This is a genomic window from Providencia sp. PROV182 (assembly GCF_028480325.1).
In the GTDB taxonomy this organism is placed as follows: Bacteria; Pseudomonadota; Gammaproteobacteria; order Enterobacterales; family Enterobacteriaceae; genus Providencia; species Providencia hangzhouensis.
In genome coordinates, this window is the sequence record NZ_JAMPOL010000003.1 from 115343 (window position 1) to 173013 (window position 57671).

Below are 57671 nucleotides of genomic sequence, written 5' to 3' on the forward strand. Positions count from 1 at the left end.
AGGAATAATTTGTTCAGCAATGATTTGATTTTTATTTTTATCATCAATAAACAATGTGTTAATGGCGGCTCTGCGTTTTTCAGCAATTAATTTAGTTTGATTGGTATCCGGCGTTGGCAAACTCCCGCCACCATCGCCCACCGCCATATGTGTTAATTCAAGTTTTGTGCCTAGCGCTGTCGCTTGGGCTAATAAGTTCTCACCTAATTTTGTGAGTAAGGCGAAGTATTTCATTGTGGATTAATCCTCATTTCATCAATTAAGTGAATCGCAGCGCCTTGAACATCAAGGCCAGAAACAGAAATTAAAGGCGGTGTATATGCGTAAACAGTCAATGAGTCACCGGTGTAACTGGATACCGCGCAATAGAATTCACCGCGCGTTTCAAGCTGGATGGTGAGCCCCACAAGGTGACGGCTCGCCGGCTTGGCATCAAAAATCAATGCTTCTAACTCTTGATACATTTCCTCGGTTATACCGGTTTCAAGAACACCGATATCAAGGCGAAACGTGCCGGCGGTTTCGTTGGTTTTCCACCACTCAATCACGCGGATTAAATAGCCCAACGGCTCAACCACGCGGCGCAAGGCGCCTATCGTGCCCTTGTGCTTATGAATAAACATGGCGGCTTTCACAGCATCCCGCTTGGCTTTTTCCGTCCAGTTTTTATCCCACCGGTCAACACTAAACGCCCACGCCAAATACGGCAGCAAATGCACGGGGCATAAATCAGGGTTCCAAAGTTCACGAATAGGAATAGGCACGCGCTCAATCTGGGCTAATGACTCAGCCGCGGCAAGTTCTAACGGTGATGAGCCGACAGGTAATAAACGATTATTCATCTGAGCCCCCTAGTGCCACGTTAATTTGTGTGCAGAAGCTGGCCTGTGTTTTATCCAGTTTGATATCTGCAACCGGCTTTTTCAGTTCAACGCGTTGCACGCCTTGAACATGCAAAGCGGCATAAATGGCACTGTCACGGCCTAACCGGTGTTGCTGTGTCGCATAGCGTTTCACTTGCTCCTCTGCCGCCGCCATGATGGGCTCGTATTCAGGCGAGGGATAACAGTAAATCACCGCGTCGATTTCATAATTAACGATGGTTGCCGATTGCACAGTCACACGGTCAGCCACGGGTCTAATATCTTCATCGTTTAGCGCCATATCGACTTTTTCAATTAAATCAGCAGGTGCGCTGCCGTTCCCCTCACGAGATAAAACGGTGACCGTGACATGAGCCGGTAATGGGCTAATCACAGAAGCATCAGAAACCCGACCATCGGCTGACCGTGCGTGATATTCATAACTGCCAATCGGGCCAGCTACGCTTAACGCTTCGAAAGCGGCCGGTATACGCATGCGTAAATTGGAATCCGACTCATACACTGGCGCAATGGGTGGAATGGCACTTTCATCACCCTCCGAGAGTATCAAGCGTTTCACGTTGTTATTGGCCGCGAGTTGGTCAAGGTCGGCACCGGTGGCAAAGGCCGCCATACTTGCGCGAGCCGCTTCATTAACGCGCTGACGTAAAATCAGTTCACGGTAGCAATTCTCTTGCAGTAATTTAGTAAGCGGTTCAGATTCTAATTCCAAGGTGCGGGCTATCGCTTCCCGCTGCTCTGCTGGCATAGCGCCTATTAGCGCGGCTTTGCGATCGGCAAAGAGCACTTCAAAATCTAACGTTTCGACCACATCCGGTGCCGGCAATAAACTTAAATCAATACTGGCTGCCATCGTTACCTCACTGGAATAGAAATCGAAATCGGTTCACCCGTTTGCATGATCACACCGGATAAACTCACGCCCATTTCGCCAACATCAGAACGAATATAATCAATAGTTTGCAGCCTAACGCGGGGCTCCCACTGCATTAACGCCATATAACACGCGCTCATAATTTTGAGTCTCAGTGCAGGGTTTTGTGGCTGGTCAATCAAGTCATACAACAGTGAGCCGTATTGCCGGCGCATCACCCGCGAACCAATGGGCGTTCGCAAAATATCAGCGATACTTTGACGAATATGCTCATTGTCAGTCAGCCCACGACCTGTTTTCGCATTCATGCCGCAATATTTCATACCGGTTCCCCTGATGTATCCCCACCCGAACGCACACCGCCATGTTGGTGAGTATGAATAACCACACCATTAGACGTTATCGCCCCGCCGTTATGGTTAAAATTACCCGTCATTTCACCGCCCTTTTCCACATTTAACGTGGCTGTAGTGAGGTTATTGGTACAAATCACGTTCGGTGTATCGAGCTTGATTTCGACAGAGGCTTTGCAAATCACTTTTTGGGTTGTTGCACTAATTTCATCGCTAGCCTCAATCACTGCTTTTTTAATACCAACGGCCTTTAATGTTCCGTTTTCTGGCTCATACTCAATCACCGCACCATCGGAAAAAGTGTGGTGTAATGCATTGGCTGAATGTGTTGGCGCGGGGTTAGCGTTGCTATACAGGGAGCCCAAAACAAAACCGGTTGTTAGCTCACCGCCTATCGCCCCAATCAATACTTGCTCACCCACCGTCGGCGCCCAATAACTGCGAGACTCGCCGGCACGATGCACTAGCCATCGGATCCAATCAGTAACTAACTCCCCCACTTGAACACGGCAACAGTTATTGTCTAAATCCACCTCAGTGACCACGCCTTGTCGAAAAAGGTTACTGAGTAAACGGTATAGCTCTTGTAAATTCATAGCTGCCCCACCAAGTCGAGATAAATCATTTCCAATAAACCTAAGCGTTCATGCTCTGATAGCCCCAATAACTCCCGTTTGGGGTAGCGTGCCCGCGCAAGTTCATTCACAGTACCTTCAAGCCCGTATTGGTGCTCTCTGGCAATTGCCGCAGCTTTGCCCTGAAATCCAACAATGGCGCTATCGTGTGTATTGCGGGCATGAAGAAAACGCGCCGCCCGAAGCCGCCTGAACATCGGTACATTACGTTTTGTACTGCGCTTGACCGAGGAAAAATTAATATCTAAAAAACGGGTAATATCTTGGCGATAAAAGGTTCTTACCGCGCCTCTATCCTCATCAAAACCGGTGATGGTTTTACCGCGACGACCTTTTGACCCTTGCCAATTTCGCAGGGTGCGAACATCACCACGGTGAATAAATCGGATTTGCTGCTGTGCGCGTAACACTTTGCGCTTACGGGGTTCATAGGCCGAGCCGTCCACATTTTTTTGGCTGCGAATGCGCTTTTGCTGGTCAGCACGAATTGCCCGCGCTAATTTGCCCGTCAGTTTTCGCCGGTAAGCTGGTGAGGTTGTCGATAACAAGCCATTAAGCTCATTTTCAAGTTGCATAAATAGGCTGTTATCACTCATGAACCATCACCCCCTCATCGATCACGATATCCCATGCAGGTAAGGCGATTTCAGGCTCGGAAATATGCTCTTGAACAATTTTTCCATTCACTTTTTTAACAATCACGCGCTCAGTGGCCTTGATGGTGTACAGCACGTCGATTTTTTCATTGTCGAGAATGTCGGCCTTATAGCGAATGCCATTCGCCCGTTTATCAGGGTTAAATAACAAATCCGGTTGGTGTTTTCGGGCAAAAGTCAGGATGGCCAATGACAATGCGCTCAATTCGCCAGCGTAATCCATGGCCAACACCTGAATCTGGTATTCATTCAAGTAAGATGCAGATTGCGTACCAGTGGCCTGTATACCACCGTCAGTGATGTAGACCTCTAATAAATCAGGGTTTTGTTTAAACTGGGGTATCTGCTCAACAATAGTTTGTCGTAATAGATTTGGCTTTAACATTATCTCCCCCGAGTGTCATAGAGTGCTTTTTGGCAACGCATTTCAATGCGTTCTTGTAGTGGTGCCGTGGCGCATTTGGGCTCTTGCAATAACACCACGCCGCCCAACAAAATCAGGCTTAAAAACAAAATAAAAACAATGAATATCAAGATATTAATTAATGTTTTCATCTCACCCCCTTACACTGGTCTACCACGTCACGGATATAACCCTGTAAATAACTTATTTTGGCTCTGTCTCGCTGAATTCCGGTTCGGATATCGTGAACAATAAGTCCACCTTTTCGAGTGAGTCCGACGGTGGCTGCATCGCCCACGCTGCCGGTGCGGGCAGTGTGATTGATGGTGAGCTCACAGGTTGCAAGATCGGCGCTGGCGAACTGCACGCGACGACGCTCAGTGAGCAAATCATCACGCAAACGTTGAGATTTATTTTGTTCATCTAATAACCTCTGGTTATAGGTCATATCAAGCTGGTGCAAGGTCTCTTGTGCTTTTTTTAGTTGAGCGAGTTTTTCATTTGAATCAATAAAGGCTTGGGCGCTTATCGCACTGAGTGCCATTTGGTGCCCCAGTTCGCTCACACTTAACTTGGCTTTGAAGTCCAAACGTGCAATGCCAAACACCGCACCACCACTCACTAATGCCGCAATACAAGCAACCGCTAAATATCCCCCAAAAACCTGACGATAATTCACCATCATTGCCCCCATTCACCGCACAGTAATTCGGTCTCTTGGTCACGGCGGATCACTTGGCCATAACAGCCGTCTGGCTGGCCTTTAGTTTGGCGACAATCTTTACCGCCATCCCGCGTCCATTTAGGGAGTTCTGCACAGGCTCCCTTGATATCGCCCGCATTTAACTTGCGATAGAACGTGGATGAAAAACATTTAGATGGCCCGATGTTGTAAGGGCAAAATGACGCAATACCGGCGATTTGTGGCTCAGTCAGAGGTACGTGAACATGGCGTTTAACCCATGCAATCGCTTTGTCAGCTTCAATCTGGTTTAGCCGGTCACATTCCGCTGGGGATAATTGAGTACCCATTTTTACTGGTTTACCATCAATGCGTGTCACACCACGACAAATAGTGACCATACCGCCCCCGTCACGATACGCCTTGAGCGAATTCCCCTCTTTTTCATCCAAAAAGCCGGAGAGGATCGCACCGCCACTGGCACCGGAAATAATCAACGCAATAACAGCCTGACTTAATCGTGATTTGGCATTCATTTCATAAATCCTTTGGTGATTGCTCGGTGACTTTCACAATATTTTCAATATCGCGCTCACTGATGGGGTGACGAGAGAAATAACGTTCTAATATGCGTGTGCGTTTCATTTGCTCACGGCGGTTTAACCGATATGTCATTACTCCCAATGAAACACTGGCAATTAACCCGATTAAAAAACCCCACTCATACACGGAGAAATCACCAAAAAACCCTAAAATGCCCGACCCACTGAATAAACCGCCAAATCCAGAAAGTGCGTAAGTTAGGCGGCTCCACCAATCATTCATGCTATTAATCCTGTTTTGTTAATCCCAAAGTTGGATCATGTCTTGTTTTGCCATCGGTGCGAGTTCAGGTAATTCCACCCATTGCCCCGCAGCTAGCTGTATGCCGCCCTCAACCAAATTCGGGTTGACTTGTAATACGTGCTCAACGATGCCCTGAGTGCGCCCATAATGGCGCCAACACAACAGATCAACGGTGTCACCTTGTAGCGCCTGCACTTTCATTAGACGAGCTCCGCAAACATGCGTAACTTACCGAGAATATCCCGCACGGCGTTCTGGCCATCGCGGCGCAGATCATCAATTTGCGTGCTCAAGGCTTGGGCGTGTTTTTCACCCTCACGCGTGGTGTCAATATCGCGGTAGTTTTCAATCAATAAGGCCTTGGTAAAGCTATACACCGCATGGTGATAACGAAATACAACGGCCGTGGTGTCGTTAATTTGTGGTGATGGCACCACAGATAATTGGGTAAAGCCCTTGGCGTTCTGTTCCTGCCGCCATTCATCCAATAGCTGATTGACGTACAACACCGCTTCAGTGGCCATATGCCTTAAGCGGCTTGTGGTGACATTACCTGTCAAGCGCATGGATTGGCGTAACAGGTCTAAACCAATGTCAGGCCAAAAGTCACCCGATGTGATTTTTTCATCGCCATCACTGATGCTTTCGTCTTGCACGCTATGAATTTGTTTTGATGCCACTAAGCTCATGATGACCCCTTTGAAAAAACGGAGGTGGACAGCGACAATACAGAGGATTAGCCCTTTATTATTGCTGTGCCTCCGTGGCACGCGGGTGCAACTCGGTTATTGCTATTTTTTAGGCGTATCGTCTTCTTGCTTACGCACTGCCCGTAATAGCTGTTCAATCTCTTTTTTCACGCCAATATCTTTGTCAATAAGAATGGCTTTTTGTAGGTATTCAAGGGCTAAGGCTTGTTGCTTATCATCATTTTTGAGTGTTAAACCAATGACTTTGTACAACTTGGCACGCGCCCCATCAGGCATATCTGATTGCGCTGTAATACGCTCTAAACTCAGCAAATCATCAAGTGACGCTGTCACTTCATCTTCTTTGCCGCTTGCTTTCACGGCTAATGACCAGTCGCAGATTTCATCAACTAAAACAGTGGCTAAGGTGCGGTTATAGTTATCGGGCAACGGCAGATTAAATTGGATGGCATATTCGGCCATGTTCAAGGCTTCTGTGTATAAACCCGCGTCGATATGCCACACTAAAGTACGAGTAAAGACCTCATCAGCCACACCGCTCTGGCTTTCCAACACGCCCTCAATCCAACCGCGATAATTAGATAAAACCTTGCGCTTATACGCCGCTTTGCGGTCATTGCCTTGGATATTGCTTAATTGCGCTTGGTCAGCCCGTAAACGGTGCAAAATATTTTCATAGGCGGTCATATCGGCCCGTGACATTTCGGCAGGTAACCCACCACGACGCGATGCCATCACTTTTTGCCAGTGCTGCTGTGCCGGTGTTAAATGTTCCATTTTCGTTCCCCAATGTTGGCTTAATTTTCTTTGTTTTCGGCGTAGTTGATGCCTTCAATCAGGCAAGATAGGCCATAATCTTCAATCACATAGCCCTCATTACCTGACGAATACGTCGCCACACGGTTATATTCCGGTTCATCTTTGATCACACGGCGATATTTACCTTTTTGCCAGTACACAGACAGGTTTTTAAAGGTCGTTATCAAGGTTGCGCCATCGGGGAAAAACGGCACTTGTAAGGTCGGTAAGTTACCCATTGAACTCAATTTCAACAGTTCATTACCCGCGAGCATTTCCATGTTTGGGTTTTGCTCACTGTGCTGGTTCATGATTTTGAAGTTTTTATCGGTATAGAGCTGATAACCGGTGATCGCCACTAAGCCCTGCGCACGGCGGTGCCACGGGTCTAACAATGAATTCACCGCATCGAATACCATCGCATCCACATTGGCATACATCCCTTTGGCAATGATTTTCCCGCTTTCATCACGGCTGGTTAACGTGACATCTTTCATCACGCGTTGTGGCGCCGCATTACGGATTTTTTGCAACCAACCGATATTGACGTCTTGTAACAATGGATTTTCGGCTTTATTGGACTTTTTCACCCGTTTCACACCATTGAACCCAATCATTAAGCGGTCATTAGCTTCTTGTTGTGCAATCAGTTGGCTGATCATCGGTTGAAATTCAGGGTGCCCCGCCCATGCGTCTAACCATGAATACGGGATAAACGTATCCCAGTTGGTTTTATCACAACGGTAATCGTCGCTGTTTTCCTCATTGACTTGCTCAGGCTGACGGCGCTCGGTCGTTGAGTCATTCGTACCGGCAATAGGGCCATTGACCGAACCAAAAACCTTTTGCCCCTCCTGGTCCGTCACTCCAAATGAGTTGATTTGTTTTAAAAATGGGCTGTTTTCCATTTTTGCTTTTTCTAAGCGCTGCTGCACCGCAGGGTCAACGCTAAAATTTAATGACGAGCCCTCACGACGTACTCCATTTAAGCGGGCTTGCTGGTCAAGCCATGAGAGATAATTCGCCAGTGATTCATTACTGATACCCATAGTAAAAACCTTTTATTGATTAAAATTGAAGAAAGTAAAACGCGGCTTAATATTCAGCCAACTTAGTCGAACCACCGGTGACTTGAGGGCGTGACTCCCCTGAACCATCAGTCACTGCAAGTTGTTGTTTTAAGGTGTTAAAATCATTGGTTAGCTGTGATAACGCTCGTTTTTGCGCTTCATTTTCGGTTAGCAAGGTGCCGCATTGCTGTGCGGTCAACTCAATGGCTGTTTTTAGGTTGGTGGTTTCTTCTGAGTTGTGATTACGTTCAAGCCCTAGCCACTGTTTCACCGTCGATAAAAACTTCTTACCAGCTTCCTTTTCCTCTTGGTGTTCGGTGTGTTGCTCACTTAACAAATGGCACTGCGTTTCTAATGAAGCGGTAAAGTAATTGCCGCTATCCGGTAAGCCGCGAGAAACCGCGCTTAGTTCAATAGGACGGGAACCAATAGCCGCAGGGTAATCAGTTAACGCTACCCCTGTTAAATAGGCGCGTTTGGTCTGTGGGAATGAGGGATAATATTCGATACTGGAAAAAATCTTTTGGCCTGACTTATTCAGGTTAACAATGTATTCATCTTTTAAATCATCAATATCAATAGTGACTTCAAGCCCTAATTTGCCTTTTAGTTCACCTTCAGTTAATTCAACGGTATTCACCGCTGAAATCATGCTATAGCTGCGAAATTGGCTATCTGGGAACAGACTTTTAATGTGATCCAAATTCACACGGCCACAGTAAAATTTTGGGTCGTAATCTTTCGCCATCTGCTCGATATGTTCACGCTCAACGGGAAAACCGTTTAGTGTCATCCCCTCTGCACAAGCAATCAGCTTTATCTGGCGCGTGTTTTTACCTTGCGACATAAATCAATCTCCGTTTCTGACGTAACTGTCATTTCGATACCTTCACTATCGCAATCATTTTCTTTTTGCTCAAAGGGTTACGGTTCTCATAGCGCTATGAGAACCCATATTCATAGAGGGTTACGCGCGGGCGTGACAAAGTGACAGCATGATGAAAACAGACATTGACCCACGACAAGAAGCCAAAGAACTTTATTGGCAGGCTTACAGCGTTTCGCAGATTGCAAAGCGGCTGGGCTTAAGCATTCACACCATTTATTCATGGCGACGACGTGATAAATGGGATGAGGCATCCCCTATTCACCGTGTTACTAACCAAATACATGTAAAAGTGCTGCGCATCATGGCGAAAGACACAATGACCGCCCATGACTTTAAAACGGTGGATTTCTTTAACCGCCAGTTAGACCGATTTGAGCGCTTGGAAATGAAGAAACAAACGGCGGGAACAAGTAAAGTTAAAGCACAAAAGAATCACTTTACCCCTGAGCAAATCGAACAGCTTAAAAACCTAGTGCTAGGTAGCTTATTTGAATATCAGCGCCAATGGTGGGATGAACGCACGCAGCGAAACCGCTTTATTCTTAAATCGCGACAAATTGGAGCTACGTGGTACTTTGCCCGCGAAGCCCTATTGACCGCATTGGAAACCGGTAACAACCAAATATTTCTATCTGCCAGCCGCGCACAGGCCTTTCAGTTCAAACGTTTTATTCAATTGTTGGCGCGCCAAGTGGGTGTTGAGCTCAAAGGCGGCGATGAAATTATGTTATCTAACGGGGCGATCCTGTTTTTCTTGGGTACCGCAGCAGCGACAGCGCAGTCATATACCGGTGACCTCTATTTTGATGAGGTGTTCTGGGTATCGCGTTTCTTGGAATTACGGAAAGTGGCTTCAGCGATGGCCACACAAACAGGGTTACGCCGTACTTATTTTTCGACACCATCGAGTGAAGATCACGAAGCCTACGAGTTTTGGACGGGGGATTTTTATAACAAAGGTAAGCCCGAGAAAGAGCGCAAAATCATTGAGCTATCCCATAAGGTATTAAAGCTTGGCCATTACTGCGCGGATAGTATGTGGCGGCAAATCGTGAATATTCATGATGCCATCGCTCGCGGGCTGAACCGCGTTAATTTGGAAGAAATCAAAGATGAAAACCCGCCCGATGATTTTCGTAATTTATACGAGTGTGAGTTCGTTAAAACGGGTGAACGGGCATTTAGTTATGATGCCTTAATCAATTGTGGCGTGGATGGCTATAACAGTGATGTTTGGCCCGACTGGAAACCTTACGCACCACGCCCGCTGGGTAATCGCCCTGTTTGGGTAGGTGCAGACCCGACCGGTACCGGTGATAATGGCGATGGATTAGGCCTTGTGGTTGCCTCACCACCGGCAGTCACTGGCGGGAAATTCCGCATCATTGAAACTATCCAGTTACGCGGGATGGCATTCGAAAAACAAGCGGAAGAAATCAAACGCATTACTCAGCGTTATAACGTGCAATCCATCACCATTGATGGTACTGGCGGTACTGGTGCCGCCGTGCACGAGCTGGTCGTTAAATTCTTTCCTGCCGCCAATTTACTCAACTATTCGGCTCCTATCAAACGCATGATGATCATGAAAATGCTCATGCTCATTCGTAATGGCCGTTTTGAATACGATGCAGGGTTACATAAGCCCCTGATTACCTCATTTATGACCATCAAGAAAGTGCAAACCCAAAGCGGGATTATCACCTATGAATCAAGCCGTGTTCGAGGCTTAGACCATGGTGATTTAGCGTGGGCGGCAATGAATATTTTCTCTAACGAAGCGATATCCAGTGAAACTGGCGGCGCTGGCGCACAAGTTATGGAGTTTTAACCATGGAACAAGCAACAGAATTAGCAGCAACCGAAGAACAAACACAAAGCCCTGAATTTTGCTCATTTACGTTTGACCCGCCATCAATTGTCTCTGGCAGCGGTGATTTGCTGGACTGCATGGAGTGCAACCACAATGGCCGCTGGTATGAAACCCCTATTGATTTTACTGGTATTGCACGCTCGTTTACCTCGTCAGCGGCCTACCATCAATCACCCTTAGTGTTTAAGCGTAATGTGATCACCAGTTGTTTTGAACCAACGCCGTATTTATCACGCCCTGACTTCACTACCTTAGCGCAGGATTTTGTGGTTTTTGGTAATGGTTACCTTGAAAAACGCATTAACCGGCTCGGCGATATGTTAACGCTTAAACCCTCTTTGGCTAAGTACACCCGCGCTGGTGTTAATGAGGGGCAATACTGGCAAGTGAAGAATTACCAAGATGCCTACGAGTTCCGCAAAAATAGCGTGATTCATTTGAAAAACCCGTGTATTCACCAAGAGATATATGGCACTCCCGATTATTTGGCTGGACTAATTTCCGCTAACTTGAATCATTCAGCCACCCTATTTCGGACCAACTATTATGAAAATGGCAGTCACGCCGGTGTGATGGTGTATCTTTCCGCGGCTTTGGCTGACGACAAGGCCGTCGAGTCATTAAAAAAGTCACTCACCGAAGCCCGCAAAGGTAAGGCGTTTAAAAATATCTTTGTCTATGCCGCCAATGGTGGCAAGGATGGGATTCAAATACTGCCATTCTCACAAATCAGTGCCAAAGATGAGTTTGTCGGCATCAAGGACACCACGCGCGATGATTTGTTGGCCATGCACCGTATACCACCACAACTGATGGGGATCATTCCGCAAGGTTCCGGTAGTCTTGGTGATGTTGAAAAAGCTGCAATGGTGTTTTGGTTCAATGAGTTATTACCGCTGATGGAAAGCATGAAATCAATTAACGACATGCTAGGTGTTGAGGTGATCCGCTTTAAACAATATGCGTTGCTGGATTTTTTGACTCAGGCAAAGGGAAAAGAGCCGAATTATAAATAAACTAAAGATAAGCAAACTGAGTGATCCATTAACTCAGTTTGCTTATCTAGGCAGCGATTAAGACTTATACTTGGCTAACATCTCATCAATTTTATTTAATTCCACTTCAATCATTCGGTCACAAATATTTGGTAAACCTTTTAATTTTTGTAGCAATGCTTTTTTCTCATCTTCATTAAGAGTCCAACTCTCAGCGATACCTGTAACTAAGTAGTTGTTGCAACCTGCTTCATAACTGCCAGTCGTTTTCATTTCATAGTTATAATCTTCGATTTTAAACAATTTATTTTCAATCAAATAATTAATCATTTCTGCATTACCAACATAAAATGCATAAAAAATTAGATTTATATTTTTCTTTTTATAAAAGTAGGAATCAATATCATTGATGGTTGTATTTTCTAAAATACCTCTATCATTCTTAACTTTTTCAATTACGAAAGGTAAGTTATTCGTTAATATGTTCATTGCTAATTTGTAATCATCATTACTAGGCGGCAATCTTGTTAAAAAATAATTTGCCGCATTAACTTCTCTATACTCTATCATTTTATGATAATCAATGTCTCGAAGATTAACATAACTAGCAATGTTTGGATTTAAATCAATTAACTTATCTAATCTACTAATATATATATCACTGTATTCCTTCTTACTTTCAGTTGCAATTTTATATACTAATTCCCATATTAATTTTTGTTTTGATTCTTCATCTAGTAAAGTGAAATACTTTTCAGCAAAAAGAGCCTCAAGATTATGATTTATAGTCATATTCTTTGATATTTTTTTATCAAAAAAAGACCGGAGGTAGTGTCTACCCTCTTCTATTCTATTAACATCAAAGTTATCTTCATGAAATTGGCAGCCAAATAAAAACTCTAAAGAGTCAATGGGCGCTTCAGACCGAAATAATGCATACCATATATAATCCTCTAATTCATACTCAACTAAACTGCAATTTTTTCCTAATTCTTTTTCTAAAGAGTTAGTGTCTCCATTAGCAATAAATGAATATATTTTATTTTCAAAATCAACATTTAATTTCTGAGGAAAATAAATAATATTGTATGCAACAAAAGATATTAAGAATGCACCAACAAATTCACTTGATTTTTTGAATCTAAAAACAACCAGAAAAAAATTCAAAAATGTAAATATGAAAAATGTGAAAATACCAAAAAAAATTTCACCTTTATCTTTAACAAAATAAATTTCAACATCACAATAGTATATAAAATTTAAAAATGGAATGAAAACAGAGGCAATAATCAGACTTCTCCATTTATAAACCTTGCTATTATTTTTAAATTTACTTTTAAAACTATTCTCTTCATCATCCTTAGCAAGAAATTTTTCAGAATTACATTCTGAGGTTTTATCCTTTGGTATTGTATCGTTGAAAGCATTTCCAATCGAAATCAAGTAGGTTATACATAAAGTAATTAAGACTACCGCACCGATCGCAACAACATAACCAAGACCATCAAACATAACAATTCCATTTATCATTAACGAATACCAGTGCATAGTCTTAATGTTAAATTTACCTTAGGTACATAAGATAAATCTCACTCACGTACTATTCCTTATCTTTGATGCTTATTAGATTAATATATTACCCACAAAAGCGATTAAAACAACCTCAGTGCCATTTCATAATTTCCACATAGCAATACTTGTTTTTTTACTCAATCTCACTGCTACGGGCTACTGACTCTCAAATAACCCCACTTATAGGCTGATCACACCATAGCCAGCGCGGGCCATCTTTACCCTTTTGCGCACGCTTGCTCCCCCGCCTCGCCCGCACGCAAAAGGTGTGGGATTTTGTGCGGGTGTGCGGAGGGTTGGAAGTTAGGCTGGGTATGGTTTGGGTAGGAAGTAAATTTAAGTGGAAGTTGTGCGAGTTTGTGCTGAATTATGAGTAAAAAAACCGCCAAAATTTTGACGGTTTTTATTAAATCAAACTAAGCGAATTTTAATCTATACCCAGCTAGAGATACTACATTGCTTTCTTCCGGTTGCGAGACTTTCTCAGATAACAAAATGTCTCCAGATAAATTAGAAAGCATATTCACTGAAATTCTGAGCCTATTAGCTAAATCTTGGGGGCTTATACCTAATTCATTAATAAGAACTCTAATCGCCCTATGAAAAAACTCTGGTTTTTCATGTTTAATTAGATAATCTTCCTTCTCATCAATTGCTTCGCCTTTTCTTTTTAACCCAAAGAACGCTGTTTTATACTGAGCGTCAGTCAATAAAGACAGTTGGTGAGCTCTATAAATTATAGCAGCTTTACTGACATTCCATGTCAGTTTAAAATTGCTTAACCCCTTCCAATCTATCCTTCCTCCTATTGGTCGAGGAAAATATTTTGCCATTGAAGATCTAGGTAACAAAAGTGCAGATGCAAATCTATTCGCTTGTGATTCTGTTATTCTATCACCAGTAGAAATACCCTCATGTAAAATTAAATGCCCAACCTCATGAGCTATATCAAATCGTTGCCTACATGGAGACCTTTTTGCCATATTTCGAACAATAAATGGGCGACTTAAAGGCACTGACAGTGCGTCAACTTCATCTGATACAGATTCAAAAGAGGTAACAAAAGCCCCTAATTTTTCAGCTAAACGTGTCATATTTTCTATGGGTCCCATACCTAATCCCCAATCGGATCGACACTTTTCAGCCGCCCTCTCAATATCATCTTGCGTTACAACTTTAATTGACGGGAATTTAACTGGAGGTAAATTTAAATATTCGTCAAAAATATTAATTAGTCTTCTATACAACTCTGCTCGTGACAATGTTGCTAGTTTAGTCGACATTCGTGTTGAACTTCGTTTTCTAAAATGTACAATTTCTTCGTTAACTAAGACATCACTATTTTCATAAAAGAAATCAATATTAACTTGCAAGGCATTAGCTAATTCATTTGTAAGCTCTTGTGTTGGTGACGCATCGTCCGTTTCCAAGCGCTGAATGTATTGGCGGGTTTTACCAACCCGCTCAGCAACTTGCTCAAGAGATAGCTCGTGATACAGACGAGCCAATCGTAAATTAGAGCCTTTAAACACTTTGTTTCACCTATTTTTCGTTTTTACTATTACTTCTTTTTTCCGTATCAGTTGTAAGAACACTGATAGGATCCAAATCAATAGGAACAGATAATGGAGGAGTATTATCTTCAGAATGAAGTACTGTTACTCTTTCATCACCATAGGTCCATTTTGAAACCATCTCATTTAACGCATTGTAACCAATGAAATGAACTCTAGCGCCTTCCCCCTCAAATTCTGGTTTTTCAATCACAAATCTATGCATTGTGGGTGCTGTTAATTCTGGCTCCCATAATTGGTCAACTTGGTTTCTTCTATAAAATCCTGACTTTTGAGGGTTATCAGGATCATCAGCAAAAAATCTAATCGGTACAGTACCAATTGAAAAAGTAACATCCATCCCTGCGTGTGATAATTTTAACCAATCAAATTTACCACTCATGCATAGTTGAATTAAAAGTTGTCTCTGCCTACCAAAAGTACACGTCCCTCTTGTATAATTATCATCTAGTGGTGTAGATAACTGCATGTAAGTATTATCAAGGACTTTCAGTAGTTCTTCAGCAACTATAGTCAGTCGCTCTTTTTTTAAATCATCTGAAAAAAACCAAGGGGCTTTGTAATCGGTCATAATCATCTCTTATAAAAAATGGTGCAAATATTTGATTTTGTCAACCTGAATGTTGGTGCATTTTTACAGTTTTGTCAACTCAAGTTTTTGTGTTCACACTCACATTAATTACATAATAGTTATAGGGCCATTTTAGTCCAGAAAACTGACTATAAATAATATCAGACAGTCATTTCTGCAGTGTTTATTCAATCATTCACAAAAACATAAATAAAAATTATACTTAACGCCCCTAAACGTTTTTTGGAATGAGTAAAATGAAAGATAGTAAATATAATGCCTTATGTGTTGACACTTCCATTTTTATAAACCATGGATTAACATTGAATAAAGGGCTACTAAAAAGATTAGACCAATTTAAGAATTCAAAAATAAAATTAGTTATACCTAATATCATTATGAATGAACTTGAAAAGCATCTTCTGAAAAAAAAATCCGAAAAACATATAGACTTAAATTCATCTATAAAAGATTTCATTCGATACCATGACTCAAATAATGAAAAGCTAGTTGAATTTCAAAATATCGTCAATGAATTTACACCTAATATTTCAACTAATAAATCAATATCCAACTTTATTAATAAAACAGGATTAAAAATTATTAATGTTGATGATTACTTAGATGTGAAAAAATTAATTGAAATGTATTTTTTAAATCAGCCGCCATTTGAAGAAACAGGTAAGAAAAAATCAGAATTTCCAGATGCAATTGCACTTCTTTCATTAGATGCATGGGCAGAAGAATGTAATATAAAAGTTATTGCAGTGAGTACAGATAAAGGTTGGTTAAATTACTCTGAACACTCTGAATATATTGATGTTGTTGATGATCTATCCAATGCCATTTCAACGCTTCAATCGCAAATAGATCCTGAAATATTATTATCTAAATTGGCTAATATGTTAGATGCCCCCTATGGGGAATTTTACAATTTGATCAAAGAAAAAGCTGAGAGTTATACCAATCAAATAGAATCTCAACCAGATGCAATTTCTAATTTTGACATTGACTCTGACTACTTAGAAGTTAATTTTAATGAGATTACATTTTCGCATTCATCTTCAAGTTCATTATTTTTACAATTAATTCAATTTGAAGATAATATGGTTGTTGTGCAAACAAATGTGGATATAAATGCTACAGCTCACTGTGATTTTACTTTATTAGTTAGAGATTCAACAGATAAAGATTATTATAATATAGGTACAACATCTGAAAGTACAAATTTTGATTTTAATACAGATATATTAATCACATTTACTGGCAATTTTGAAAATGTGAGTAATATAACTGGCGTAGATATAGATGATGTTGAGTTTTTATCTTCACCTTCTTATATTGATTTTGGCTATATTGAACCATCATACAATTACGAATCCGATTAATGGTTAACTTGCTACAACCATAACTTTACCCCCCCTCCGGAAACCGGTTACAACGGTTACACCCTACCAAAACTACCTATAACCCACTGATTATAAACAACTCCGTTGTAACTTTTTACTGGTTACAACGGGTTACAAAACAGGATTTAAAAAGTTACATCCTTATAAAACAATAAGTTATATTTTTAATTTGTAACCTCTTAAAACGGTTACACGTAACCACAAAGTAACCCATTTGTAACCTTTTACTATTTCTATATTTCTATATCTTATCAATAAGATACAAGGATATTTTAATTTTGTAACCATTGTAACCGCTTTCCGAACCCCTCCCATAAATTCTCTATATTTATAAAAGAGATTAAATAATAGTCAACTCTTACTCTGTTATCCATAGATTTACTTACCTACGCTTTTATAGAATATTGATGATGAGCATTTACTTAATTCATGGGGTTTATCGATAGATAAAAGAAAGGCTGCACATCCGCAGCCTATGAATGAATGGATGAAAAACTAACTCTCACTGTTTTCCAGAAACACCCAGCACTTAATCACTTCAGGTCTTTTAAGCGTACTCCCCACCGCAAGCGTGCTATTAAACTGGCTGTTCACCACACTTCGCACCGTCTTAACGCCTACAAACTTACGCATGCGCCCCGATTTCAATAAGTTCTTAATATCTGTATTCAATTGCATAGACTGACGGTATTCGCTGGCTACTTGCGCAATATGGTTAAAATTCACCGCATAAACGCCCTTTTCACTACTATGATTCACACCAAAGGCCTCATTATCGTGTAAATAATCAAACAGTTCCCAAAACTCCATCACTTGTGGTTGGTCGAGTTGGATCGCTTGAACGCGTTGTTTGGCCAACTCAATAATAAAGTCACGAGTTTGGCGAATATGAGCCGCTTTTACAGGAAGAACTAACGCTAACGTTTCTAGCAATGCAATTAACTGTGCGTGATTCTTAGCAATCCGCTCATGGTTAATCGCCTTATCCGCAAATAGCTGTGCCTGTAAGCCATCTACGCGCTCATTGTATTGCTTTAATATCGCCGCTTCTTTCATCAATACCGTAGGCAAAAAACCGGATAACCTTTCAATGGGATAACGTTCAAGGGCTATGGCGGCATAACGGGTTTCAACACTTTGCTCCGCTTTATCGGTATAAAGATGAATAATCCGTTCTAAAACGGCGCGTGACGCGTTAATTTCTGCATTCTGTGCAATAATAATACTGCCTTTAAACAACGGCTCATAAGTCTCATTACCGCTATTTTTCACCCCTAGTGAACGCGTTGCACGGCCGTTATACAGTGACTTAAGTTCTTCCCAATCAAATGCTTTTAACTTCGCATTATCTTGCACGCGGTCACTTTCAATTAAACACACTGGCAAATTACTAATCTGTGAAAAGTTTCGTCCTCGAGCGGCAACACTCGACTTTGATGCATCGAACCCCTCATAATCTGCGCGGCCGCATAAACGCCATAAAAACTCAATCAACGTACTTTTACCTGAACCAGGCTCACCACAAATTTCTAAAAATGGGTAGCTTTTATGAGTCTTGCGTATCTGCTCCGCAAAGAACGAACCCAACCAGAACGCCAACACCACATAACCTTTTGCGCCAAACGCATCCCAAAGAGAACTTAACCAGCTGGTATCAAATTCGCTAAAATCGGTATTAATGGCCAATGATGGGCTAAGGCTTAACGTCTTGATATCCAACTTATTGAGAGAGAAATAATCTTCCTCATTTAACGTAAAACACTTACCATCCTGCACCGCAACATCATTAAACACATAGACACCATACTCTTTGTTATAACCCACATAATTTTGCGTGATCACCTCTTTGATATCCGGCAAAGCTTGCTTGCAAATGCGGTCCAATTGCAAAGTTGTGCCGGTATAAACAGCCCCTTTGGCCACATGCAATAAACGCTTTTTGAATTCACTGGCACTGGTTAATTGTGAGGCGGTAAACGTGGCTTTAACTTGCGGTTGGCGAGGAAAATCGACACGCATGTAATACCATGATTCATCAGTCTCAACGGATTTTTGGAAATATAGCGGAGTGGGATAACAATTGGCGATTTCAACTACCGTACCGGACTCTTTTACCGCTTTTTGTCTGGCTTCATCTTCATCTAAATCGGGTTCGGCATCATGAATGCGCTCAATGGTTTTCATCATTTTATCGATATCCAACTTAAACCAATACAAGCGGTTATCATGTTGAAAATCGAACTCTGAACGCTCCGTCCAGTTAAACATTAAACGCGCCTTTTCAAACGCGGTTGAGGCTAATAATAACTTGCCGTAATAGCGATAACGGGCGATATCGCGCTCCGTTAGCTTGCCTTTCATATGCAAGTCATTCCAATCGTTGCCACACTCTTTTTCAGCGGGTCTCGCGGCCGTGGCTTTCCAGCCATCATCATAGCTGCGGGCAACAAACTTTTTCATGGCGCGCTCACCGGCTGCGCCATTATCCAACGCCCAAACTAAAAGCGGCTTTCTATTATTACCTAGCGCTGTTCTCAGCGCACTTAAAGCAATTTCAGGGTAGTTATGGCAAGTCATTAACGATACAGCCGCAATACCGTTTTGAATCAAGCTAAGGGCATCAAAAATGCCTTCCGTTAGCCAAATCTCTTTGGCTTGGGTTAAATCCTGCTGTGGCAGTGTCCACCAATGCCCTTTATAAGAACCAAAAAAGTTAGCTTTGCGATCAAAACGTGAGGGCCTATCAATAATGCGTTCCCAATATGCCCCCTCGGGTAAAGCAAATTTCACCGTTGCAGCACCTAATCCATTAGCATGATAACTAGACTCGGAATACAACCCTTTCAAGGGAGCGATATCAAGCCCTCTGGCGTGCTGTAAATAGGCATCTGCGGCTGCATTTGGTGCTTGTTGCGTCTTGGGGTAGTGTGCTGACCAGTCATCAAATATATCGGGATAAATCTCTTTTACAATCAACTCAGCGCCACATTTATTTTCACGGCCACAACGCAACACAAACGGCATTTCAATTGAGGTAAATAGCTCTTTTTTCTTACAATTTGGGCACACACCTTGGCGCAAATAGCCATTTTGCTCTTTAAATTGAAAGTCGTGTACGAGGCGAGGTAATAACGCCTGAATATGATATGATTTCATGTGATAACCTTAGAGCACACAATCAGCGTCTATCCCGCAGTTTGTGTGCTTTTTATTTGCTTACAGAAAATGATTTCTCATACGCTGTGGTAATGTTTTTCTTTCAGTTCAAACAGAATTTGGCAGTCAATACACAAGGTGCAGCCAATCACCGCTTGGCGGCGGGCTTCTGGTATTGGGTGATCACAATTCTCACATTCAAACGCAGATACCCTATTCGCTGGCTTCCTCGCAGCTTGGATATTTTGTTCTAGCACTAATGCCGCATGTTCATTGGCGCGGTCGATAACATCAGACATAATTAAGATCTCCCGCTTGTGACTCGAATTTATCCGCTTCATCAATCAATAACTGATGAATTTGCGCATAATCTAATTTCTCTGTTAATACTTTGTCGGCTAATTGACGTTGGCGATCAGCAAAACGATTCATTAATGATTTACGCTCATCTTCCCTATTCGCTTTTATATTTTCAGCCACAGGGGTAAATATAGGGTCTGGAATATGTCTCATTTTAAAACCTCATTTTTAGGTAATAAAAAGCCCTGACCGATAAAGGTCATTGTTTAATGATTTGATTATTAGTTGCTAGCTAGCTGTATTCAAAGAACTTTTTATTTATTCCGCCATTCACAAAATAAATCTTCTTTTATCGTTATCGTGAACAAATGTGAATGGCTATTTTGTTTCTGACTTTGCTCAATGACATAACGAAAGAAACTTAAAAACTTTGCGAATGGAATACTTGGGCTAAAATCGTTCATTCCATTCACAGAAATCAAAACGGTATTACCTGCATTACTCAAAGGAAGAAAGTGTATTAATTGTGATAATTCAAAAACGACACTATTTATTGGTGAATACTTATCTTCAATACAAATATATACTCCGTTTTGTGTATTCTTGACGATTAAATTACTTTCCACCTTTCATCCTCCACAACCCATCTATATATTTTGTCGCTTCAGCCATAGCATCAAACTTGCCGAACGACTCCCCTAAATGCCAAACGTGATAACGTGTGATTGGTGTCTGCTTCTTGCGTGGTAACGTGATAATCGTAAACCCACGATACACCGCACAATGATGGCTCACACGAATAACCTGACTCATTGCGGCTTACCTAAACCCAACCACACCAACCAACCGTCACGCATTTCCGCGGGTAACGACTCATAGGCCAGCCTTAAACCATTATTCCACGCTGGCAAATACACATAATTCTCCGCACGACTAGAGCCAGGTCTTTTCATCTGAACAATCGGTAACTTACCTGCTTTACGCATATCGGCCACTGCGCTTGCTGGCTTACCAATCAACTCAGCGAATTTTTCCTCAGTCACAACATCTGACAGACTTACGATTTTCTCTCTCATCTGCTACCCTCTTATGTCAGGCGCTTTCTAGCGCTTTAGGACTCTTTGCTTCATTGCATTGAGATATCAATGTTCTTATAAAATAAGAGATCTCTTATATAATGTCAACGTACGATAGCGAAAGACTAAAGCTTATACGTGAGTCAGAAAGGCTTAATGTTAAGCAAGCTGCTGATTTGGTAGGTATTAATTATGTTACCTATCATGGATATGAAAGTGGAAAAGCTAAAATGTCATTGGAGTCTGCAATGAAATTCTTTAAGCATCCCCGATTTAGAAAATACCGAGATTGGTTCATGTTCGATGAGGTAAATCCCGAAGCTGGCCAAATCGCACCGGCTTTAGCGCACACTGGGCACGAAAATTCAGGATCACCCCACTCAGACAAGAAAACTGGTTAACAATTTATCAGGCATTTTGTGAGGTTAACTCGCAAAGCCAATCGACCCTCGGAGGGCTTTCTTATGGCAATTAAGAAACTCGAAGATGGTCAATATGAAGTGGACATTAGACCGGCTGGCCGTCAAGGAAAACGCGTCAGACGTCGATTTGATACAAAACACGAAGCCGTTTTGTTTGAGCGTTACGCCCTATCAAACAAAATGCACAAAGATTGGTTAGATAAATCCAATGATATTCGGCCGCTACAAGACTTAATTAATTTGTGGTGGAACACCTTTGGGAAAAGTAGCGACTATGCGCAGGACACGTTATTAAGGGCAACACGCATTGCGACCGCACTCGATAACCCGCCAATGTGCTTATTAACCGATAAGCAATTAGCACTTTACCGCGAACTCCGGCTCGCTGCGGGTATCAAGCCCTCCACGATAAACCGTGATTTTTCAGCAATAAGCGGCATATTTACCGCCTTAAAGCGCACGGATTTATTTATGGGTAAGCACCCAATACGAGGGCTATCACGGTTAAAGCAAAAAGCGACTGAGATGTCCTATTTAACGCATGAAGAAATCAGGCTGCTGCTGAATATATTAAAAGGTGATAATAAAAAAGTGGCGATTTTATGTTTAAGCACCGGTGCGCGTTGGGGGGAAGCAGTTAAATTAAAACGCGAGCACGTGATCCAAAATAAAATCCGTTTCACTTTTACCAAAACGGGCAAAGCGCGCATTGTACCGATTTCCCAAGAAGTCGCAGATGCTGTGTGTACGCGAAAATCCGGTTTGCTTTTTCCAAACACCTCTTACGATATGTTTAGAAAGCACATAAAGACCATTAAGCCTGATATGCCGCAGGGCCAAGCCACGCACGCATTACGGCATACTTTCGCAACCCATTTTATGATGAATGGCGGCAGTATTATTACTTTGCAGAGAATCCTAGGTCACTCGACATTACAGCAAACACTGACCTACGCACACTTTGCACCGGACTTTCTTCAAGATGCGATTACGTATAATCCACTAAAGGGAGGAACAGAGTTAGCTTAATAGATTGTTCGTTTTAGGATGATTTTGACGACAAAAAACCGAGGCAAATTTAACTTTTGCATGTCCACAAATTGTCCACACTGGGATGTATTTCTCCGCTGTAAGTACCACCAAATCAGCGTTTAGATCGTCCACAAGTTGTCCACACTTGAACACTTTTAGGCACTTTTGAGCCTTTTTCGTACAGATTATGCACAAAAAAAAGGCACTCGCCCCCGAGTGCCTTTTGACTACAACTCACTGAATATAAAGTAAATTACACCTATTCAGCGGTTCTGGTACTTGTGCGGATTAGGTAATCAAAGGCGCTAAGTGCGGCTTTTGCTCCTTCTCCGGCTGAAATAATAATTTGCTTATAAGGGACTGTAGTACAGTCACCGGCAGCAAAAATACCTTTAATACTGGTTTCGTTACGTGCATCGATCTCGATTTCGCCCATACGGTTTCTAGCAACTGTGTCGCCTAGCCAATTAGTATTAGGCAATAAACCTATTTGCACGAATGCTCCCGCCACTTCTAATAAATGTACGCTATCATCAGTACGGTCTTTATATTCGAGACCCGTCATTTTACTGCCATCACCTTTTACTTCTAAGGTTTGTGCATTGACGATAATATCGACATTTTTCAGGCTACGTGCTTTTTTCTGTAATACAGAATCTGCTTTCAGTTCCGGAGCAAACTCCAGTACGGTCACATGCTCAACGACACCGGCTAAGTCAATAGCCGCTTCAATACCTGAGTTACCGCCACCAATAACGGCAACACGTTTACCTTTAAATAACGGACCATCACAGTGTGGGCAGAATGTTACACCCTTAGTACGATATTCTTGTTCCCCCGGAACACCCATATTTCTCCAGCGAGCACCTGTTGAAATAATAATACTGCGTGATTTTAAGATCCCACCCGATGCAGTTTCGATTTGGTGTAATCCACCTTCTTCTGCCGCAGGGATCAGTTTTGCAACTGATTGGCCATCAATGACATCAACATCATAGCTGTCCACGTGGTTCTTCAATGCGCCTGCAAAAATAGCCCCTTCCGTTTTGATAACTGAAATATAGTTTTCAATATCAACCGTATCCATAACTTGGCCACCAAAACGCTCGCCAATTACGCCAGTACGGATCCCTTTACGTGCGGTATAGATTGCCGCTGAAGCCCCTGCTGGGCCACTACCAATAACAAGGACTTCAAAAGGCTCACGCTCTGTGAGTGATTTCGCTGCACGCGCATCTGCGTTGGTATCAACTTTGCTAACAATTTCACTTAACGTCATACGCCCTTGGCCAAACTCTTTTCCATTCAGGAAAACCGCAGGAACGCCCATCACATTACGTTCATCAATCTCATTTTGGAAAAGTGCACCATCAATAGCCGTATGGCTAATATTTGGATTTAAAACTGCCATTAAGTTCAACGCCTGAACAACATCTGGGCAGTTATGGCATGATAAAGAGTAATAAGTCTCAAAGTGGAATTCGCCTTCAAGACCTTTAACCTGCTCTAATAACTCTTGCGCTTCTTTAGATGGATGACCACCGATTTGCAATAATGCCAGCACAAGAGAGGTAAATTCATGCCCCAAAGGTGAGCCTGCAAAACGCAAACCACTATCTGTACCTGGGTTAGTAATTAAAAAAGACGGTGTTCTTAGTGCGCTATTGCGCTCTTCACGTACAGTGACTTTATCTGACAGAGATGCAATTTGTTCTAACAGCTGCTTGATTTCATTTGATTTTTCGCTGTCATCTATATTAGCAACTAATTCAACGGGTTTAGTTAAACGTTCTAAGTAGGCTTTCAACTGTGCCTGTAAATTATTGTCGAGCATGTAATCCCCTTTAATTTTTATCATAAAATCGGGTACATATACCCGTCGTGATCCAAGTTGCAGGCCTAAACACCTGCAACCTGAATTATTCAGTATTAATCAATTGAGTTAGATTAATTAGATTTTGCCGACTAAGTCCAAAGATGGAGACAGTGTTGCATCACCTTCTTTCCATTTAGCTGGGCAAACTTCACCTGGGTGACTTGCAACATATTGTGCTGCTTTAACTTTACGTAACAGGTCAGCTGCATCACGACCGATACCTTCAGCAGTAATTTCGATTGCCTGAATGATACCTTGTGGGTCAACAACGAAAGTGCCGCGGTCTGCTAAGCCTTCGTTTTCACGCATATTTTCAAAGTTACGTGTTAATGCGCCAGTTGGGTCACCGATCATGGCATATTTGATTTTACCGATAGTTTCTGAACTTGCATGCCATGCTTTATGGGTAAAATGTGTGTCAGTAGAAACAGAGAAAATTTCAACACCTAATTTTTGGAATTCTTCATAATGGTCAGCAATGTCACCCAGTTCAGTTGGGCAAACAAAGGTAAAGTCAGCTGGATAGAAGAAGAAAACGCTCCATTTACCTGCAACATCTTTTTCAGAAACTTCGATAAATTGGCCATCTTTAAATGCTTGGTTAGTAAATGGTTTGATTTGAGTATTAATTAATGACATATGATGTTCTCCTGTTTGGTTGCCTATTAAGTTACTGTTTTACAGCAGCTTAATCCAATCATTACCCACTATTGATTTGATAGGTACAACCTAATCATGCACCAATAATTAATAGGTGAAGCATTAGAACGCTTACTGAAAAATTCAGCAAGCGTTTTATGCATTAATGGATATTTTATGTACAGTAGGTTATGCCATGGTGGCAATCGTTTTGCGAAAACGAATGAGTGCGAGAGAAAAGAATACAGCACCAATAACAACAAGAACCGCAAATTGAGGCCAAACAATTTGGAAGCCAGCTCCGCGATATAAAATCGCTTGAGCAAGGCTAACAAAGTGCGTTGTCGGCATGGTTAACATAATGTCTTGAACAAGCTGAGGCATACTTTCTCGCGCTGTCATTCCGCCAGAAAGCATATTTAATGGCAATAACACTAAGATCATCAACAAACCAAACTGAGGCATGGAGCGTGCAATCGTCCCCATAAAAATACCAATCGACGTTGTCGCAAATAAACTCAAGGCCACCCCACACATAAACAATAAGATAGAGCCTTCGATTGGTACTTGTAGCAATGTTTTTACAACCAAAATTAAGGAAACACCAGATGCAATCAATACCACCAGCCCCATTGACCATATTTTCGACATCATAATTTCAAATGGCGTTAGTGGCATGACCATCAAATGTTCGACGGTGCCGTGTTCCCGTTCGCGGATTAGTGCAGCGCCCGTTAAAACAATCGATAACATCGTAATATTATTAATGATTGCCATAACAGAACCAAACCATGACTGTGTCAAGTTAGGGTTAAAGCGCATCCTCACTTCCAAATCAACAGGTAAACTTGCATTACTACGGTATTTTGCTAAAAATTCATTCACTTCCCCTAAGGTAATATTTTGAATATAACTATTTCCTAAGAAGGCTTGGCTCATCCTTGTTGCATCAATATTTACCTGAATTTCTGGGTGTCGTCCGGCAAGCACATCACGTTGAAAATTAGGCGGAATATCTAGCGCAAAAGTATATGAACCACGATTTAACAAACCATCAATTTGATCTGGCGTGATATCCGCGGGTGGTAAGAAATAAGGCGCATAAAAGCTATTGATTATCCGATTTGATAACTGTGACTTATCTTGGTCAGCAATCGCAATGGGAGCATTATGTAAAGAGCCAGGAGTTACCGTTGCGGACGAATAGATCGATACCGTAAAAGCAAAGACAATCAACGCTAGCATTGCTTTATCGCGGCCTAAACTGCGTAACTCTTTGACTCCTAAGTTAAAAATATTCTGAATTTTACGTATCATCGCTATGCCTCCTGCTTTTTCAGGAATAAAACACTGAGCCCAATAACCAATGGAACAGTGATCAGTAATGGGATAAACGATGACTGTAAATCGAATAAATTTAGTCCCTTAGAGAAGGTTCCTCGCGTGATAGTTAAAAAGTGTGATGTTGGATAAACCATCCCAACCCAGCGGCCAATACCTTCCAATGATGAAACTGGGTCAATCATTCCTGAAAATTGTGTTGCTGGTATCAGAGTGATGATAGAAGTACCAAAAATTGCTGCAATTTGACTTTTCATAAAGCATGAAATCAATAACCCCATTCCTGTTGCAATACTGATATACAAAAATGCGGCCAAGGTTAACGTCAGAAAACTACCTTTAAATTCAACACCAAATATATAGACGGACAGTATGCAAAGTAATACAAAGTTAAACATGCCTAATAAAATATAAGGGACCTGCTTTCCAAGTAAAAACTCTAATTTGGTGATCGGAGTGACATAAAGATTGATAATCGAACCAAGCTCTTTTTCCCGAACAACACTCAACGCGCTAAGCATTGCGGGGATCATCATTAATAATAATGGAATAACTGCGGGAACAATCGCCGGTAAACTACGAACATCTGGGTTATAACGATATCGGGTTTCAATGTCGATAGCTGGCATACCAGCAACGCCAACGGGTTGGCGAGCAGCCATCGTACTTAGCCATGCTAAGTGCATCGCTTGCACATAACCACGCACAGTTTCAGCGCGGTTTGGCATCGCACCATCAATCCACACGCCAATTTTAACGTTATTGCCGCGTGCAACGTCCCTTGCGAAGTTAGGCGGAATTTCAATCGCAACGGTAATCTTACCGCTACGCATACCAGCCTCTAAATCATCATAATCCTTGATTGGTAGTTGTTCGATAAAGTAACGTGAACCTGCTAAGTTCAGCGTATATCCTTGACTTAACCCCGTTTGGTCGCGATCTAGTACGGAAAAACGTAAATTTTCGACATCCATACTAATACCGTAACCCATAATAAACATAAGAATTACAGTCCCTAATAACGCGAGTGTTGAACGCACTGGGTCACGACGTAATTCCATCCCTTCTCGAATGGAATAACTGAATAACCGACGTAAACTAAAACGTTTTTTTAACGCTTCGGTCGCTTGTTCTTTCAGTTCAGGGTCAACATGGAACTCAGGGGCAGTTTCTTGCCCTTGTCCTGCATCCCCCACAGCATCCTGTAAATAAGCAATAAAGGTTTCTTCAAGCGTGCCAAGGCCTCTTTTTTTGGTCAGGTTAGCAGGGGTATCACAATCTAAGACTTTACCTGCATGCATGAGTGAAATACGGTCACAGCGCTCTGCTTCATTCATAAAGTGCGTAGAAATAAAAATTGTGACACCGTCACGTCTTGATAGATCGACCATCAAATTCCAGAACATATCTCTGGCAACGGGGTCTACTCCCGAAGTTGGCTCATCGAGGATTAACATTTCAGGTTCATGAATAACTGCGACAGCTAAAGATAACCTTTGCCGGATCCCTAAAGGTAAATCGTCAGGCATTACGTCTCGCACATCATCAAGTTCAAAACGCTGGCACATTTCGTCCACTCGCTGGGGAATTTTGTCCTCAGCTATATGAAAAAGCTTGGCGTGAAGTACGAGATTTTGCTCAACACTCAATTCACTATATAGTGAAAATGCTTGCGACATGTAGCCGACACGCTTACGTGTTTCGATATCTTTCGGATCTATTTCTTGACCAAATAGCCATGCTTGCCCTTCACTGGCTTGTAATAAACCCGTCAACATTTTCATAGTGGTTGATTTACCACAGCCATTAGACCCTAAGAAACCAAAAATCTCCCCTTTTGGGATCTTAAAATTCACATGGTCAACAGCGACGAAGTTACCAAAACGCATAGTTAGGTCTTGGGCTTCAATAGCAATAATATTGTCTTCTGTAGTATCACGTGGAGGGATCACGACTTTTTTGTGGCCACTGCGTTTTTCTTCAGGTAGTAATTCAATAAACGCAGCTTCAAGATCATCACATTGAGTTTGGGCTTTTAATTCAGATGCATGACCTGTAGCGAGCACCTTGCCATCATCCATTGCCACTAACCAATCAAAGCGTTCGGCCTCTTCCATATAAGCCGTTGCGACCAAAACGCTCATATTGGTTTGTCGCAAACGAATGCGGTCAATTAAATCCCAAAATTGCGCACGAGATAACGGGTCAACCCCTGTAGTAGGTTCATCCAAAATTAATAAATCGGGATCATGAATTAGCGCACAGCATAACCCAAGCTTTTGTTTCATCCCTCCTGATAATTTGCCTGCTGGACGGTCTTTAAATGGCGCAAGCCCTGTACTTTCAAGCAAATCCTGAATCCGATATTCACGCTCAGCTTTTGATTGGCCAAATAAGCGGCCAAAAAAGTCGACGTTTTCATAAACAGATAACGTATGGTAGAGATTCTTCCCTAAACCTTGCGGCATGTAGGCGATGCGAGGGCAAACAGCTCTACGATGCTCAATATCACTCATATCACCGTCAAGTACCGTTATTTGGCCTTGTTGAATCACTCTTGCCCCTGCAATCAGGGAGATCAGGCTTGATTTTCCTACACCATCAGGGCCAATCAACCCAACCATTTTTCTTGCTGGGATGGAAAGTACTATGTCATCCAACGCACAATTGTCACCATAATGTTGGCTGACATGTTGTATATCGATAATCACATCATCCATCAGTTTATTGGTCATTGTGGTAATCTCACCTCTAATTCAGCAGGCCAAGATTCATTAGGGTCTAAACGCACATAAGCTTTTCCGGGCAGCCCTGTTTTCACATATTCTAGATGTTGCTCTAATAATTCAGGCGAAATTCGTGCACGCACTCTGAACATTAATTTTAGGCGTTCATTTTGTGTTTCTACGGTTTTCGGTGTGAATTGAGCAACACTCGCCACGAAAGTGGTTTTGGCTGGGATCACGATATTTGGTGCAGCGTCAAGTATGATGTGAACATCACTGCCTAAGGCAACTTTTCCTGCATCTTCAGTCGGTAAGAAAAATGTCATATACACATCACTTAAATCGACCATGTTCAAGACTCGTCCGCCAGCGCCAAGTACCTCTCCAGGCTCAGCGACACGATATTGAATACGCCCGTTTCTTGGCGCTTTTAGAATACTGTCATCTAAGTCCGCAATAATACGGCGTTCCGTTGCTGTCGCTGCATCAACACGGTTTTTCGCTTGGACTATACCAGCGCTTGCAGAATCAATGGCTGATGTCGCGGCGGCAACTTGAGCTTTTGACGCTTCCAGTGCTGCACGAGAGCCTTGCATCTGTGCTGTATCATCATCGACTTGTTGCTGAGATACGGCGTTGGTTCTCACCAAAGCTCTAGAACGATTTAACCGTTTTTGCGCTGCGTCTAACTCCGCTTCACGTTGACGAACAACAGCCTGGGCTGCAACTTTTTCGCTTTTACGTTGCGCTAAAGCAGACTCGGCAGTGGTCACTGCACTGATGGCTTGGCGTAATTGTGCCTGTACTTCATGGAGTTGCTCTTGGAGTGCTCGCGTATCCATGCGAGCAAGTTCTTGCCCTTCTTTAACAAAATCCCCTTCTTTTACATTAATCGTTTCAATACGTCCTGCCGTCTTAGTGGCAATATCAATTTCTGTTGCTTCTATACGGCCGTTACTTTGAGCGAATCCAGCGGGTAGACCACCTGAATTAACATTCCAGTAATAGAAACCACCCGCAACAATAATTAATATTAAAATGATGTAAAAAGATACTTTTTGTTTATTTATTTTCATACCATCCCTTTCCATTAAATGAGAAAACAAGGAACAACAATTATTTTGATTATTAACCTGGTGATTATTAATAAAATGACATAACTGTCTCTATACGAAATAAATACCCTTAAAACTAAAAATATTATTTTTATTTAAAACTTGGCCAAGTAAGTGTTAGCACTACCATTAAATTGGCTATCTACTTAATTTAATGGCATTTTATCAACATTTGGTTTAAGTTTAGTTGCCTTATGTCACAAAAAAACAGAATAAACTCACAAAAATCAGGATAAGGCATTAATTGTACATATTTAATTCAAAATAAAAAAATAAAGCCAGTAACTTAATTTACTGGCTTTATTCAACGATGTTTGAATATGAATAAATATTAGCTTGCGAATGCAGCAATCACTTTTTCATCCATTCGGTAACGAACCCATTCATCTTGCGGTTCTGCGCCAATACTTTTATAAAAATCAATTGCTGGCTGGTTCCAATCTAAAACACTCCATTCCAGCCGTTGGCACTTTCGTTCTACGGCTAACACTGCAATATGCTTGAGTAACTTCTTTCCTGCACCCGCGCCACGAAAATCTGGGGAGACATACAAATCTTCTAAATAAATACCATTATTCCCTAACCATGTTGAATAACTCGTAAAAAATACGGCATACCCTGCTGGCTGGCCATCCACATAACAGATTAAGGCTTCTGTGCTTGAATTCGCTCCAAATAAGGAATTTTCAATATCAGCTACCGTGGCTTTAACTTCGTGACGTGCTTTTTCATAATCTGCCAATTCAATGATCATATCTAATATCAAAGCAGCGTCATCACATGTTGCGGGTTTTATTTCTACGTTCATTTGGGGCTCTCTTGTTTTTTGAATCATGATTTTAAACGCTACATAGCAAGAACCCAATTCACAGCAATATTATTCATTTCTTCGCGCATGATATAAGTAACATTTATACCTGTATATGCTTTTTCCTATAATAATCAGAGAGCGCATTTTCGGACCTTGTTGGTTAAATAACATATTAGCTATAATTCTCTCATCGATTAACTAAATGAATATTAAGGAGGCTAATTTATGTTGTTGTGTGATCTTATTGAATATTCACACTTCTTTGGTAATCGCCAGAGCTCAGGCTTTCACAGTTTTATACTGCGATAACCCTGCCTGAGCGAAGCCACTAAAGAAAATCTTCCCTCAGCTTACTGGGTTGTCGTTACGACTATACCCTGGCGTTTTTTCGCCTAAAATTTGAGTAAGCTATGAGCACTTTATTAACTGTAAAATCATTAAATTACGATACTTCAACCTCTACCTTATTAAGCGATATTTCTTTTACCATCCAACAAGGTGACCGCATTGGTTTAATTGGCCATAACGGGAGTGGAAAAAGTACATTATTGAAGCTAATAACCCAACAACTGTTTCCTAATAGTGGCAGTATTACCTATGCAAATCATTGTGTTACTGCTTATATTGAACAACATTTACCCGATGAAATCGCTTGTTTGACTCTGATTGATGCGCTTGTTCAAAAACTCCCTGAACAAGATAAAGTCACTGAGCGCTGGCGGGCTGAAGTTTTATTATCAGAATTAGGTTTTACACCTGAACAATGGGAACAAAAAGCGAATGCCATCAGTGGAGGACAACATACACGTTTGCTGCTGGGGCGTGCTTTAATTGAACAACCCGATTTACTGTTACTCGATGAACCTAGTAATCATTTAGATTTGCCCACACTGATTTGGTTAGGTAATTTCTTACAGTCATGGAAAGGGAGTTTTGTGCTAGTTTCCCATGACCAATCGTTATTAGATAAAGTCAGTAACTGTACTTGGATTTTACGAGATAAATCATTACATTTTTATCGGTTACCTTGCAGTGCAGCACGGCAAGCATTAAGTGAAAAAGACATCACTGATGCACGTCGTAATCAAGCCGAGCAAAAAGAAATTGACCGTATTGCATCAAGTGCCAAGCGCTTAGCGATTTGGGGGCATGTGTATGACAATGAAGCCTTATCACGCAAAGCTAAACAGATGGAAAAACATATTGACCGTCTTAAAGATGCCCAAACTGAGCTAACTGAAGGCTATCAATGGAAGCTTGCTTTAAATGGCAAAGCTATTCCTGCAGATAGAGTTTTAGAGTTGGAAAACACCGTTGTTTCAACACCGAATGGAAATCAGTTATTTAAAACGGCATTTCATCAAGTGAAAAGTGGTGATCGTATCGCTATCATGGGAGCCAATGGCTGTGGTAAATCAACACTATTACGTCTACTTTGGCAACATTATCAACAAGATTTACGCTATAGCTCACAATTGAAGTTTCATCCAGCAATTCGTGCTGGTTATTATGACCAACAATTAGAGCAGTTAAATGATAATGATAGCCTATTAGATGCACTACGTCATTTTTCACCTTTAACCGATGAACAACGAAAAATGGCATTGATTGGAGCGGGGTTTGCCTATAATCGTCACCAACAGAAAGTGGCAACACTGAGCGGTGGTGAACGCGCTAGATTATTGTTTATTGGTTTAAGTTTAGCTCAGTATGAGTTGATTTTGTTAGACGAACCTACCAATCACCTTGATCTAGAAGGCAAGGAAGCGCTTTGTGAGCAAATTAGCTTATTTTCTGGGGCATTATTGGTTGTAAGCCATGATAAATGGCTCATTGAAAATAGCTGCCAACGCTTCTGGTTTATCGATGATAATCGGCTAGAGGAATACCTTAATGCTGATGATATTTATCATAAAATCGAGCAGCAATCCCAGCAAGTGTTAACGTCTACGCTTGGGGAAAATGGCCCTTCTAAATCAACGATTGAAATTCTCAGTAAGGAAGCTACTCATGAAGATGAGTTGTTAGAAACATTGCTGATATTGGAGCAAAAGCTACTTGCGGATCAAAAACGCAAATTAAACCACCAAAAACCGCAATTACAGCAGCAGTGGATCAACGAAATAGCCCAAATACACGCTAAATTGGGCTTGTAACCGATACCCCTGGTTACGTTAAGTGATCAGGGGATTTTTTATGAAGTTATATATTGATATAGGATCATAGCTAAAGTTTACAAAATAATTATATGCACCCTAAAATTTACCTTATTGATGGAATAATAGAAGACTGAGTCGCGTTATTCATCAATAAGAAAATAAATAAGGTTTATTCTTTATGTCTTTTAAGTGAATAAAGATTTTGTAAACTATCTAATTGGTTATTTTATTTTTTGTTTCTTTGCTCGCTTAAAATATGAAGTTGGCACATTAGGGCAAACAACCTCTTTAAATTTAACGTCTTTATTCGTCTTCACAGACGGTTCATTTTCAGATGAAACCGGGGCGTTGCTCTGTGGTATTTTGCTTGTCTCTTTCATATATAAACGCTCTTTTGCTTGTATAATATCATTCGTTTTAGCCATTTGATTTTCCCTCTGCCACTAACACTGCATTGACTTGCTCAATACGTTCCACTGCTCGGTTAATGATCTCAACGACTCTTGTTGTCTCTTCTTTCGTCAACTGTTGTATCACGATTTGGTGTCTCAACAATGACTTAAATTTATCTACAGCGCATTCAATTTCATTAGCGAATTGATTACCTGCTTTTAATTCCTGAGCATATTTTAATTTTAGTTGAACTTCTGCCAATATTTCAGCTTTGAGTAATAAAAAACAACGACCTTCTGGCGTTATGACATAACACTTACGCCCTTTTCCATTATCTTTACCCGCCGAAATAAACCCTAACTCCTCTAATAACGTCAGAGTTGGATATATCACACCTGGGCTTGGGCAATAAAAACCTGCCGTTTCTTCTGCAATTTTTTTTATTAGCTCATAACCGTAATTAATTCCCCCTGTCAGTAAATGTAGGATATAAATCCTTAACTGTTTAGGGTTAAACATACGACTGACACTTTTACCGTTGCACAAACACGGCTCGAGTTGTTGTTCATTTGCCATTAAAATTCTCAGTGGTTATTTATATAAAAACCGATATATCTAATATGATAGTTACTTTTACAGAAAATGCCAGCTTTAGATATATCTATTTTTATGCATAACGTGCTAATGATAATCATTCTTATATGGATTATACCGACTAAATGTCGACACAACAGTAAAAAATGTGCGGTAAATTGTCTAACTGAGTAAAGTTGGCAATAGATATGAAATTAACCTATTTTTGAAGTGACAAAGCCAGCCGTCGGTATGTTGGCTGGCTATAGAAGTGAAGTACAATTACCCAATATTAGGTAATATGTTGAAAACAATCCCTAACTGAACACCAATGACTATAATTCCACAAATAAATACTAATGAAAGACCTAATCCACCGCCTAACACTTGATATTTCCGTTGGTTTAATGTTCTTGATTTAAATGCCATAGCACTAGGTAATAATAAAGCCAGTATTGAAAGTGCGATTGCGGCATACCCTAACGCCATCACAAACCCTTTAGGATAAAATAAAGCAAAAACTAGTGGTGGTCCAAAGGTGAGCAAACCTGTTTGTAGACGCCCTGACGCATTATCTTGACGTTTAAATAAATCCGCTAGAAAGTCAAATAACCCCAAAGCAACACCAAGGAAAGATGTCGCAAGCGCCAAACTCATAAACATTTGTGCAATTAACTCTGTTTTTCCTGATTGAGCCACATCTTTAATTGCATCTAATAATCCATTAAGCCCTGCGTTTTCCGCCAAAATACCAACAAATGTGGTTGTACCAATACTCCCTAATGTTGCGATTTGCCATAAAATATAAGCAATCAACGGGATAGCACTTCCGATAATAAAAATAACCCGCAATTTTTTGACATCTCCCCCCATGTATTTAACGATACTTGGGACGCTACCATGAAAACCAAAGGAGGTAAAAAACACCGGTATAGCAGATAAAATAAGTACTTTTTCAGTTGGGGCAGCTAATAAATTTTGTTGCTCAACATGCGGCATCATTAATGCCAATATAATGACTAAGAAAACAATTTTTGCAGCAAATAAAATACGGTTGATAAAATCTACGGATGAAGTCCCGAAACATACAACTCCCCCACCAATGACGGTAAATACAACAATTCCCATCCAATCTGCCATTTCAATAGCAAAACTACTTTTCAAATTTGATGTAATGATTTCCCCTGCTCCACTGACATAAGCTGCTGTCAATGCATACATCAGGAACATCATACTAAAACCCGTAATAAATTTGCCACTAGAGCCTAAGTACCGTTGTGCAACACTACCGATCCCAGTTTCGTGAGATTCATGTTGATAAACTTCGACCAAAAGTAACGCCGTGTAGCACATCAATGCCCACAACACTAATAACATAGCGAGGCTCACTAAGAAACCATTACCCGCGGCAGCGATAGGCATGGCTAACATACCTGCGCCAATCGTAGTACCTGCAACAATAAATACACTACCAAGTGTGCGATTTTTCATATTGAGATCCTAACAATCAATTAAATATTAATTTTATAATTAGAGTGATTTAACTTATTTTCTTCATTAATGAGTTGTTGTAATTTGTCTTCAAAAATATTTTTTAACTCTGCCCAATAGGTTTCAAAATGTGCCCTATCACGCAGGCAATGTGTCATGACTGCCGCCCGTAGCACATAAATCGACCGTACTTTATGCCATTCACTATCAGAGAATTGTGCATCTCGACATAGATTCAATGGGTTATCGCCATATTCTTCATAAGTTAGCGAGGTTGATGAGGTGAGAAAATCATTAGAATAACTCCGGCCTGCCGCATAAGAGCATAATTCATATAACCGTTTATTTAATTGATTTTGTTTTTCTAAAGAGGTGTTGCCAATTTCACGAAACATAAAGTTAATCATGTGAAAATCAGGCGTTGGCATCGCTATAATTGAAAATTGACGTTCCTCAATAATAAAAGGCTCACATTGATTAATTTTATCAATCATCCAATTGGCAGTGATGACCCCAGCCGCAATCACTTTTCCATACCCTAAAACATTTAACGGAACTAAGCGATGTGCAGCCCATACCGCTGCTGCGGTTGCGCCCGCTTTTGACCCTTCCATAATAGATGAGCCCAATAATACATTTTGTGTTTTTTCTGTTTTACGCTGCTTTTCTTGAACCTCTTCAAATACATAAGCGGCATGGTAAGAAACTAAATCCACAATCCGCTTATCTTTCATACAAATTGCACCTGCCGCATAAGGAATAAACCCCACCTTATGAGGGTCAACGGTAATCGAGTCCGCTTGGCTTAATGCTTTAAAGCTTTCATAAACATCACGTTTTGGCCACAACATATTTTCAGGAAAAATCCCTTCACTATGATAGCGTTGGAGTAAATTCTCATACTCCATAAATTGGTTTTCTTCATCGCGAAACATCGCACAAGCGTATCCCGCGTAAGCAGCATCGATATGCACATAAAAAGAAACCCCAAAACGTTGCTCGCATTCACGTCGTAGCTCAATAACTTCTCTGACATTGTCTATTGCGCCAGTTTCTGTGGTACCAACAACGGCAACTACCGCTAAAATTGGCTCCCCTTGCTCAATTAATGTAAATACCGTTTCACGCATTTTACGTACATCTGTTCGATAACTTGCATCAACGGGTAATTGCACAATATTCTGTTGGCCTAAACCAAGAATATCCATCGCTTTCATCCATGAATAGTGTTTAGACTGCGGTACCAATAACTTACCGAGTTTTCCTTGTTCTATTCCAACACCACGGCAGGTTAAATCACGAATTTCCTCAAAAATTTGTTGTTTCTTTAACTCGTCAATTAAATCTAGAACCGCGGAAACTGAGAGATTGAGTAACTCTTTTTCAGTTTTATCCTTTAGCAAGTATTGGGATTTTGGATGCTGCATAATCGCTAACGGCAACGTTTTAATATTTCTAGCTACCCATAAACCTTCGTAGTTAGCAACCGTTCCACCAGATGTAATATGTCCCCAAGCATGTTGTACGTCATAACCAAACATGGCACATAAATCTAACCCGGCTTCTATTTCTAAAACTGTTGTCGTTGGTGAAGATTCTTGTGCACAATTATTGGGGTTGTACATCATCGCCATGACATAAGCCAAATTAGAAATCATTAGTGTATCTGCATTCATATGCCCCATATAACGGGGGGAGAACCATGGAACCGATGTTGTTTTTAATTTTGAAGAGAGTTGATTAAGAATGCCTTCAGTACGATAAAGCGTATCTCGGTACTCGGGAGCATAACGGTCAACAGTAGAGATAAGATCAGGATCTTCAGGATGATAGCTGGAACGCCAATGCATATGTTCACTAACTGAATACTCCATCATTTCTTTGAAAAAGACAGCATTTTCAGATTTAGGACCTAAAAATAATGCATCTACATTTATTTTTGAATTTTTAAAATTATTTATCATTACTACACCTTCAAACTACAATTAACGGGTGCTAATTGCACTTAAGTTACTTAACTTAATATCATTGGAAAGTGCATAACGGGCTGTGTTTATATAAAAGATATCAATATATTAATGATATACATTTAAAAATATCATTTAAGCATTAATTATTGATAAACAAACCGTTAATGGCCAACTTATTTATAGATATAATCTATTTCTATTAAATTATTAATAAACTAATGGGAATTTCATTCTGATTTGTGGACAAGCACAAAAAAACAAAATTTATTCAACTGTAAAGAGATTTTTACGCTGAAAAAGCTTGAATATGTAAAAAATTTGTTATAGATGGTGCGATTTTCACTGCTCTTAAAGAACTAAAGTGAAATAGTGAAAACCGCAGAAAGTAAATACAATTAACTGTTTAGCAAAACAATTTTCCCAACAAGATCACCTGATTCCATATATTCATGGGCACTCCGCACCTGAGACAAGTGATATGTTTTGTTAATAATAGGTTTTATTTCACCATTTTGTAACAATCCCCAGACTTGCTTCTTTAGTTCTTGGGCAATCACTGCTTTTTCCTCAATAGTTCGAGAACGCATTGTTGATCCCGTATGAGTTAATCTTTTTACCATTAAAGGCATCATATTTAACTCTTTAGGGTTACCTTTCATCATACCAATTTGAATTATTCGTCCAAATTTAGCAGCAACTTGATAATTTTTCGCAACATAATCACCACCGATAATATCTACGACCATATCAACACCTCGAGAAGAGGTATAATTGAGTGTTGCTTCAACAAAATCATCGTTTCTGTAGTTAATAACACAATTTGCGCCTAACGATTTTGCAACTTGAACTTTGTCTTCTGAACCAACAGTAGTAATCACTGTTGCGCCAAAGGCTTTTGCTAACATAATTGCCACGCTACCAATTCCCGATGTTCCACCGTGAATAAGTACCGTTTCGTCTTTTTTAAGTTTGCCTATTTGAAAAACATTTGCCCAAACAGTGAAAAAGTTTTCAGGTAGCGCTGCACCCTCGATAAAAGATAAATTCCCTAACGGTAAGGCTATGTTTTTATGCACTAAACAATATTCTGCATAACCTCCCCCGGCAACCAGTCCACAAACTTTGTCTCCGAGCTGCCATTCCTCTACATCATCCGCCTTGGCAACTATAGTTCCTGCAATTTCAAGCCCCATAATCGGAGAAGCATCTGCCGGTGGAGGATAAGACCCCTTACGCTGAAAAATATCAGGGCGATTAACCCCCGCAGCTTCCACCTTAACGAGCAAATACCCTGCAGAAATTCTAGGTAACGGTATATCAATTAATCGCAGCTTTTCTGGTCCACCAGGTTCTATAATGTCTACAACTGTCATCGAGGTGGGTAAAGACTGTTGGATAAGTGCCATTATATTCTCCTTTTTGAGGTTAATTTGAAAAATTGATATTCCTAAATTTATTTTTGTGTTAAATTAATGCTAATTAGTTTAATATTTCGTGCTTAATTACGACAGTTTAGAGTAGTAACTACTATGATGATGTAAGTCATCTTTTTATCGTTTAGAGGCTAAAATTTAATCTATATCAAATTATATACTTAGTAATCTTCTTTAATTTAGCATGAATATCTAAATTCACTAATTTCTCACATGCCTTCTGATTGGCTTTTTTGTTTATTAAGTCGATTCTGTCATACATTACTACTTACTAGTTGCATTATCTTATGTTAAAATTGACTCATATCAATAATTTTAACTTGATTGAGCCTTAAATATGATCCCAGAAAAAAGAGTTGTTCGTCGCATCCAGTCTGGTGGTTGTGCTATTCATTGTCAGGATTGCAGTATTAGCCAACTTTGCATTCCTTTTACGCTGAATGAACATGAACTGGATCAACTTGATAATATCATCGAACGCAAAAAACCAATTCAAAAAGGCCAAGCTTTATTTAAAGCAGGCGATGAATTGCGTTCATTATATGCCATCCGCTCAGGTACAATAAAAAGCTATACAATAACCGAAGAAGGCGATGAGCAAATTACTGGTTTTCACTTAGCAGGAGACCTTGTTGGCTTTGATGCTATCATTCATACACAGCACCCAAGTTTTGCACAAGCACTTGAAACCTCAATGGTTTGTGAAATACCTTTTGAAACCTTAGACGACTTATCAGGCAAGATGCCTAATTTACGTCAGCAAATTATGCGTTTAATGAGCGGTGAAATTAAAGGTGATCAAGAAATGATCCTTTTATTATCTAAGAAAAATGCGGAAGAGCGTTTAGCTGCATTTATTCTTAACCTCTCTCACCGCTTTGCGGAACGTGGTTTTTCACCAAGAGAATTTAGATTAACCATGACTCGTGGAGATATCGGTAATTATCTTGGCTTAACAGTTGAAACCATTAGTCGCCTTTTAGGACGTTTCCAAAAAAGTGGCATGCTAAGTGTTAAAGGTAAGTACATCACTATCGAGGATATGGCTAAACTGACTGATATCGCTGGTAAAGTTTCAGCAATTACATGCTAATATCCCTAAACGGATCACGTTATCAGTGATCCGTTTTCATTTTTTTCTCCAGATTTCTTGCCTATTTAATCTCAATATCATAGTTTATCTATATGGAAATATCCGTGTATCGAGAGGATTTCAATATGGCAAACTATAAAAACCTGCTAGTTGCAATTGACCCAAATCAGGATGATCAACCTGCATTAAGACGTGCTGTCTACATCGTGCAGCGTAATGGTGGACGGATAAAAGCGTTTTTGCCTATCTACGACCTTTCCTATGACATGACAACCTTACTTTCTCCTGAAGAACGTAATGCCATGCGCAAAGGTGTAATAAGCCAAAAAGCAGCGTGGATCAAACAACAAGCTCATTTCTATCTTGAAGCGGGCATTGATATTGAAATTAAAGTTATTTGGCATAACAAGCCATATGAGGCCATTATTCAGGAAGTAATAAATGGTGAACATGACCTGTTACTGAAAATGGCGCATCAAACCGATAATTTTGAGTCGATTATTTTTACCCCACTAGACTGGCATTTACTCCGAAAATGCCCTGCTCCCGTTTGGATGGTAAAAGACAAAGTATGGCCTGATCACGGTTCAGTGGTTGTCGCCGTTAACTTATCAAATGAGGAATCTTATCACGATGACCTCAATATCAAATTGGTCGAAAAAACAAAAGATTTAGCAACTCGCATTATTAAGGAACAGGAAATCCATTTAGTGAGTGCATATCCTGTTGCTCCTATGAATATTGCCATAGAGTTACCTGATTTCGACCCGAGCCTATATAACAACGCACTACGCGGCCAACATTTAATTGCTATGAAAGAGTTGCGGCAAAAATTTGGGATTGATGAAAAATATACCCATGTCCGTGAAGGCTTACCTGAAAAAATTATTCCAGATATGTGTGAAGAATTGCACGCTGGGGTTGTGGTACTGGGTATTTTGGGCCGTACAGGCATTTCAGCGGCTTTTTTGGGGAATACCGCGGAGCATGTCATCGATAAGCTAAAATGTGATTTATTAGCGATTAAACCTGACGGTTTTGTTTGTCCTATCAACCCTGCTGATGATGATTAGCTAATCATCTAAAACTTATTAAGCCCCAATAATATTTATGTTATTGGGACTTAATTTAATCATGGCTAAGTTATTGCTGAACTGAACTTTGACTAAGTATCGGCCAAGCTTGCATAGCATTAAAAATGACTTGATTAAGTCTTTCAAGATCAATTCCATCACAAGCTTGTATGGTAAAACCATCAATTACCGTTATATAAAAATCAACGATAGCTTCAATCGGCGCATCTGGAGCAACATCACCATCATCAATGCCTTTACGCATACGTGCCAGTAGAATTTCCTGATAACTTTTCCGTTTTTCTTGGACGTTTAATTGCACATCTTCGATTTGCTTTGACCCATTCATTGTCGCTGTAATCAGCATACAACCTGCAGGCTTATTTGGCTGAATTAGCCTTTTAGCGCTTTCATACATCAGCAATTCAATTGCAATTTTCGCTGTTTTGGCTTGCTTTACAATAGACAAAATAGGACAAGCTTCATTCATCAAATAATAATCAATACATTGATTAAACAACGATGCTTTATCACCAAAAGCACAGTAAAGGCTAGGCGCTGTGATACCTAGCTCTTGAGTTAAATCGCTAATTGAGGTTGCAACATAGCCATTTCGCCAAAACAATAGCATGGCTTTAGCTAGTGCATCTTGTTGGTCAAAGCCTTTAGGCCGCCCGCGTTTTATTTGATTCATATTCTCACTTTACTCGCAGTCAATTCACTATACCACAACTATTTTATAGTGATCATTATAAAAATAATTGACAACGTCTAAATTCACATAAACAATAGCGCCATGATTTTATAGCGGTCACTATAAAATCATTCTTTTTTGTAAACTACTTAACTTTCACGGAAAGCGCATGACAACAACTCATATTTCTTCGCATAATGGTAACTGGCTTTCACTATTATCTGCAACTTTTGCTTGCTTCATTATTGTTACTGGTGAGTTTTTAGCCATTAGCGTGCTAAATAACATCGCTTATGATTTTCAAATATCAACAGGTACCGCAGGGCTTACAGTCACTGTCACATCTATCGCAGGTATGGCATCCTCCCTATTTGTCCCCATTTATGCAAAAAATATCGATAGACGCCAAGTTTTACTTTTCTTAGTTGCTCTCATGATATTAGCTAATGCAATTACGGCTTTCGCGTCTAATTTTAGTTTAGTTTTATTAGGTAGATTCGCATTAGGAATTGCACTAGGGGGTTTTTGGGGAGTTGCAGCAGGCTTAGTGATACGTCTAGCACCTAAAAATATGTCAATAACCACATCCGTAACAATATTCTTTTCAGCCGTCACATTAGTCACCGTGCTCGGAGTACCTCTAGGCGCTTGGTTATCTGATAATTATGGTTGGAGAATGCCTTATATTGCGCTGGTTATTGCAGGTGCTGTCGCGTTTTTAATGCAGTATTTCTCTTTACCATCATTAAAACCTTCTTCGTCTATGCAATGGAAGGAATTGTTATTGATGCCATCGCACCCTATTGCGCGTAAAGGGTTAATTATATTCACACTGATTTTTTTAGCACATTTCTCTGCGTATAATTATTTTACGGTGTTCTTTAAACAAACCGCAGGTTTTATCGAAGGACAAATTTCAGCATTATTGCTCTTTTTTGGGGTGGCCAGCGTAGTTGGCAATATACTGGCGGGTTATGTCGGAAAATATAATGTTCGTTATAATTTCGCGATTAGTGCACTTTTATTAGCCTTAGCTTTTCTCGCATTATCTGTTTTAGATTTTAATTGGGCGACCAGTATCATATTTGTTTTTTCATGGGGGATCGCTGCGGGTATGGTTCCTGCAACAATCAATATGTGGATGCACGTTCATGTTCCGGAATTAACTGAGAAAGGTTCCGCCCTTATTACCTTTATGTTTTTAATTCTAATTACTATTGGCAGTCTAGTAGGAGGATACGTCATGGACCATTTCAATGGCGGAGTTCTCATGATGAGCATGCTGACTATATCTACACTAGCATTTTTATTAGTGTTTACCTTTGCTCGAGGGCTAACCAATTGCGCTCGATTTTGCCTCAAATGATGCGTTTATAAGGCTGCATCACATAAACTGATTTAACTCTCAAATATCAAGGAGGGGTGACTGGAATTAACCAATCACCCCTTCTTATTTACTTTACTAATTATTTTGAAATGAATTAGTAACTCATTAAATTACAATGCACGTAAGATTGCATCAACGCTATCTTTCGCATCACCAAACAACATCTGTGTATTTTCTTTGAAGAATAATGGGTTTTGTACCCCAGCATAGCCTGTATTCATTGAACGTTTAAATACAATGACATTGCTTGCTTTCCAAACTTCAAGAACTGGCATACCTGCAATTGGGCTGTTTGGATCTTCTTGAGCCGCTGGGTTAACCGTATCGTTAGCACCAATAACAAGAACGGTATCGGTATCAGAGAAATCATCATTAATTTCATCCATTTCCAATACGATATCATAAGGTACTTTAGCTTCGGCTAATAATACGTTCATATGGCCAGGTAAACGCCCAGCTACAGGGTGAATACCAAAACGCACATTAATACCACGTTCGCGTAATTTAGTGGTGATATCCGCAACAGGATATTGTGCTTGTGCTACCGCCATACCATACCCCGGAGTGATAATTACTGATGTTGAGTTTTTCAACATTTCAGCGACTTCCTCTGCGGTGCTTTCGCGATACTCACCCATTTCTTCTTCTGTGCCTGTTGAAGAGCCATCTGTACCGAAGCCTCCTGCAATAACACTGATAAATGAACGGTTCATCGCCTTACACATAATATAGGACAGAATCGCACCTGAAGAACCGACCAATGCCCCTGTGACAATCAGCAAGTCATTGCTTAACATGAAACCTGCCGCTGCAGCAGCCCAACCTGAATACGAATTCAGCATTGAAACCACTACTGGCATGTCCGCGCCACCAATTGAAGCGACTAAATGCCAGCCAAAAGCCAAAGCTATCGCGGTCATAATTAGCATCAAGAAGACTTGCAAGCCGACACTTTCTGTTTTAACAAAAATCACTAACAGAATAAATGAAACCACTAACGCCGCTAAATTCAGTTTATGGCGATTAGGTAACATCATCGGTTTTGATGACATTTTCCCTGATAATTTACCATAAGCGACTACTGAACCAGTGAAGGTAACTGCACCAATGAAGATCCCTAAGAAAACTTCAGTTAAGTGAATGTTTTCCATCACAACATCAGCATGCCCTTCACTGGCGATAAAGCTGTTAAAACCAACCAGCACTGCAGCTAAACCGACGAAACTATGTAAAATAGCCACCAGCTCAGGCATTTCTGTCATTTCAACTTTTTTCGCTAAGCGAATACCAATGACAGCACCAATGACCATCGCAACGATCATCCAGCCCACATTAGCACTGTGAGGACCTAAAATAGTGGCTATCAAGGCAATAGCCATCCCGATAATGCCATAAGTATTCCCACGTTGGGAACTTTCATGACGGGATAGCCCCGCAAGGCTGAAAATAAATAGGATAGCAGCAACTATGTAAGCTGCTGTCACAATTCCACTCGACAACATAAGTTACCCCTTACCCTTTACGAAACATTTTTAACATGCGTTGAGTTACAGTGAACCCACCGAAAATATTGATACTCGCGATCAATATGGCGATAAAGGATAAGAAGCTTACCCAGCCACCGCTGCCAATCTGGAGCAAGGCGCCCACGACGATGATCCCTGAAATAGCGTTAGTGACTGACATTAACGGTGTATGCAATGCATGAGTCACATTCCACACCACGTAATAACCAACCACACAAGCTAAAGCAAATACAGTAAAGTGCGATAAAAACTCTTTTGGTGCTGAATTAGCAAACCAACCAAACAAGATGATAGCTAATGCCATCAAGCCATATTTTACCGTCGGTGACATCTTTTTCTCAGGCGCTTTAACTTTTTCCACCGCTTGCGGTTTCGCCTGCGGCTGAGCAGATACCTGAATTGGGGGCGCTGGCCAAGTGATTTCACCTTGTTTAATCACAGTGACCCCACGAATTACCAGATCTTCAAAATCAATGTCTATTTCACCATTTTTCTCTTTGCACAATAACTTCATCAAGTTAACGAGGTTTGTTCCATATAACTGCGATGATTGTGTTGGTAAACGGCTTGGTAAGTCGGTATAACCAATGATTTTTACGCCATTGTCAGTCACAACCAGCTTGTCAGCTTGGGTTAACTCACAGTTCCCCCCAGTTTGCGCCGCTAAGTCTACAATCACACTCCCCGGCTTCATTGATTCAACCATTTCCTTGGTAATCAATTTAGGTGCAGGCTTACCTGGAATCAGTGCCGTAGTTACAATGATATCGACTTCTTTCGCTTGTGCAGCGAACAGTTCCATCTCAGCTTTAATAAATGCTTCTGACATTACTTTGGCGTAGCCATCGCCACTACCGGCCTCTTCTTTGAAATCTAATTCAAGGAATTCAGCCCCCATACTCTGAACTTGCTCTTTCACCTCAGGACGAGTGTCAAAGGCACGCACAATGGCACCTAAACTACCAGCAGCGCCAATCGCAGCAAGGCCTGCAACCCCAGCCCCGATGATCATGACTTTCGCTGGAGGAACTTTACCTGCGGCCGTAATTTGCCCCGTAAAGAAACGGCCAAATTCGTGAGCAGCTTCAACAATTGCACGGTAGCCGGCAATATTCGCCATTGAGCTAAGCGCATCAAGTGATTGAGCACGTGAAATGCGTGGTACCGCATCCATCGCCATCACGTTAATTTTCCTAGCTTTTAAAGCTTCCATTAGCTCAGCATTCTGTGCTGGCCAAATGAAACTCACCAGAGTCGCTCCTTCTTTTAATAGAGGAATTTCATCATCCAGTGGCGCGTTGACTTTAAAAACGATATCCGCAGCAAATGCAGTATCACGATCAACGATTTCCGCCCCCTCTTGTTCGTATGCTACATCGTCAAAACTGGCTAAATGACCCGCATTTTGTTCTACACAGACAGAAAAACCTAACTTAAGAAGTTGAGTTACTGTAGATGGTGTAGCTGCAACACGCGCTTCATTGGCAAGTCGTTCTCTTGGTATACCAATACGCATAATGTTCCCTTTTTAATGCCTAACGTAATGTTGTTAATAGAGTGTTTGCTAAAATAATGACTGTCATCACAGAGAAAAGTCTTATTTTGTGCCTAAACAGATTTTTAATGTTCTAATAACCTACTGAAAATAAGCTTCTTGATCCATAATTGATCACGATTCTTAGACAGTAAATGGAATTCGCAGTGAAAATCTTAGTTTTAGGTCAATAAAATACTGGATACTTTAAAAAATCTGGTAAATTTAACTAGTCAATAATTATTTATTTCTCATAAAAATAAAATCATGAGACAACAGGTTCCGTTACGTGTAATAATCACGTACATGTGATACAACTAAGATTCAGCATGTTTATAATAAATTGCGCAAGGCGGAAGGATTTTGTATGAAGCTGAAAACTACGGTCATCGCAGCCGCGGTGTTATCATTAACTAGTATAACTGCTACTCAGGCGGCTGTTGAATTGACGCCAAAACAGGCTACTGAATTAAAACCTTATGAGCGTATAACAGTCACCGGGCGCTTTAATGCTATTTATGAAGCATCCGATGCAGTCTCCCGTAGGGCTGATAAAATGGGGGCATATGCCTTTTACATTCAAAGCCTTGATGATGTAGGTGATAGCGGCAACATGCGTGTTGTTGCTGATGTCTACGCAAAAGATGCACCACAAGTTGATACACCAAAACGTCGTGTATTCGGTGGTGTTGAGGAAATGTCAAAAACTGACGCAACAGAATATGAGCCTTTTGATACTGTTACTGTAAGCGGTTTTTACCCTTCTCAACCAGACCTATATGAGGCTATCGCCAAAAAAGCACTTGAGAAAAATGCTGCCTCGTTCTATGTGGTTCGTAATATCGCAATGAATGATGGTGGAAATACATTAGCAACTGCTTATATCTATAAGAAAGATGCACCGAAACGACAAGTTCTTAATGAAGACGCAGTGGTTCCTGCCGATTCTGACGCTGGTCGTGCTCTGTTAGCAGAGGGCGGTGAAGCGGCTAAAAAAGTTCGCATTCCTGGTGTTGCATCTTCTGAAGAACCAACAACCGCAGTCGGACGCTTCTTTGAAACCTCTAGCAGTCAACCGGGTCGTACTAGTGTGACTCTGCCAAGTGGTTATGTTATCGAAGAGGTCAACAAAACAGCAGCTGCACAAATGGTCCCATTTGACTCTATTACATTCTCTGGATATTACACCAATACGCCTGAAGTACGCTATCAAATAGCAAAACGTGCGGAAGCGAAAGGGGCTAAATATTTTCATATTACAAGAGAATGGCAATCTAATGGTGGCAGTGTCACTATCAGTGCTGACTTGTTTAAATAGTCCTAATTTATGTGATGTTAAAACCAGCCTACTCGGCTGGTTTTTTTGTTTTTAGACTCTCACTTTAGGTTATATCTCGTCCTTTACTCTATTCATCCTCACTCTTTTGAAAAAGTGCATAAAACATCTTAAAAAATGCATACATTACCATTGCATATCTGTCATTTCGTTCGTAGAATCCACACTCTGAAAACATGCAGTCATTCTATCTGCTTTTTTAATGGCTACTAGTTAAACTCATTATTGTAATGGCACTTTAACGTCATTTTAACTTTTGATTTCTGAACGTTCAGGATTTACTTTGAAAAATACTTTGAGTCTTACCGCACTAACTGCGCTAGTTCTTAGCTCAATGGTTGGCGCCGGTGTTTTTAGTCTCCCTCAAAATATGGCTGAAGTGGCTAGCCCTCTCGCATTAATAATCGGTTGGTCAATTACTGGTGTGGGCATCCTTTTTTTAGCATTTGCCTTATTGTTGCTTTCTCGCATACGACCTGACCTTGACGGTGGGATATTTACTTACGCCAAAGTCGGCTTCGGGGAATTAATTGGTTTTTGCTCGGCGTGGGGTTATTGGCTATGTGCGGTAGTTGCGAATGTGTCTTATCTTGTTATCGTATTCGCAGCAATCAGTTTTTTTACTGATACTCCTGACAACATTATTTTTGGTGATGGGAATACATGGCAAGCCCTAGTCGGAGAATCAATACTCCTCTGGTTTGTTCACTATTTAGTTCTTCGTGGAGTACAAACAGCCGCTGGGATTAATAAACTTGCTACAATGGCAAAACTGGTTCCTCTTGGCTTATTTATTGTATTGGCTTTTTTTGCGTTTAAGCTTGATATTTTCAATGCAGATTTCAGTGGTATCGAATTTGGCGTTCCGGTTTGGGAGCAAGTCAAAGATACCATGCTGATTACACTATGGGTATTTATTGGTATCGAAGGTGCCGTTGTCGTCTCTGCACGAGCGAAAAACCGCCGCGATGTTGGCTTAGCAACAATTTTCGCTGTAAGTTCTGCTTTAATTATCTATATTCTAGTGACCTTACTTTCTTTAGGTATTATGCCTAGAGCTGAACTTGCAGAAATAAAAAATCCATCCATGGCCCCACTCATGATAAGTTTAATTGGTTCGAGTGGTGATATTATTATTGCAGCGGGCCTAATTATTTCTGTTTGTGGAGCTTACCTAAGTTGGACTATTATGGCCGCTGAAGTACCTTATATTGCAGCCCAATACCAATCATTTCCTAAAATATTCAATAAATTAAATAAGAATGATGCTCCATCATCTTCTTTATGGCTCACTAATGGTGCAGTACAGCTATCTTTGGTTCTTATTTGGCTTAGTGGGAGTAATTACAATACATTGCTTACCATTGCCTCTGAAATGATTTTAGTCCCCTATTTCCTTGTCGGTGCATTTTTAGTAAAAGTAGCTTTTGAACGTCATAATAAGGCATTACTTGCCGTTGGAGCTATTGCCAGTCTTTATGGTCTATGGTTGCTTTATGCATCAGGGTTAATCAATTTACTATTATCCGTCGTTTTATATGCCCCTGGTATTTTGGTATTTTTCTATGCTCGCCAGCAGCAAACCAACCAAATGCCATTAAAAGCGATTGAAAAAATTATGGCATATGCCATTGCTATCGGCGCTATCCCAGCGCTCTATTATTTGGTTGCCTAGTTTTAGAAACGAGGGCTTAATTTTAACCCATAAATTTAAGCCTTCATTTACTGCAACATCCTGTTTTTTTGATTACTAAATCACTCCATAATTTTCTAGTCGTAATTTCCTTCACAATTTTCACCCTCCTTTACAATTTCCCCTCTCCTTTGCTGGTTAAAATTTCTGTTGTATGAGCTTCGATGCTTATATTTTTATCATTCATTAGCATGTTGTAACTAAATGATTAAGGCCAACTAAAAATGAAAAGCGCTTCACATACAGAATACGTGAAGCGCTAATTAGTCAAAATAAGGCTTACAGTTGTTGAGATAACTGTTCCATCGCCTGCATAATTCGCTTATCCGAAATTGGATATGGCGTTCCAAGCTGCTGGGCAAACAGACTGACTCTCAGTTCTTCAATCATCCAGCGAATTTCTTGGACTTCTGGCATATTTCTCTGAACTGGAGATAATTTTACTAACCATTGCTGCCACATATTCTGAACATGCTCTACTTTACTCAGTTGTGCACGATCTCGGTTAGGATCAATAGCTAGTTTTTCTAATCGCCGCTCTATTCCATTTAAATAACGAAGAATATCAGGTAAGCGTTTCCAACCATGAGTAGTCACAAAACCTTTAAACACTAAGTTCGACATTTGTGTTTTTATATCCGATAACGCTATTGCCATCGAAAAATCAACCCGCCCTTTTAGACGTTTATTGATTGCAAACACCGCCGTTAATATTTGTTCAACTTGCTTAGCAATATTAACAACCACATCATTTAATTCTGCCCGTGCAAGCTCTTTCAGTTTTTCAAACTGTTCTTCATTCCATACCGCGCCACCAAAATCAGAGATTATTTGGTCGACACCACAAGCAATACAATCATCTATTAACTCCAATACCTTGCCATAGGGGTTAAAGTACAAACCCAATTTTGATTTATTGGGTAGTTTTTCATGTAAATACTTAATTGGCGATGGAATATTTAACAGTAATAATCGACGCACCCCAGCCCACATTGCTTGCTGCTGTTCTAATTCTGTTTCAAACACCTTGATACCAACACTATTTCTTTCATCGACTAATGCAGGATAAGCTTTAACGGAATATCCGCCTCTCTTTTGCTCATAGCGTTGAGGTAATTCACCAAAACTCCAAATATGTAACCCATGTTGCTCAATACCGTCATCTACAACTTCAGACAACGTTTCTTGCACTTTTTCTTTTAGGCTATTTTTTAGCTCATCAAGATTTTGCCCTTCCGCAACGGTTTTATTTTTGTCGCCTACAACACGATATGTCATTTTTAAATGAGCGGGAAGTTGCTCTAATTGCCATGATTCACGTTCAACAGTGACACCTGTCATACGGCGTAATTCACGTTCAAGTTTATCCAATACACTCCCCTCAGGCTCAGGGACTCGTTCTAAAAATGCAGAAGCATAGTTAGGTGCAGGAACAAAATTTCGCCTAATTGGTTTAGGTAATGATTTAATTAAAGCAACGATTAACTCATGACGCAGTCCCGGAACTTGCCAATCAAAGCCAATATTCTGAACCTGATTCAATATCGCAAGTGGTATATGGACAGTCACCCCATCAGCATCAGTTCCAGGCTCAAATTGATAACTCAACCGAAATTTCAAATCCCCTTGATACCAATAGTTTGGGTAATCAAGAGCCGAAACATTGCTCGCATCCTCCTTGATCAGCATACTTTTTTCAAAGCTTAACAAGTCAGATTGTTGCTTAGATGCCTTTTTCCACCAATTATCAAAATGACGAGAGGAAATCACATCATTCGGGATCCGTTGGTCATAAAATGCAAATAACGTTTCATCATCAACTAAAATGTCACGCCGACGTGATTTATGCTCCAAATCTTCGACTTCAGATAATAATTTCAGATTTTCTTTAAAGAATGCGTGGCGTGTGACCCAATCCCCTTCAACCAATGCATGACGAATAAATAATTCACGGCATAATAACGGGTCAATATTCCCATAATTAACCTGCCTTGATGCAACAATGGGTAGCCCATATAAAGTCACTTTTTCTGACGCCATTACCGCGCCTTCAGATTTAGACCAATGAGGCTCACTATAACTATGTTTAGTTAAATGTTCTGCTAAGGGTTCAACCCACTCAACATCGATTGATGCGGCAATTCTTCCCCATAATTTCGACGTTTCAACAAGTTCCGCAACCATTGCCCATTTCGGTGGTTTTTTAAATAAACCCGACCCAGGAAAAATAGTAAAACGTGCATTTCTAGCCCCAGTAAACTCGTGTTTATCTGCATCTTTTTGTCCAATATGTGAAAGCAGCCCAGCCAATAACGAAACGTGAATGCTCCGAAAATCAGCCTCCGCACTATTAATGGCAAAACCTTGCTCTTTTACCACTTGCCTCAATTGGGTATACAAATCTTGCCATTCCCGAATACGCAAGTAATTAAGAAAATCTTGGCGACACATTTTTCTAAATTGAGCGTTAGAAAGCTGTGTTTGTTGTTCTTTTAAGTAATCCCAAAGATTTAAAAAAGCTAAGAAATCTGATTGCTTATCATGGAAACGACGATGTTTTTCATCGGCAGCTTGCTGTTTGTCTAACGGTCTCTCCCTAGGGTCTTGAATTGATAATGCAGAAACAATCACCATTGTTTCACGTACTGCCCCGTGTTTACGTGCTTCAATCACCATACGAGCAAGTCTTGGGTCAACAGGAAGCTGGGCTAACTGCCTGCCTATATCCGTTAGTTGATACCCTTTATCCGCCTGTTTATGGGACTTAATGGCACCTAGCTCCTCCAGTAATTTCACACCATCTTGGATATTACGTTTATCTGGAGCCTCCACAAATGGAAATGCAGAAATATCACCAAGACCAATAGAAGTCATTTGTAATATAACTGACGCTAAATTCGTCCGTAAAATTTCAGGGTCCGTGAACTCTGGGCGTGATAAGAAGTCATCTTCTGAGTATAAACGAATACAAATCCCGTCAGAAACACGGCCACAGCGCCCCTTACGTTGGTTAGCTGAAGCTTGAGAAATGGCTTCAACAGGAAGACGTTGTACTTTGGTACGGTAACTATAACGACTGATTCGTGCATAACCGGTATCAATGACATATTTTATACCCGGTACAGTTAATGATGTTTCTGCTACGTTTGTTGCAAGAATGATCCGCCGTCCCCCATGAGGATGGAAGATACGATTTTGCTCACTATTCGAGAGCCTTGCGAAAAGAGGTAAGATTTCAGTGTGGCGTAAAGAAAGTTTTGATAACGCATCGGCGGTATCACGAATTTCCCGCTCACCACTCATAAAAATCAATATATCGCCATTACCTTCAACCGATAGTTCATTTACCGCATCAATTATCCCATCAATTTGGTCACGGTCACTATCGTTCTGGTCTCCCATGATAGGACGATAACGAACTTCAACAGGATAGGTACGCCCAGACACTTCAACAATTGGGGCATGACTAAAGTGCTTCGAAAAACGCTCAGGGTCAATGGTTGCTGATGTAATAATAACTTTTAAATCAGGACGTTTTGGTAATAATTGACGTAAATAACCTAAAATAAAGTCGATATTCAGGCTTCTTTCGTGAGCCTCATCGATAATAATTGTGTCATATTGCAGCAGCAGTTTGTCATTTTGTAGTTCTGCAAGCAAGATACCATCAGTCATCAATTTGACTTGCGTTGTTTCACTCACTTGGTCACTAAAGCGTACTTTATAACCAACATTTGTACCTAGTTCACATTCAAGTTCTTGAGCTAAGCGTGACGCAACTGAGCGCGCGGCTAAACGTCTTGGTTGAGTGTGACCAATAAATCCTAGAACCCCTCTGCCAAGTTCAAGGCAAATTTTGGGGATTTGCGTTGTTTTACCTGACCCAGTTTCACCAGCAATAATAACAACTTGATGTTTTTTAATGGCATCTAAAATGACATCTTTCTTCTGGCTAACCGGTAAATTATCCGGATACACAATTTTAGGCGCATTTAATCTTTTAATTTCAACCTTTTGCTTTGCCTTTTCAATATCTATTTTGATAGCATCAAGTACCGCAGAGCGCGATTTTTCGTTCTGGATCTTTGCAATACCTTGCACTCTTTTTTTCAGTAACCATTGGTCACGTAATGAAGTTTGTCCAATATCAGCGGTTAATGCTGTCAGTATGGATTTCACCTGTTGAATCCTTATCTTTAATAAATTTCAATACACGATAGCCAATCAGCTTCGCAATTTGTGAGGGCTAAATTTCGCTTTTATTTTTAATTGTTGTTATCACATAAAAATACCATCAATTTTTTTGAAGAAAGCTATCTAATATTTTTCCTATCAATCAGTTACACATCACGTATTATTACCAATAAAGTTTTACCTAAAAAATAGAGGAACACATGAGTAAAGTATTACTATTGAAATCAAGTATTCTGGCTGACTATTCACAAAGCAATAAAATGGCAGATTACTTTATTCAACAATGGCAGGAAAAACACTCAGCAGATACAGTAACTGTACGAGATTTAGTCAAAGAGCCAATTCCAGCGATTGACGGTGAAATTTTAGCAGCTTTTGGTCCAAGTGACACGAAAACAGAACAACAACAAGCACATTTGGACCTGTCAAATGCATTGATTGAAGAAATTAAAGCTCACGATGTGATTGTTATTGCAGCCCCGATGTATAACTTTACGATTTCTTCTCATTTAAAACACTATTTCGACTTTATCGCTCGCTCAGGGCACACGTTTAAATATACAGAACAAGGTTCTGTTGGCTTATTAAAAGACAAGCGCGCATATGTATTAACGAGCCGAGGCGGTATTTATAAAGACACACCAACAGATACCATGGTGCCTTATTTAACACTATTTCTAAATTTCATTGGTATTACCGACGTTGAGTTCGTTTTTGCTGAAGGCACGTCGTTAGGCCAAGAGTCAGTCGAAAGGGCACATCAACAAGCACAGAGCCATATAAATACCATTATTGCTTAAAATATATCCTTTTAAGCAAGGTATTGTTAAAACCCAAAGCTACCATTGCTATATCTTGCGCACTTTCTGAGTGCGCTTTTTATTTCTTTTGTAACCATTGACCATTAATTCCACGCACAAACTCCCCAGGATTAGCCCGTTCTACAAGTTTTTGTCCTGCTATCCTTGCGACATCATTTGTTTTTAGGTTATTTTTTGCAGCAATTTCGCTGTATCTTTTTTCCCGTTCTTGGTTAATTTGTGCCGCTAGTTTAGCAGCCTCTGGATTACTCGTATTAATTGGAGCTAAATACCCCGATAACGTTTCCCCTAATAGACCTGTTTCTTTGGCCTCATCAACCGTTATTGCTATAGCCTGAAAGGCAGTCAATAACGAACACAGGGCAAATACTTTGATTATTCGATTCATTTTGGGTTTACCTCACCGAACAAATCACTATTTTCTTTCAATAATTCTTCTACTTGCCTATCCGCTTTTATTTGGATTTCATGTTCAATTTTTACATTCATATTAATATTGATGGGTTTATCCGGTGTTGCGACCTCAACTCGCAAACAAGCTGATAACAACAACACAATCGATATAGCTGTAGTAAATTTTAATATTTTCACGTTCATTCTTATGCTCATTATAAATTTTTTTCCAACCACTCTTCTAAAGAGCTACCAAATCGTAAACTACGCCATAATTGAAAGATATTTTCTTCATGTTGATAATGCAAATGAACTTCGCGTTTTTTCTTTTCTTGCGTGTTATACCCTTCAAGGATTGTTGTCATCTTTAACAGCCCTAAGTTTGTGACATTAACATCTGTACGGCTGCGTTTTATTTCCAAATATTGTAACCAACCCATGGCCGAACCCGCAGATATATTATCCTCTCGGATAGAATCAACAAATTGGGTATCTAACCGTAACGTTAATGGCCCACTATTTTCTAACCATCCATCTTTAACTATCCATTCTGGATTGTTTAAATAAAAAGGTAATTCACCATTAACTTTACCGGAGACAGCAAATTGCGACACTTTTAGTATGGTAAATAACTGGCTAAGTTCAATCTGCTTTAATTTTATCGTAGAGGCTTGAATTTGTGGCCAGCGCAGTAAACCCATCGATATTTCACCTCCTAATGTTTTAAAACCTACATTAGTCAGTTTTAATGGCGAATTTTCCGTTGGCGGATAAGAGCCAGAGAGGTCGGCTTTAATATCCGTTAATTCAAATAAATTATTAAGCTGTTTAATACGCAACTCAACGGGTGCTTTCCCCCCCAAAGTCCAGGTACTTTGTTTTAAACGCCACGGTAAAACAAAATCTAATCCTGATAATTCGCCATCTTTTAACCAAAGGCTAGTATTCTCGACACGCCAATGTCCTCCAGCAATAAAACCCTCTTCCGGTGTTATTGAAAAAGCGGCTTGAGAAAATAATTTGCCTTGTTTTAATTCAATTCCAAGGTCAGCAGGAATTAACGTTTGAAAAGCTGTGACCGACTGTTCAGGCCAACGAGCTTCCCCTCTTAATCTTTCACCGTCCCAGCGCCCAAAGATGACTATTGGCCCGACATCTTTAGTACTTAAATCGCCTTTAAGTTGAAACTCAGCAGGAGATTTTCCCCTAAGATCTGCGTTTAATGTGATCCTTGGCAGATAACTTTCAGTGCCGAATTGCATCCGTTCACTGGTAAGCTGTAATTTTCCATTAAAACTGGCTTTATTCTGATCACGTTGCCAAATCAATGGTTTACTTAGCTGTAAACGTGGAGCCCTCATCGATAAAAGCCCATATTGTATTTGGTCAAACCCTGTATTTAAGCTATTTAATGTGATTAAAGTGTCCTGCCAACTCCCATTACCCTTAATATCCCAATTAGCTGATAATGAGGGCAAATTGGCATTTCCCCAATAATTCCAAAACCATTTTCCCTTATCTAAGGTAAATTTATTAGCTTTGCCATCCAAATGAATATCAAAACTCCCCCAATATTGCTCTTTAATTTTTAGAATAGCTTGTAAACGTCCTGAAATACCCTCTTTTCCTAACGATGTTCCTGCAAGTGGTAATCTAGCTTCATTAAGAACCAGTGTTTCCGAAAGACGGCCATAAGCTCTTAATAATGAACTGGATAAAAAAGAAATTTTGGGGGCAGCTAACTGGCCTGAAACCTTTGCAGGCAAATTAATATCCAGCACCATATCATCATATTTAACTTGGCCATGTAACCTAAAATTAATATCAGCATTGAGTAAATTTATCTGAGTAGATGGCACAGCTAAGACAATATTGGCTTTCCCTTTCTTTGCTTGTGTGAGCATATTAATACGCCCAGAAAATACCATTTCACTTAATGTATTATCCCAGTTATCAACTTGAAAGCTGATACCGCCTTGTAAAGGGATATCTGCTTCTTTCCATTGCCACTTACCTTGCGCTATTTGTATTTGAGAAGGCGATAGTGACCATGGTAAATAAAGCAATTCTTCCTTTGTGTCTGTATCCATGACGCTAAAGACACCTTGGTCATTCAACCAACTGAATTTAGCTTGTAAGAATTTTTCTGGGTTGATTAACTTAAAATAAGCATTCAACTCCCCTTTTTCTGGAAGCTGATTTGCCATTAAGGGGAGCTGCACATCACCAAATAATTCTATTGTTTGCTTTTGTTCTGGTAGAAATGCTAAAAAATTTTGAATGACTAATTGGTGTTCCGTATTAATTAAAGATGACAACCTTAAATTGTCGCCCCTAAAATCAAACTCTAGAGGGTTAACCTGATTTTTACGCAACCAAATACTGCCTTGGTAATCACTCCATGGCTGTATGTTGGTATTATTGATAACTAATGAAAAAACCGGAATATTATCAATAAGTTCTGCAATATTAATCGGCTCATTATCCATTTCATTCGTTGGCTCAAGAGCACTCAAACATTCAGTTTTAACATCAAGGTCATCCACAATAGCGTGTAAGGGAAAGATAGAAAGTCTTGTGCTATTCAACTGAACTAATGTGCAATTATTTGCTGTTATAC

At 40.4% G+C, this 57671-nt stretch carries 54 protein-coding genes (2 of these 54 running past the window's edge); 12 read left to right on the top strand and 42 right to left on the bottom strand.

Features of this window, described 5'->3' with window-relative positions; all coding sequences use genetic code 11:
- From PR834_RS02505 to PR834_RS02580, 16 genes are all read right to left on the bottom strand, one after another.
- Nucleotides 1-234: the 5' end (the start) of a phage tail-collar fiber domain-containing protein gene (locus PR834_RS02505; protein WP_272536382.1), read on the bottom strand. Its footprint begins 1689 nt before the window's first position; 234 of the gene's 1923 nt are visible here — the first part of the coding sequence; the start codon lies at nucleotides 232-234; its stop codon lies off the left edge, out of view.
- Nucleotides 231-842, bottom strand: a complete 612-nt coding sequence (locus tag PR834_RS02510; RefSeq protein WP_272536383.1) for a phage tail protein I — start codon at nucleotides 840-842, stop codon at nucleotides 231-233. Before PR834_RS02510 ends, PR834_RS02505 begins: the two co-directional genes overlap by 4 nt.
- Nucleotides 835-1737, bottom strand: a complete 903-nt coding sequence (locus PR834_RS02515; RefSeq protein ID WP_272536384.1) for a baseplate assembly protein — start codon at nucleotides 1735-1737, stop codon at nucleotides 835-837. Before PR834_RS02515 ends, PR834_RS02510 begins: the two co-directional genes overlap by 8 nt.
- Before the next feature lie 2 nt (nucleotides 1738-1739).
- Complete coding sequence (locus PR834_RS02520) at nucleotides 1740-2081, bottom strand: GPW/gp25 family protein (protein ID WP_272536385.1); 342 nt, start codon at nucleotides 2079-2081, stop codon at nucleotides 1740-1742.
- Nucleotides 2078-2707, bottom strand: a complete 630-nt coding sequence (locus PR834_RS02525; RefSeq protein ID WP_272536386.1) for a phage baseplate assembly protein V — start codon at nucleotides 2705-2707, stop codon at nucleotides 2078-2080. The genes PR834_RS02520 and PR834_RS02525 overlap by 4 nt, the downstream gene beginning before the upstream one ends.
- Nucleotides 2704-3342 (bottom strand): phage virion morphogenesis protein, encoded by a 639-nt coding sequence (locus tag PR834_RS02530; RefSeq protein WP_272536387.1) that lies wholly within the window; start codon nucleotides 3340-3342, stop codon nucleotides 2704-2706. Before PR834_RS02530 ends, PR834_RS02525 begins: the two co-directional genes overlap by 4 nt.
- A complete protein-coding gene (locus PR834_RS02535) occupies nucleotides 3335-3787 on the bottom strand; it encodes a phage tail protein (RefSeq protein ID WP_151207485.1) in 453 nt (150 codons plus the stop codon). The genes PR834_RS02530 and PR834_RS02535 overlap by 8 nt, the downstream gene beginning before the upstream one ends.
- The gene (locus PR834_RS02540; protein WP_141173614.1) at nucleotides 3787-3957 is read right to left on the bottom strand and encodes a preprotein translocase subunit SecG; all 171 of its coding nucleotides are present in this window, start codon (nucleotides 3955-3957) and stop codon (nucleotides 3787-3789) included. The genes PR834_RS02535 and PR834_RS02540 overlap by 1 nt, the downstream gene beginning before the upstream one ends.
- Nucleotides 3954-4490 (bottom strand): lysis system i-spanin subunit Rz, encoded by a 537-nt coding sequence (locus PR834_RS02545; RefSeq protein WP_272536388.1) that lies wholly within the window; start codon nucleotides 4488-4490, stop codon nucleotides 3954-3956. The genes PR834_RS02540 and PR834_RS02545 overlap by 4 nt, the downstream gene beginning before the upstream one ends.
- Nucleotides 4487-5023, bottom strand: coding sequence for a lysozyme (locus tag PR834_RS02550; RefSeq protein ID WP_272536389.1), 537 nt, complete (start codon nucleotides 5021-5023; stop codon nucleotides 4487-4489). Before PR834_RS02550 ends, PR834_RS02545 begins: the two co-directional genes overlap by 4 nt.
- Nucleotide 5024: 1 nt before the next feature.
- On the bottom strand, nucleotides 5025-5312 hold the full coding sequence (locus tag PR834_RS02555; protein ID WP_153673430.1) for a potassium channel protein: 288 nt from the start codon (nucleotides 5310-5312) through the stop codon (nucleotides 5025-5027).
- An 18-nt stretch (nucleotides 5313-5330) separates the two neighbouring features.
- Nucleotides 5331-5534, bottom strand: coding sequence for a tail protein X (locus PR834_RS02560; RefSeq protein ID WP_272536390.1), 204 nt, complete (start codon nucleotides 5532-5534; stop codon nucleotides 5331-5333).
- A complete protein-coding gene (locus PR834_RS02565; protein ID WP_272536411.1) occupies nucleotides 5534-6022 on the bottom strand; it encodes a head completion/stabilization protein in 489 nt (162 codons plus the stop codon). The genes PR834_RS02560 and PR834_RS02565 overlap by 1 nt, the downstream gene beginning before the upstream one ends.
- Nucleotides 6023-6124: 102 nt before the next feature.
- Complete coding sequence (gene gpM / locus PR834_RS02570; RefSeq protein ID WP_272536391.1) at nucleotides 6125-6820, bottom strand: phage terminase small subunit; 696 nt, start codon at nucleotides 6818-6820, stop codon at nucleotides 6125-6127.
- A 20-nt stretch (nucleotides 6821-6840) separates the two neighbouring features.
- Nucleotides 6841-7890, bottom strand: coding sequence for a phage major capsid protein, P2 family (locus PR834_RS02575; RefSeq protein ID WP_076913945.1), 1050 nt, complete (start codon nucleotides 7888-7890; stop codon nucleotides 6841-6843).
- A 46-nt stretch (nucleotides 7891-7936) separates the two neighbouring features.
- Nucleotides 7937-8758 carry a GPO family capsid scaffolding protein gene (locus PR834_RS02580; RefSeq protein WP_272536392.1) on the bottom strand — a complete coding sequence of 274 codons (822 nt, stop codon included), beginning with the start codon at nucleotides 8756-8758 and terminating at the stop codon, nucleotides 7937-7939.
- A 148-nt stretch (nucleotides 8759-8906) separates the two neighbouring features.
- Between PR834_RS02580 and PR834_RS02585 the strand changes: the two genes are divergently transcribed.
- Together PR834_RS02585 and PR834_RS02590 are read left to right on the top strand one after the other, a co-directional pair.
- Nucleotides 8907-10631: a terminase large subunit domain-containing protein gene (locus PR834_RS02585; protein WP_272536393.1), complete on the top strand. Its 1725-nt coding sequence runs from the start codon at nucleotides 8907-8909 to the stop codon at nucleotides 10629-10631.
- Between the two features lie 2 nt (nucleotides 10632-10633).
- A complete protein-coding gene (locus PR834_RS02590) occupies nucleotides 10634-11689 on the top strand; it encodes a phage portal protein (RefSeq protein WP_272536394.1) in 1056 nt (351 codons plus the stop codon).
- Between the two features lie 57 nt (nucleotides 11690-11746).
- On the opposite strand, the gene PR834_RS02595 is transcribed toward PR834_RS02590, so the two are convergent.
- The 3 genes from PR834_RS02595 to PR834_RS02605 all read right to left on the bottom strand — a co-directional run bounded on the left by PR834_RS02595 (nucleotide 11747) and on the right by PR834_RS02605 (nucleotide 15385).
- Nucleotides 11747-13180 carry a hypothetical protein gene (locus tag PR834_RS02595; protein WP_272536395.1) on the bottom strand — a complete coding sequence of 478 codons (1434 nt, stop codon included), beginning with the start codon at nucleotides 13178-13180 and terminating at the stop codon, nucleotides 11747-11749.
- 476 nt (nucleotides 13181-13656) lie between these two features.
- Nucleotides 13657-14772, bottom strand: coding sequence for a helix-turn-helix domain-containing protein (locus PR834_RS02600; protein WP_272536396.1), 1116 nt, complete (start codon nucleotides 14770-14772; stop codon nucleotides 13657-13659).
- Between the two features lie 10 nt (nucleotides 14773-14782).
- Nucleotides 14783-15385 (bottom strand): hypothetical protein, encoded by a 603-nt coding sequence (locus PR834_RS02605; RefSeq protein ID WP_272536397.1) that lies wholly within the window; start codon nucleotides 15383-15385, stop codon nucleotides 14783-14785.
- Nucleotides 15386-15642: 257 nt separating this feature from the next.
- Between PR834_RS02605 and PR834_RS02610 the strand changes: the two genes are divergently transcribed.
- Nucleotides 15643-16773, top strand: a complete 1131-nt coding sequence (locus PR834_RS02610) for a PIN domain-containing protein (RefSeq protein WP_272536398.1) — start codon at nucleotides 15643-15645, stop codon at nucleotides 16771-16773.
- Nucleotides 16774-17289: 516 nt separating this feature from the next.
- Here the strand turns inward: PR834_RS02610 and PR834_RS02615 are convergent.
- The 5 genes from PR834_RS02615 to PR834_RS02635 form a co-directional block, all read right to left on the bottom strand.
- Nucleotides 17290-19950: a toprim domain-containing protein gene (locus PR834_RS02615; RefSeq protein ID WP_272536399.1), complete on the bottom strand. Its 2661-nt coding sequence runs from the start codon at nucleotides 19948-19950 to the stop codon at nucleotides 17290-17292.
- A gap of 77 nt (nucleotides 19951-20027) precedes the next feature.
- Nucleotides 20028-20249 carry a TraR/DksA family transcriptional regulator gene (locus PR834_RS02620; RefSeq protein ID WP_004254739.1) on the bottom strand — a complete coding sequence of 74 codons (222 nt, stop codon included), beginning with the start codon at nucleotides 20247-20249 and terminating at the stop codon, nucleotides 20028-20030.
- Nucleotides 20242-20463 (bottom strand): DUF2732 family protein, encoded by a 222-nt coding sequence (locus tag PR834_RS02625; protein WP_004254744.1) that lies wholly within the window; start codon nucleotides 20461-20463, stop codon nucleotides 20242-20244. Before PR834_RS02625 ends, PR834_RS02620 begins: the two co-directional genes overlap by 8 nt.
- A gap of 402 nt (nucleotides 20464-20865) precedes the next feature.
- Nucleotides 20866-21045: a hypothetical protein gene (locus PR834_RS02630; RefSeq protein WP_336298903.1), complete on the bottom strand. Its 180-nt coding sequence runs from the start codon at nucleotides 21043-21045 to the stop codon at nucleotides 20866-20868.
- A gap of 14 nt (nucleotides 21046-21059) precedes the next feature.
- The gene (locus tag PR834_RS02635; protein ID WP_076913935.1) at nucleotides 21060-21326 is read right to left on the bottom strand and encodes a Cox family DNA-binding protein; all 267 of its coding nucleotides are present in this window, start codon (nucleotides 21324-21326) and stop codon (nucleotides 21060-21062) included.
- A 101-nt stretch (nucleotides 21327-21427) separates the two neighbouring features.
- Between PR834_RS02635 and PR834_RS02640 the strand changes: the two genes are divergently transcribed.
- Together PR834_RS02640 and PR834_RS02645 are read left to right on the top strand one after the other, a co-directional pair.
- Complete coding sequence (locus tag PR834_RS02640) at nucleotides 21428-21727, top strand: helix-turn-helix transcriptional regulator (RefSeq protein WP_164528876.1); 300 nt, start codon at nucleotides 21428-21430, stop codon at nucleotides 21725-21727.
- A gap of 63 nt (nucleotides 21728-21790) precedes the next feature.
- A complete protein-coding gene (locus PR834_RS02645; protein WP_272536400.1) occupies nucleotides 21791-22777 on the top strand; it encodes a phage integrase in 987 nt (328 codons plus the stop codon).
- A 262-nt stretch (nucleotides 22778-23039) separates the two neighbouring features.
- Here PR834_RS02645 and ahpF read toward each other — a convergent pair whose 3' ends face one another.
- From ahpF to PR834_RS02675, 6 genes are all read right to left on the bottom strand, one after another.
- Nucleotides 23040-24614 (bottom strand): alkyl hydroperoxide reductase subunit F, encoded by a 1575-nt coding sequence (ahpF, locus tag PR834_RS02650; protein ID WP_272536401.1) that lies wholly within the window; start codon nucleotides 24612-24614, stop codon nucleotides 23040-23042.
- Nucleotides 24615-24731: 117 nt separating this feature from the next.
- Nucleotides 24732-25295, bottom strand: a complete 564-nt coding sequence (ahpC, locus tag PR834_RS02655; protein WP_004254784.1) for an alkyl hydroperoxide reductase subunit C — start codon at nucleotides 25293-25295, stop codon at nucleotides 24732-24734.
- A 189-nt stretch (nucleotides 25296-25484) separates the two neighbouring features.
- On the bottom strand, nucleotides 25485-26609 hold the full coding sequence (locus PR834_RS02660; RefSeq protein ID WP_164456325.1) for an ABC transporter permease: 1125 nt from the start codon (nucleotides 26607-26609) through the stop codon (nucleotides 25485-25487).
- Between the two features lie 5 nt (nucleotides 26610-26614).
- Nucleotides 26615-29371 (bottom strand): ribosome-associated ATPase/putative transporter RbbA, encoded by a 2757-nt coding sequence (gene rbbA / locus PR834_RS02665; RefSeq protein ID WP_272536402.1) that lies wholly within the window; start codon nucleotides 29369-29371, stop codon nucleotides 26615-26617.
- Nucleotides 29368-30438 carry an HlyD family secretion protein gene (locus PR834_RS02670; RefSeq protein WP_036957769.1) on the bottom strand — a complete coding sequence of 357 codons (1071 nt, stop codon included), beginning with the start codon at nucleotides 30436-30438 and terminating at the stop codon, nucleotides 29368-29370. The genes rbbA and PR834_RS02670 overlap by 4 nt, the downstream gene beginning before the upstream one ends.
- A 370-nt stretch (nucleotides 30439-30808) precedes the next feature.
- Complete coding sequence (locus PR834_RS02675; protein ID WP_036957770.1) at nucleotides 30809-31285, bottom strand: GNAT family N-acetyltransferase; 477 nt, start codon at nucleotides 31283-31285, stop codon at nucleotides 30809-30811.
- Nucleotides 31286-31698: 413 nt separating this feature from the next.
- Here PR834_RS02675 and PR834_RS02680 point away from each other — a divergent pair, with 413 nt between their 5' ends.
- A complete protein-coding gene (locus PR834_RS02680) occupies nucleotides 31699-33444 on the top strand; it encodes an ABC-F family ATP-binding cassette domain-containing protein (protein ID WP_272536403.1) in 1746 nt (581 codons plus the stop codon).
- 224 nt (nucleotides 33445-33668) lie between these two features.
- Here the strand turns inward: PR834_RS02680 and PR834_RS02685 are convergent, their stop codons facing one another.
- From PR834_RS02685 to PR834_RS02705, 5 genes are all read right to left on the bottom strand, one after another.
- Entirely contained in the window at nucleotides 33669-33872 is a 204-nt protein-coding gene (locus PR834_RS02685) for a hypothetical protein (RefSeq protein ID WP_004254804.1), read from the bottom strand.
- The gene (locus PR834_RS02690; RefSeq protein WP_004254808.1) at nucleotides 33865-34416 is read right to left on the bottom strand and encodes a PadR family transcriptional regulator; all 552 of its coding nucleotides are present in this window, start codon (nucleotides 34414-34416) and stop codon (nucleotides 33865-33867) included. The genes PR834_RS02685 and PR834_RS02690 overlap by 8 nt, the downstream gene beginning before the upstream one ends.
- Nucleotides 34417-34695: 279 nt before the next feature.
- Nucleotides 34696-35904 (bottom strand): tyrosine transporter TyrP, encoded by a 1209-nt coding sequence (gene tyrP, locus PR834_RS02695; protein ID WP_004254811.1) that lies wholly within the window; start codon nucleotides 35902-35904, stop codon nucleotides 34696-34698.
- Nucleotides 35905-35924: 20 nt separating this feature from the next.
- Nucleotides 35925-37865 (bottom strand): pyridoxal phosphate-dependent decarboxylase family protein, encoded by a 1941-nt coding sequence (locus PR834_RS02700; protein WP_112307149.1) that lies wholly within the window; start codon nucleotides 37863-37865, stop codon nucleotides 35925-35927.
- Nucleotides 37866-38269: 404 nt separating this feature from the next.
- Nucleotides 38270-39280 carry an NAD(P)H-quinone oxidoreductase gene (locus tag PR834_RS02705; protein WP_272536404.1) on the bottom strand — a complete coding sequence of 337 codons (1011 nt, stop codon included), beginning with the start codon at nucleotides 39278-39280 and terminating at the stop codon, nucleotides 38270-38272.
- A gap of 364 nt (nucleotides 39281-39644) precedes the next feature.
- On the opposite strand from PR834_RS02705, the gene PR834_RS02710 reads away from it, so the two are divergent.
- Both PR834_RS02710 and uspE read left to right on the top strand, forming a co-directional pair.
- Nucleotides 39645-40400 carry an FNR family transcription factor gene (locus PR834_RS02710; protein WP_004254821.1) on the top strand — a complete coding sequence of 252 codons (756 nt, stop codon included), beginning with the start codon at nucleotides 39645-39647 and terminating at the stop codon, nucleotides 40398-40400.
- A gap of 125 nt (nucleotides 40401-40525) precedes the next feature.
- Nucleotides 40526-41473: a universal stress protein UspE gene (gene uspE, locus PR834_RS02715; RefSeq protein ID WP_036957775.1), complete on the top strand. Its 948-nt coding sequence runs from the start codon at nucleotides 40526-40528 to the stop codon at nucleotides 41471-41473.
- Nucleotides 41474-41543: 70 nt separating this feature from the next.
- On the opposite strand, the gene PR834_RS02720 is transcribed toward uspE, so the two are convergent.
- Nucleotides 41544-42167, bottom strand: coding sequence for a TetR/AcrR family transcriptional regulator (locus tag PR834_RS02720; protein ID WP_004254827.1), 624 nt, complete (start codon nucleotides 42165-42167; stop codon nucleotides 41544-41546).
- Nucleotides 42168-42336: 169 nt separating this feature from the next.
- Here PR834_RS02720 and PR834_RS02725 point away from each other — a divergent pair, with 169 nt between their 5' ends.
- Entirely contained in the window at nucleotides 42337-43533 is a 1197-nt protein-coding gene (locus tag PR834_RS02725; RefSeq protein WP_272525464.1) for an MFS transporter, read from the top strand.
- Nucleotides 43534-43664: 131 nt separating this feature from the next.
- On the opposite strand, the gene pntB is transcribed toward PR834_RS02725, so the two are convergent.
- Together pntB and pntA are read right to left on the bottom strand one after the other, a co-directional pair.
- Complete coding sequence (pntB, locus tag PR834_RS02730) at nucleotides 43665-45053, bottom strand: Re/Si-specific NAD(P)(+) transhydrogenase subunit beta (protein WP_094960629.1); 1389 nt, start codon at nucleotides 45051-45053, stop codon at nucleotides 43665-43667.
- A gap of 13 nt (nucleotides 45054-45066) precedes the next feature.
- A complete protein-coding gene (gene pntA / locus PR834_RS02735; protein WP_272536405.1) occupies nucleotides 45067-46596 on the bottom strand; it encodes a Re/Si-specific NAD(P)(+) transhydrogenase subunit alpha in 1530 nt (509 codons plus the stop codon).
- Nucleotides 46597-46981: 385 nt separating this feature from the next.
- Between pntA and ydgH the strand changes: the two genes are divergently transcribed.
- Both ydgH and PR834_RS02745 read left to right on the top strand, forming a co-directional pair.
- Nucleotides 46982-47932, top strand: coding sequence for a DUF1471 family protein YdgH (ydgH, locus tag PR834_RS02740; protein WP_004254841.1), 951 nt, complete (start codon nucleotides 46982-46984; stop codon nucleotides 47930-47932).
- A gap of 352 nt (nucleotides 47933-48284) precedes the next feature.
- A complete protein-coding gene (locus PR834_RS02745; RefSeq protein WP_004254844.1) occupies nucleotides 48285-49625 on the top strand; it encodes a basic amino acid/polyamine antiporter in 1341 nt (446 codons plus the stop codon).
- 297 nt (nucleotides 49626-49922) lie between these two features.
- Here PR834_RS02745 and hrpA read toward each other — a convergent pair whose 3' ends face one another.
- Complete coding sequence (hrpA, locus tag PR834_RS02750) at nucleotides 49923-53822, bottom strand: ATP-dependent RNA helicase HrpA (protein WP_272525466.1); 3900 nt, start codon at nucleotides 53820-53822, stop codon at nucleotides 49923-49925.
- A gap of 215 nt (nucleotides 53823-54037) precedes the next feature.
- Here hrpA and PR834_RS02755 point away from each other — a divergent pair, with 215 nt between their 5' ends.
- Nucleotides 54038-54637, top strand: a complete 600-nt coding sequence (locus tag PR834_RS02755; protein WP_140172448.1) for an FMN-dependent NADH-azoreductase — start codon at nucleotides 54038-54040, stop codon at nucleotides 54635-54637.
- Between the two features lie 79 nt (nucleotides 54638-54716).
- Here PR834_RS02755 and PR834_RS02760 read toward each other — a convergent pair whose 3' ends face one another.
- The 3 genes in view from PR834_RS02760 to PR834_RS02770 are tightly spaced (at most 11 nt apart) and all read right to left on the bottom strand, a layout consistent with a single transcriptional unit that may run on beyond the window.
- A complete protein-coding gene (locus PR834_RS02760) occupies nucleotides 54717-55046 on the bottom strand; it encodes a YdbL family protein (RefSeq protein ID WP_112307036.1) in 330 nt (109 codons plus the stop codon).
- A complete protein-coding gene (locus PR834_RS02765; RefSeq protein ID WP_050763751.1) occupies nucleotides 55043-55255 on the bottom strand; it encodes a YnbE family lipoprotein in 213 nt (70 codons plus the stop codon). The genes PR834_RS02760 and PR834_RS02765 overlap by 4 nt, the downstream gene beginning before the upstream one ends.
- A gap of 11 nt (nucleotides 55256-55266) precedes the next feature.
- A protein-coding gene (locus PR834_RS02770) for a YdbH family protein (protein WP_231136085.1) crosses the window boundary here: on the bottom strand, nucleotides 55267-57671 show its 3' portion. It continues 193 nt past the right edge of the window; only the last 2405 of its 2598 coding nucleotides appear in the window; the start codon falls outside the window, past its right edge — the gene reads right to left on this strand; the stop codon is at nucleotides 55267-55269.

What these genes read in the sequence shown, in the direction of transcription:
- PR834_RS02580 (WP_272536392.1), bottom strand. Translation starts at nt 8,758, where the DNA reads ATGTCGCAAGGTAAAAACACGCGCCAGATAAAGCTGATTGCTTGTGCA.
- PR834_RS02755 (WP_140172448.1), top strand. Translation starts at nt 54,038, where the DNA reads ATGAGTAAAGTATTACTATTGAAATCAAGTATTCTGGCTGACTATTCA.
- PR834_RS02705 (WP_272536404.1), bottom strand. Translation starts at nt 39,280, where the DNA reads ATGGCACTTATCCAACAGTCTTTACCCACCTCGATGACAGTTGTAGAC.
- PR834_RS02745 (WP_004254844.1), top strand. Translation starts at nt 48,285, where the DNA reads ATGGTTGGCGCCGGTGTTTTTAGTCTCCCTCAAAATATGGCTGAAGTG.
- PR834_RS02645 (WP_272536400.1), top strand. Translation starts at nt 21,791, where the DNA reads ATGGCAATTAAGAAACTCGAAGATGGTCAATATGAAGTGGACATTAGA.
- ahpC (WP_004254784.1), bottom strand. Translation starts at nt 25,295, where the DNA reads ATGTCATTAATTAATACTCAAATCAAACCATTTACTAACCAAGCATTT.
- PR834_RS02635 (WP_076913935.1), bottom strand. Translation starts at nt 21,326, where the DNA reads ATGAGAGAGAAAATCGTAAGTCTGTCAGATGTTGTGACTGAGGAAAAA.
- PR834_RS02765 (WP_050763751.1), bottom strand. Translation starts at nt 55,255, where the DNA reads ATGAACGTGAAAATATTAAAATTTACTACAGCTATATCGATTGTGTTG.
- PR834_RS02555 (WP_153673430.1), bottom strand. Translation starts at nt 5,312, where the DNA reads ATGAATGATTGGTGGAGCCGCCTAACTTACGCACTTTCTGGATTTGGC.
- PR834_RS02615 (WP_272536399.1), bottom strand. Translation starts at nt 19,950, where the DNA reads ATGAAATCATATCATATTCAGGCGTTATTACCTCGCCTCGTACACGAC.
- PR834_RS02685 (WP_004254804.1), bottom strand. Translation starts at nt 33,872, where the DNA reads ATGGCTAAAACGAATGATATTATACAAGCAAAAGAGCGTTTATATATG.
- tyrP (WP_004254811.1), bottom strand. Translation starts at nt 35,904, where the DNA reads ATGAAAAATCGCACACTTGGTAGTGTATTTATTGTTGCAGGTACTACG.
- PR834_RS02540 (WP_141173614.1), bottom strand. Translation starts at nt 3,957, where the DNA reads ATGAAAACATTAATTAATATCTTGATATTCATTGTTTTTATTTTGTTT.
- PR834_RS02520 (WP_272536385.1), bottom strand. Translation starts at nt 2,081, where the DNA reads ATGAAATATTGCGGCATGAATGCGAAAACAGGTCGTGGGCTGACTGAC.
- PR834_RS02640 (WP_164528876.1), top strand. Translation starts at nt 21,428, where the DNA reads ATGTCAACGTACGATAGCGAAAGACTAAAGCTTATACGTGAGTCAGAA.
- PR834_RS02545 (WP_272536388.1), bottom strand. Translation starts at nt 4,490, where the DNA reads ATGATGGTGAATTATCGTCAGGTTTTTGGGGGATATTTAGCGGTTGCT.
- PR834_RS02760 (WP_112307036.1), bottom strand. Translation starts at nt 55,046, where the DNA reads ATGAATCGAATAATCAAAGTATTTGCCCTGTGTTCGTTATTGACTGCC.
- PR834_RS02680 (WP_272536403.1), top strand. Translation starts at nt 31,699, where the DNA reads ATGAGCACTTTATTAACTGTAAAATCATTAAATTACGATACTTCAACC.
- PR834_RS02525 (WP_272536386.1), bottom strand. Translation starts at nt 2,707, where the DNA reads ATGAATTTACAAGAGCTATACCGTTTACTCAGTAACCTTTTTCGACAA.
- PR834_RS02675 (WP_036957770.1), bottom strand. Translation starts at nt 31,285, where the DNA reads ATGAACGTAGAAATAAAACCCGCAACATGTGATGACGCTGCTTTGATA.
- ydgH (WP_004254841.1), top strand. Translation starts at nt 46,982, where the DNA reads ATGAAGCTGAAAACTACGGTCATCGCAGCCGCGGTGTTATCATTAACT.
- PR834_RS02610 (WP_272536398.1), top strand. Translation starts at nt 15,643, where the DNA reads ATGAAAGATAGTAAATATAATGCCTTATGTGTTGACACTTCCATTTTT.
- PR834_RS02560 (WP_272536390.1), bottom strand. Translation starts at nt 5,534, where the DNA reads ATGAAAGTGCAGGCGCTACAAGGTGACACCGTTGATCTGTTGTGTTGG.
- PR834_RS02585 (WP_272536393.1), top strand. Translation starts at nt 8,907, where the DNA reads ATGATGAAAACAGACATTGACCCACGACAAGAAGCCAAAGAACTTTAT.
- PR834_RS02535 (WP_151207485.1), bottom strand. Translation starts at nt 3,787, where the DNA reads ATGTTAAAGCCAAATCTATTACGACAAACTATTGTTGAGCAGATACCC.
- PR834_RS02690 (WP_004254808.1), bottom strand. Translation starts at nt 34,416, where the DNA reads ATGGCAAATGAACAACAACTCGAGCCGTGTTTGTGCAACGGTAAAAGT.
- PR834_RS02590 (WP_272536394.1), top strand. Translation starts at nt 10,634, where the DNA reads ATGGAACAAGCAACAGAATTAGCAGCAACCGAAGAACAAACACAAAGC.
- PR834_RS02605 (WP_272536397.1), bottom strand. Translation starts at nt 15,385, where the DNA reads ATGACCGATTACAAAGCCCCTTGGTTTTTTTCAGATGATTTAAAAAAA.
- PR834_RS02510 (WP_272536383.1), bottom strand. Translation starts at nt 842, where the DNA reads ATGAATAATCGTTTATTACCTGTCGGCTCATCACCGTTAGAACTTGCC.
- PR834_RS02530 (WP_272536387.1), bottom strand. Translation starts at nt 3,342, where the DNA reads ATGAGTGATAACAGCCTATTTATGCAACTTGAAAATGAGCTTAATGGC.
- gpM (WP_272536391.1), bottom strand. Translation starts at nt 6,820, where the DNA reads ATGGAACATTTAACACCGGCACAGCAGCACTGGCAAAAAGTGATGGCA.
- ahpF (WP_272536401.1), bottom strand. Translation starts at nt 24,614, where the DNA reads ATGCTCGACAATAATTTACAGGCACAGTTGAAAGCCTACTTAGAACGT.
- PR834_RS02620 (WP_004254739.1), bottom strand. Translation starts at nt 20,249, where the DNA reads ATGTCTGATGTTATCGACCGCGCCAATGAACATGCGGCATTAGTGCTA.
- pntA (WP_272536405.1), bottom strand. Translation starts at nt 46,596, where the DNA reads ATGCGTATTGGTATACCAAGAGAACGACTTGCCAATGAAGCGCGTGTT.
- rbbA (WP_272536402.1), bottom strand. Translation starts at nt 29,371, where the DNA reads ATGACCAATAAACTGATGGATGATGTGATTATCGATATACAACATGTC.
- PR834_RS02595 (WP_272536395.1), bottom strand. Translation starts at nt 13,180, where the DNA reads ATGTTTGATGGTCTTGGTTATGTTGTTGCGATCGGTGCGGTAGTCTTA.
- PR834_RS02575 (WP_076913945.1), bottom strand. Translation starts at nt 7,890, where the DNA reads ATGGGTATCAGTAATGAATCACTGGCGAATTATCTCTCATGGCTTGAC.
- PR834_RS02710 (WP_004254821.1), top strand. Translation starts at nt 39,645, where the DNA reads ATGATCCCAGAAAAAAGAGTTGTTCGTCGCATCCAGTCTGGTGGTTGT.
- PR834_RS02720 (WP_004254827.1), bottom strand. Translation starts at nt 42,167, where the DNA reads ATGAATCAAATAAAACGCGGGCGGCCTAAAGGCTTTGACCAACAAGAT.
- PR834_RS02515 (WP_272536384.1), bottom strand. Translation starts at nt 1,737, where the DNA reads ATGGCAGCCAGTATTGATTTAAGTTTATTGCCGGCACCGGATGTGGTC.
- PR834_RS02725 (WP_272525464.1), top strand. Translation starts at nt 42,337, where the DNA reads ATGACAACAACTCATATTTCTTCGCATAATGGTAACTGGCTTTCACTA.
- PR834_RS02550 (WP_272536389.1), bottom strand. Translation starts at nt 5,023, where the DNA reads ATGAATGCCAAATCACGATTAAGTCAGGCTGTTATTGCGTTGATTATT.
- uspE (WP_036957775.1), top strand. Translation starts at nt 40,526, where the DNA reads ATGGCAAACTATAAAAACCTGCTAGTTGCAATTGACCCAAATCAGGAT.
- PR834_RS02670 (WP_036957769.1), bottom strand. Translation starts at nt 30,438, where the DNA reads ATGAAAATAAATAAACAAAAAGTATCTTTTTACATCATTTTAATATTA.
- PR834_RS02565 (WP_272536411.1), bottom strand. Translation starts at nt 6,022, where the DNA reads ATGAGCTTAGTGGCATCAAAACAAATTCATAGCGTGCAAGACGAAAGC.
- PR834_RS02625 (WP_004254744.1), bottom strand. Translation starts at nt 20,463, where the DNA reads ATGAGACATATTCCAGACCCTATATTTACCCCTGTGGCTGAAAATATA.